Origin of the sequence: Streptomyces marokkonensis (assembly GCF_039539045.1) — a bacterium.
Classification (GTDB): Bacteria; Actinomycetota; Actinomycetes; order Streptomycetales; family Streptomycetaceae; genus Streptomyces; species Streptomyces marokkonensis.
This window is the reverse complement of sequence record NZ_BAABCQ010000028.1, coordinates 1-53938: the sequence shown is the minus strand read 5'-3', so window position 1 is coordinate 53938 and position 53938 is coordinate 1. Positions and strand designations below refer to the sequence as shown.

General features: G+C 72.2%; 59 protein-coding genes. 31 read left to right on the top strand and 28 right to left on the bottom strand.

What is annotated here, in order from left to right; all coding sequences use genetic code 11:
* The first annotated feature begins 92 nt into the window (after positions 1 to 92).
* Positions 93 to 833, top strand: coding sequence for a class I SAM-dependent DNA methyltransferase (locus ABEA26_RS09970; protein ID WP_345591140.1), 741 nt, complete (start codon positions 93 to 95; stop codon positions 831 to 833).
* Between the two features lie 97 nt (positions 834 to 930).
* Here the strand turns inward: ABEA26_RS09970 and ABEA26_RS09965 are convergent, their stop codons facing one another.
* Positions 931 to 2052, bottom strand: a complete 1122-nt coding sequence (locus tag ABEA26_RS09965) for a lipid II:glycine glycyltransferase FemX (RefSeq protein WP_345591139.1) — start codon at positions 2050 to 2052, stop codon at positions 931 to 933.
* Positions 2053 to 2285: 233 nt separating this feature from the next.
* Here ABEA26_RS09965 and ku point away from each other — a divergent pair, with 233 nt between their 5' ends.
* A complete protein-coding gene (gene ku, locus ABEA26_RS09960) occupies positions 2286 to 3446 on the top strand; it encodes a non-homologous end joining protein Ku (RefSeq protein WP_345591138.1) in 1161 nt (386 codons plus the stop codon).
* Between the two features lie 27 nt (positions 3447 to 3473).
* Here ku and ABEA26_RS09955 read toward each other — a convergent pair whose 3' ends face one another.
* The 3 genes from ABEA26_RS09955 to ABEA26_RS09945 all read right to left on the bottom strand — a co-directional run bounded on the left by ABEA26_RS09955 (position 3474) and on the right by ABEA26_RS09945 (position 5732).
* A complete protein-coding gene (locus tag ABEA26_RS09955) occupies positions 3474 to 4319 on the bottom strand; it encodes an RNA polymerase sigma factor SigF (RefSeq protein WP_345591136.1) in 846 nt (281 codons plus the stop codon).
* A 133-nt stretch (positions 4320 to 4452) separates the two neighbouring features.
* Positions 4453 to 5382 (bottom strand): anti-sigma factor RsbA family regulatory protein, encoded by a 930-nt coding sequence (locus ABEA26_RS09950; protein WP_345591135.1) that lies wholly within the window; start codon positions 5380 to 5382, stop codon positions 4453 to 4455.
* Positions 5379 to 5732: an STAS domain-containing protein gene (locus ABEA26_RS09945; protein WP_345591134.1), complete on the bottom strand. Its 354-nt coding sequence runs from the start codon at positions 5730 to 5732 to the stop codon at positions 5379 to 5381. The genes ABEA26_RS09950 and ABEA26_RS09945 overlap by 4 nt, the downstream gene beginning before the upstream one ends.
* 175 nt (positions 5733 to 5907) lie before the next feature.
* Here ABEA26_RS09945 and ABEA26_RS09940 point away from each other — a divergent pair, with 175 nt between their 5' ends.
* Positions 5908 to 6264 (top strand): PRC-barrel domain-containing protein, encoded by a 357-nt coding sequence (locus tag ABEA26_RS09940; protein ID WP_345591133.1) that lies wholly within the window; start codon positions 5908 to 5910, stop codon positions 6262 to 6264.
* A 107-nt stretch (positions 6265 to 6371) separates the two neighbouring features.
* Here the strand turns inward: ABEA26_RS09940 and ABEA26_RS09935 are convergent, their stop codons facing one another.
* Positions 6372 to 6935 (bottom strand): Dps family protein, encoded by a 564-nt coding sequence (locus ABEA26_RS09935; RefSeq protein WP_345591132.1) that lies wholly within the window; start codon positions 6933 to 6935, stop codon positions 6372 to 6374.
* Between the two features lie 213 nt (positions 6936 to 7148).
* On the opposite strand from ABEA26_RS09935, the gene ABEA26_RS09930 reads away from it, so the two are divergent.
* A complete protein-coding gene (locus ABEA26_RS09930) occupies positions 7149 to 7709 on the top strand; it encodes a hypothetical protein (RefSeq protein ID WP_345591131.1) in 561 nt (186 codons plus the stop codon).
* 65 nt (positions 7710 to 7774) lie between these two features.
* Here the strand turns inward: ABEA26_RS09930 and ABEA26_RS09925 are convergent, their stop codons facing one another.
* The gene (locus ABEA26_RS09925) at positions 7775 to 8380 is read right to left on the bottom strand and encodes a flavodoxin family protein (RefSeq protein ID WP_345591130.1); all 606 of its coding nucleotides are present in this window, start codon (positions 8378 to 8380) and stop codon (positions 7775 to 7777) included.
* 94 nt (positions 8381 to 8474) lie between these two features.
* On the opposite strand from ABEA26_RS09925, the gene ABEA26_RS09920 reads away from it, so the two are divergent.
* The 4 genes from ABEA26_RS09920 to ABEA26_RS09905 all read left to right on the top strand — a co-directional run bounded on the left by ABEA26_RS09920 (position 8475) and on the right by ABEA26_RS09905 (position 10456).
* The gene (locus tag ABEA26_RS09920; RefSeq protein ID WP_345591128.1) at positions 8475 to 8660 is read left to right on the top strand and encodes a hypothetical protein; all 186 of its coding nucleotides are present in this window, start codon (positions 8475 to 8477) and stop codon (positions 8658 to 8660) included.
* 71 nt (positions 8661 to 8731) lie between these two features.
* Complete coding sequence (locus tag ABEA26_RS09915; protein WP_345591127.1) at positions 8732 to 9031, top strand: hypothetical protein; 300 nt, start codon at positions 8732 to 8734, stop codon at positions 9029 to 9031.
* Positions 9028 to 9618, top strand: coding sequence for a hypothetical protein (locus ABEA26_RS09910; protein WP_345591126.1), 591 nt, complete (start codon positions 9028 to 9030; stop codon positions 9616 to 9618). Before ABEA26_RS09915 ends, ABEA26_RS09910 begins: the two co-directional genes overlap by 4 nt.
* Positions 9619 to 9733: 115 nt before the next feature.
* A complete protein-coding gene (locus ABEA26_RS09905) occupies positions 9734 to 10456 on the top strand; it encodes an FAD binding domain-containing protein (RefSeq protein WP_345591125.1) in 723 nt (240 codons plus the stop codon).
* A gap of 34 nt (positions 10457 to 10490) precedes the next feature.
* Here ABEA26_RS09905 and ABEA26_RS09900 read toward each other — a convergent pair whose 3' ends face one another.
* The 6 genes from ABEA26_RS09900 to ABEA26_RS09875 form a co-directional block, all read right to left on the bottom strand.
* Entirely contained in the window at positions 10491 to 11327 is an 837-nt protein-coding gene (locus tag ABEA26_RS09900) for a lysozyme (RefSeq protein WP_345591124.1), read from the bottom strand.
* Between the two features lie 127 nt (positions 11328 to 11454).
* On the bottom strand, positions 11455 to 12300 hold the full coding sequence (locus ABEA26_RS09895; RefSeq protein ID WP_345591122.1) for a cytochrome c biogenesis CcdA family protein: 846 nt from the start codon (positions 12298 to 12300) through the stop codon (positions 11455 to 11457).
* On the bottom strand, positions 12293 to 13093 hold the full coding sequence (locus ABEA26_RS09890; RefSeq protein ID WP_425587808.1) for a DsbA family protein: 801 nt from the start codon (positions 13091 to 13093) through the stop codon (positions 12293 to 12295). Before ABEA26_RS09890 ends, ABEA26_RS09895 begins: the two co-directional genes overlap by 8 nt.
* Positions 13094 to 13151: 58 nt before the next feature.
* Complete coding sequence (locus ABEA26_RS09885; RefSeq protein ID WP_345591121.1) at positions 13152 to 13649, bottom strand: hypothetical protein; 498 nt, start codon at positions 13647 to 13649, stop codon at positions 13152 to 13154.
* A gap of 55 nt (positions 13650 to 13704) precedes the next feature.
* The gene (locus ABEA26_RS09880) at positions 13705 to 14127 is read right to left on the bottom strand and encodes a hypothetical protein (protein WP_345591120.1); all 423 of its coding nucleotides are present in this window, start codon (positions 14125 to 14127) and stop codon (positions 13705 to 13707) included.
* Positions 14128 to 14179: 52 nt separating this feature from the next.
* Positions 14180 to 15115 (bottom strand): PhzF family phenazine biosynthesis isomerase, encoded by a 936-nt coding sequence (locus ABEA26_RS09875; protein WP_345591118.1) that lies wholly within the window; start codon positions 15113 to 15115, stop codon positions 14180 to 14182.
* 85 nt (positions 15116 to 15200) lie between these two features.
* Between ABEA26_RS09875 and ABEA26_RS09870 the strand changes: the two genes are divergently transcribed.
* Positions 15201 to 16088 carry a LysR family transcriptional regulator gene (locus ABEA26_RS09870; protein WP_345591116.1) on the top strand — a complete coding sequence of 296 codons (888 nt, stop codon included), beginning with the start codon at positions 15201 to 15203 and terminating at the stop codon, positions 16086 to 16088.
* Positions 16089 to 16197: 109 nt separating this feature from the next.
* On the opposite strand, the gene ABEA26_RS09865 is transcribed toward ABEA26_RS09870, so the two are convergent.
* Positions 16198 to 16953, bottom strand: a complete 756-nt coding sequence (locus ABEA26_RS09865; RefSeq protein WP_345591114.1) for a FadR/GntR family transcriptional regulator — start codon at positions 16951 to 16953, stop codon at positions 16198 to 16200.
* Between the two features lie 234 nt (positions 16954 to 17187).
* On the opposite strand from ABEA26_RS09865, the gene ABEA26_RS09860 reads away from it, so the two are divergent.
* The 6 genes from ABEA26_RS09860 to ABEA26_RS09835 are packed head-to-tail and all read left to right on the top strand — an operon-like array spanning position 17188 to position 23281.
* Positions 17188 to 18555 carry an MFS transporter gene (locus tag ABEA26_RS09860; protein WP_345591112.1) on the top strand — a complete coding sequence of 456 codons (1368 nt, stop codon included), beginning with the start codon at positions 17188 to 17190 and terminating at the stop codon, positions 18553 to 18555.
* On the top strand, positions 18552 to 20324 hold the full coding sequence (locus ABEA26_RS09855; protein WP_345591110.1) for a dihydroxyacetone kinase family protein: 1773 nt from the start codon (positions 18552 to 18554) through the stop codon (positions 20322 to 20324). The genes ABEA26_RS09860 and ABEA26_RS09855 overlap by 4 nt, the downstream gene beginning before the upstream one ends.
* Before the next feature lie 11 nt (positions 20325 to 20335).
* Positions 20336 to 20818 carry a ribose-5-phosphate isomerase gene (locus ABEA26_RS09850; protein ID WP_345591109.1) on the top strand — a complete coding sequence of 161 codons (483 nt, stop codon included), beginning with the start codon at positions 20336 to 20338 and terminating at the stop codon, positions 20816 to 20818.
* Positions 20818 to 21597: a triose-phosphate isomerase gene (locus ABEA26_RS09845; protein ID WP_345591108.1), complete on the top strand. Its 780-nt coding sequence runs from the start codon at positions 20818 to 20820 to the stop codon at positions 21595 to 21597. The genes ABEA26_RS09850 and ABEA26_RS09845 overlap by 1 nt, the downstream gene beginning before the upstream one ends.
* Positions 21597 to 22406: a sugar phosphate isomerase/epimerase family protein gene (locus tag ABEA26_RS09840; protein WP_345591107.1), complete on the top strand. Its 810-nt coding sequence runs from the start codon at positions 21597 to 21599 to the stop codon at positions 22404 to 22406. The genes ABEA26_RS09845 and ABEA26_RS09840 overlap by 1 nt, the downstream gene beginning before the upstream one ends.
* Complete coding sequence (locus ABEA26_RS09835; RefSeq protein WP_345591105.1) at positions 22406 to 23281, top strand: phosphogluconate dehydrogenase C-terminal domain-containing protein; 876 nt, start codon at positions 22406 to 22408, stop codon at positions 23279 to 23281. Before ABEA26_RS09840 ends, ABEA26_RS09835 begins: the two co-directional genes overlap by 1 nt.
* 56 nt (positions 23282 to 23337) lie before the next feature.
* On the opposite strand, the gene pepE is transcribed toward ABEA26_RS09835, so the two are convergent.
* Both pepE and ABEA26_RS09825 read right to left on the bottom strand, forming a co-directional pair.
* The gene (gene pepE, locus ABEA26_RS09830) at positions 23338 to 24063 is read right to left on the bottom strand and encodes a dipeptidase PepE (RefSeq protein ID WP_345591154.1); all 726 of its coding nucleotides are present in this window, start codon (positions 24061 to 24063) and stop codon (positions 23338 to 23340) included.
* 36 nt (positions 24064 to 24099) lie between these two features.
* Entirely contained in the window at positions 24100 to 24942 is an 843-nt protein-coding gene (locus tag ABEA26_RS09825) for an IclR family transcriptional regulator (protein ID WP_345591103.1), read from the bottom strand.
* A 156-nt stretch (positions 24943 to 25098) separates the two neighbouring features.
* Between ABEA26_RS09825 and ABEA26_RS09820 the strand changes: the two genes are divergently transcribed.
* From ABEA26_RS09820 to ABEA26_RS09810, 3 genes are read left to right on the top strand one after another with little or no spacing between them, the layout of a single operon-like run.
* Positions 25099 to 26052, top strand: coding sequence for a DUF1177 domain-containing protein (locus ABEA26_RS09820; protein ID WP_345591101.1), 954 nt, complete (start codon positions 25099 to 25101; stop codon positions 26050 to 26052).
* A 2-nt stretch (positions 26053 to 26054) separates the two neighbouring features.
* The gene (locus tag ABEA26_RS09815; protein WP_345591099.1) at positions 26055 to 27452 is read left to right on the top strand and encodes a cytosine permease; all 1398 of its coding nucleotides are present in this window, start codon (positions 26055 to 26057) and stop codon (positions 27450 to 27452) included.
* A complete protein-coding gene (locus ABEA26_RS09810; protein WP_345591097.1) occupies positions 27449 to 28768 on the top strand; it encodes a M20/M25/M40 family metallo-hydrolase in 1320 nt (439 codons plus the stop codon). Before ABEA26_RS09815 ends, ABEA26_RS09810 begins: the two co-directional genes overlap by 4 nt.
* Before the next feature lie 25 nt (positions 28769 to 28793).
* Here the strand turns inward: ABEA26_RS09810 and ABEA26_RS09805 are convergent, their stop codons facing one another.
* Complete coding sequence (locus tag ABEA26_RS09805; RefSeq protein WP_345591095.1) at positions 28794 to 30755, bottom strand: TerD family protein; 1962 nt, start codon at positions 30753 to 30755, stop codon at positions 28794 to 28796.
* A gap of 161 nt (positions 30756 to 30916) precedes the next feature.
* On the opposite strand from ABEA26_RS09805, the gene ABEA26_RS09800 reads away from it, so the two are divergent.
* The gene (locus ABEA26_RS09800) at positions 30917 to 31990 is read left to right on the top strand and encodes a polyprenyl synthetase family protein (protein ID WP_345591093.1); all 1074 of its coding nucleotides are present in this window, start codon (positions 30917 to 30919) and stop codon (positions 31988 to 31990) included.
* A 29-nt stretch (positions 31991 to 32019) separates the two neighbouring features.
* Here ABEA26_RS09800 and ABEA26_RS09795 read toward each other — a convergent pair whose 3' ends face one another.
* The 6 genes from ABEA26_RS09795 to ABEA26_RS09770 all read right to left on the bottom strand — a co-directional run bounded on the left by ABEA26_RS09795 (position 32020) and on the right by ABEA26_RS09770 (position 36873).
* Positions 32020 to 32856 (bottom strand): urease accessory protein UreD, encoded by an 837-nt coding sequence (locus ABEA26_RS09795; RefSeq protein WP_345591092.1) that lies wholly within the window; start codon positions 32854 to 32856, stop codon positions 32020 to 32022.
* Positions 32857 to 32865: 9 nt separating this feature from the next.
* Positions 32866 to 33438 carry an urease accessory protein UreG gene (gene ureG, locus ABEA26_RS09790; protein ID WP_486388968.1) on the bottom strand — a complete coding sequence of 191 codons (573 nt, stop codon included), beginning with the start codon at positions 33436 to 33438 and terminating at the stop codon, positions 32866 to 32868.
* Positions 33439 to 33697: 259 nt separating this feature from the next.
* Complete coding sequence (locus ABEA26_RS09785; protein WP_345591153.1) at positions 33698 to 34390, bottom strand: urease accessory protein UreF; 693 nt, start codon at positions 34388 to 34390, stop codon at positions 33698 to 33700.
* 59 nt (positions 34391 to 34449) lie between these two features.
* On the bottom strand, positions 34450 to 36159 hold the full coding sequence (locus ABEA26_RS09780) for an urease subunit alpha (protein ID WP_345591091.1): 1710 nt from the start codon (positions 36157 to 36159) through the stop codon (positions 34450 to 34452).
* Positions 36152 to 36496, bottom strand: a complete 345-nt coding sequence (locus ABEA26_RS09775; RefSeq protein ID WP_345591151.1) for an urease subunit beta — start codon at positions 36494 to 36496, stop codon at positions 36152 to 36154. The genes ABEA26_RS09780 and ABEA26_RS09775 overlap by 8 nt, the downstream gene beginning before the upstream one ends.
* Positions 36497 to 36570: 74 nt before the next feature.
* On the bottom strand, positions 36571 to 36873 hold the full coding sequence (locus ABEA26_RS09770; RefSeq protein WP_279561037.1) for an urease subunit gamma: 303 nt from the start codon (positions 36871 to 36873) through the stop codon (positions 36571 to 36573).
* 198 nt (positions 36874 to 37071) lie between these two features.
* Between ABEA26_RS09770 and ABEA26_RS09765 the strand changes: the two genes are divergently transcribed.
* The 4 genes from ABEA26_RS09765 to ABEA26_RS09750 all read left to right on the top strand — a co-directional run bounded on the left by ABEA26_RS09765 (position 37072) and on the right by ABEA26_RS09750 (position 39937).
* Positions 37072 to 37254, top strand: coding sequence for a hypothetical protein (locus ABEA26_RS09765; protein WP_345591089.1), 183 nt, complete (start codon positions 37072 to 37074; stop codon positions 37252 to 37254).
* A 149-nt stretch (positions 37255 to 37403) separates the two neighbouring features.
* A complete protein-coding gene (locus ABEA26_RS09760; RefSeq protein ID WP_345591088.1) occupies positions 37404 to 37688 on the top strand; it encodes a polyprenyl synthetase in 285 nt (94 codons plus the stop codon).
* On the top strand, positions 37681 to 38739 hold the full coding sequence (locus ABEA26_RS09755) for a polyprenyl synthetase family protein (protein ID WP_345591086.1): 1059 nt from the start codon (positions 37681 to 37683) through the stop codon (positions 38737 to 38739). Before ABEA26_RS09760 ends, ABEA26_RS09755 begins: the two co-directional genes overlap by 8 nt.
* A 37-nt stretch (positions 38740 to 38776) precedes the next feature.
* Positions 38777 to 39937, top strand: coding sequence for an oxygenase MpaB family protein (locus ABEA26_RS09750; protein WP_345591084.1), 1161 nt, complete (start codon positions 38777 to 38779; stop codon positions 39935 to 39937).
* A gap of 31 nt (positions 39938 to 39968) precedes the next feature.
* On the opposite strand, the gene ABEA26_RS09745 is transcribed toward ABEA26_RS09750, so the two are convergent.
* The 3 genes from ABEA26_RS09745 to ABEA26_RS09735 form a co-directional block, all read right to left on the bottom strand.
* Positions 39969 to 40391, bottom strand: coding sequence for a DUF350 domain-containing protein (locus ABEA26_RS09745; protein ID WP_345591082.1), 423 nt, complete (start codon positions 40389 to 40391; stop codon positions 39969 to 39971).
* 128 nt (positions 40392 to 40519) lie between these two features.
* Positions 40520 to 41620 (bottom strand): DUF475 domain-containing protein, encoded by a 1101-nt coding sequence (locus ABEA26_RS09740; protein ID WP_345591081.1) that lies wholly within the window; start codon positions 41618 to 41620, stop codon positions 40520 to 40522.
* Between the two features lie 278 nt (positions 41621 to 41898).
* Positions 41899 to 42912 (bottom strand): GlxA family transcriptional regulator, encoded by a 1014-nt coding sequence (locus tag ABEA26_RS09735; protein ID WP_345591079.1) that lies wholly within the window; start codon positions 42910 to 42912, stop codon positions 41899 to 41901.
* Between the two features lie 71 nt (positions 42913 to 42983).
* On the opposite strand from ABEA26_RS09735, the gene ABEA26_RS09730 reads away from it, so the two are divergent.
* Genes ABEA26_RS09730 through ABEA26_RS09720 form a run of 3 tightly spaced genes read left to right on the top strand, consistent with a single transcriptional unit; the run spans position 42984 to position 45617 of the window.
* Complete coding sequence (locus ABEA26_RS09730) at positions 42984 to 44303, top strand: MFS transporter (RefSeq protein WP_345591077.1); 1320 nt, start codon at positions 42984 to 42986, stop codon at positions 44301 to 44303.
* A gap of 9 nt (positions 44304 to 44312) precedes the next feature.
* On the top strand, positions 44313 to 45314 hold the full coding sequence (locus tag ABEA26_RS09725) for an aminoglycoside phosphotransferase family protein (RefSeq protein WP_345591075.1): 1002 nt from the start codon (positions 44313 to 44315) through the stop codon (positions 45312 to 45314).
* Between the two features lie 36 nt (positions 45315 to 45350).
* Positions 45351 to 45617, top strand: a complete 267-nt coding sequence (locus ABEA26_RS09720) for a hypothetical protein (protein ID WP_345591074.1) — start codon at positions 45351 to 45353, stop codon at positions 45615 to 45617.
* A gap of 55 nt (positions 45618 to 45672) precedes the next feature.
* Here ABEA26_RS09720 and ABEA26_RS09715 read toward each other — a convergent pair whose 3' ends face one another.
* Positions 45673 to 46500, bottom strand: a complete 828-nt coding sequence (locus ABEA26_RS09715; protein ID WP_345591073.1) for a MerR family transcriptional regulator — start codon at positions 46498 to 46500, stop codon at positions 45673 to 45675.
* Between the two features lie 191 nt (positions 46501 to 46691).
* On the opposite strand from ABEA26_RS09715, the gene ABEA26_RS09710 reads away from it, so the two are divergent.
* Together ABEA26_RS09710 and ABEA26_RS09705 are read left to right on the top strand one after the other, a co-directional pair.
* On the top strand, positions 46692 to 48284 hold the full coding sequence (locus ABEA26_RS09710; RefSeq protein WP_345591072.1) for a sulfite oxidase: 1593 nt from the start codon (positions 46692 to 46694) through the stop codon (positions 48282 to 48284).
* 134 nt (positions 48285 to 48418) lie between these two features.
* Positions 48419 to 50089 (top strand): cellulase family glycosylhydrolase, encoded by a 1671-nt coding sequence (locus ABEA26_RS09705; RefSeq protein WP_345591070.1) that lies wholly within the window; start codon positions 48419 to 48421, stop codon positions 50087 to 50089.
* Between the two features lie 142 nt (positions 50090 to 50231).
* Here ABEA26_RS09705 and ABEA26_RS09700 read toward each other — a convergent pair whose 3' ends face one another.
* Complete coding sequence (locus tag ABEA26_RS09700; protein WP_345591069.1) at positions 50232 to 50453, bottom strand: hypothetical protein; 222 nt, start codon at positions 50451 to 50453, stop codon at positions 50232 to 50234.
* Between the two features lie 58 nt (positions 50454 to 50511).
* Between ABEA26_RS09700 and ABEA26_RS09695 the strand changes: the two genes are divergently transcribed.
* The 3 genes from ABEA26_RS09695 to ABEA26_RS09685 are packed head-to-tail and all read left to right on the top strand — an operon-like array spanning position 50512 to position 52888.
* Positions 50512 to 50814, top strand: coding sequence for a hypothetical protein (locus tag ABEA26_RS09695; RefSeq protein WP_345591068.1), 303 nt, complete (start codon positions 50512 to 50514; stop codon positions 50812 to 50814).
* 53 nt (positions 50815 to 50867) lie between these two features.
* The gene (locus tag ABEA26_RS09690) at positions 50868 to 51557 is read left to right on the top strand and encodes a response regulator transcription factor (protein ID WP_345591067.1); all 690 of its coding nucleotides are present in this window, start codon (positions 50868 to 50870) and stop codon (positions 51555 to 51557) included.
* Positions 51554 to 52888, top strand: coding sequence for a sensor histidine kinase (locus tag ABEA26_RS09685; protein ID WP_345591066.1), 1335 nt, complete (start codon positions 51554 to 51556; stop codon positions 52886 to 52888). Before ABEA26_RS09690 ends, ABEA26_RS09685 begins: the two co-directional genes overlap by 4 nt.
* A gap of 6 nt (positions 52889 to 52894) precedes the next feature.
* Here ABEA26_RS09685 and ABEA26_RS09680 read toward each other — a convergent pair whose 3' ends face one another.
* Entirely contained in the window at positions 52895 to 53791 is an 897-nt protein-coding gene (locus ABEA26_RS09680; protein WP_345591065.1) for a CAP domain-containing protein, read from the bottom strand.
* Positions 53792 to 53938 lie beyond the last annotated feature (147 nt).

The window sequence follows — 53938 nt, the reverse complement described above, 5'->3', positions numbered from 1 at the left end:
CGGCACCCCTCGGACGACATCCTGCTCCACGACGGCCTCTCGCGGCGGAAAACCGCAGGCGCCGGCGGCCCGTCGGGAGGTATCGTCCCCGCATGCCTGATGAGGACGGCTACTTCGGAGAAACCGTCGCCGCGCGATACGACGAGTCGTCGGCGGACATGTTCACGCCCGACGCGGTTGACCCCGCGGTCGACCTGCTGGCCGGGCTGGCCGGCGAGGGCCGCGCACTCGAGTTCGGCGTCGGCACCGGCCGGCTCGCGCTACCGCTGGCGGACCGCGGAGTCCCGGTGCACGGCATCGACATGTCCCGGGCCATGACCTCCCGGCTGAGTGCCAAGCCGGGAGGTGACGCCGTCGGAGTGACCATCGGCGACTTCGCGACGACCCGGGTGCCGGGCCTGTTCGCGGTGGCCTACCTCGTCTTCAACACCATCAACAACCTGACGACACAGGACGCCCAGGTCGACTGTTTCCGCAACGCGGCCGCGCACCTGGAGCCCGGCGGCCACTTCGTCATCGAGGTGGGCGTTCCGGAACTGCGCCTGCTGCCGCCGGGGCAGACCGCCGTGCCGTTCCGCGTCGGCCCGACCGGCTGGGCGTTCGACACCTACGACACCGCCACCCAGGCGATGAGTTCGAACTACGTCACCCTCGTGGACGGACGCCCCGAGTACGCGTACTACCCCTTCCGGTACGTCTGGCCCTCCGAACTCGACCTGATGGCCCGGCTCGCCGGCCTGCGGCTGCGTGACCGGTGGGAGGGGTGGACCCGGAAGCCGTTCACCCACGAGAGCCGCGGCCACGTCTCGGTCTGGGAGAAGCCCGCCGTCTGACCGGCCGGGACCGGGCTGGCCGGGGCCGGACGGGGCGGGACCGGGCCGGACGGGGCGGGACCGGGCCGCGAAGGGGCGGGACCGGGCCGCGAGGGGCTCAGCGCCGGGCCATGTACAGCCCCAGGGCCTTGTGCAGCAGCTTGCTGAGCGGATAGTCCCACTCGCCGAGGTACTCGACTGCCTCACCGCCGGCGCCGACCTTGAACCGGAGCAGCCCCAGCAGGTGGTTGTCCTCGTCCAGGGTGTCGGTGATGCCACGGAAGTCGTAGACGGCCGCGCCGAGTTCATGGGCGTCGCACATCATCCGCCACTGGAGCGCGTTGTTGGGCTGCACCTCGCGCCGGCGGCTGGTGGAGGCGCCGTACGAGTACCAGACGTGCTCCCCGACGGTCAGCATCGTGGCCGCGGCGAGCACCTCACCATCGTGATGGGCGAGGTACAGACGCATACGGTCGGGGTCCTCGGCCGTCAGCGCGGTCCACATACGCCGGAAGTAGGCGAGGGGGCGCGGGACGAAGCCGTCCCGTTCCGCGGTCTCGACATAGAGTTCGTAGAACGCCGGGAGATCCTCGCGGTCGCCCCGGACGACTTTGACACCCGCCTTCTCGGACTTCTTGATGTTGCGGCGCCACTGCTGGTTGAAACCGCTCAGGATCTGCTCCAGTGACCGGCCGGCGAGCGGTACCTGGCACACGTGGCGCGGCTGTCCCGCCGCGAAGCCGTCCTCGCCCCAGGACTCGGTCTGCCGCCAGCCCATCCGGCGCAGCCGCTCGGCCACACCGTCGGCCCCGGCTTCGCGCACGGTGGCCTCGACGTCTCCCAGCCGGCGGGCTCCCGGGTCGGCGATCGCCGCCTTGACCGCCTCGGCACTCCAGCGCCGAGCCACCACCGGCGGCCCCATCCGCACCGAGAAGGCGCCCCGCCCCTTCAGGTACGCGAGCATCGGCTCCAGCCACCGCTCCAGATCCGCCGAGCCCCAGTCGATGACCGGGCCCTCGGGCAGATAGGCCAGGTACCGTTTCAGCTTCGGCAACGGCCGCAGCAGCACCAGCCCGGCACCCACGAGGCCGCCGCTTCCGTCGAACCAGCCCAGGCTCTCCGCTCGCCAGTCCGGTTTCACGTCACCCCACGAAGGTGTCTGCAGGTGGCTGACAGAGGGCCGGGACGCGACGAAGCGCAGATGTTCCTCGCGGGTGATCGCCTTCAGATGCCGGCTCATGGGCGGTGCCCCTCTGATCGATGTCGGTGGACGGGGAGACGGCCGGTGCGCGGGCAGCGGTTGCCGTCCCGCACCTCACGTCCCGCACCTCACAGGGAATACCGACGGCGGCCGATGCGCGCGCTGTCGGCCGACCGCCCACCCGCGTGCCCCGTCCGGCGCGCGTGATCGCGGCCGGGCTGCGAGCGTGGACGGGTGGGGCGGTGCGGGCAGGACGGACGGAGTGGACGGTCATGGCGCGGGCGATCTGGACAGGTGTCATCACGTTCGGGCTGGTCTCGGTGCCCGTCGGTCTGTTCACGGCGACGCAGGACCACACGATCCACTTCCACCAACTTCAGCGCGGAACCTCGGACCGCGTCCGCAACCGGCGGGTCAACGAGCGCACCGGCGAGGAGGTCGCCTCCGGTGACATCGTCAAGGGCTACGAGGTGGGCGAGGGCGAGTACGTCGTCGTAGAGCCGGAGGAACTGGACGAGATCGCGCCGGGCCGCTCCCAGACCCTCGAGATCACCGACTTCGTCGACCTGGACCGCATCGCACCGGTCTACTTCGGCCGCACCTACTACGTCGCCCCCCGCGGCAAGGAGTACCTCAAGGTCTACGAGCTGCTCCGCACCGCCCTCGCCGAGGCCGGCAAGGTCGGCGTCGCCACCTTCGTCATGCGCAGCCGGCAGTACCTGACCGCGCTCCGCGCCGACGACGAGGTCCTGGTGCTCCAGACGCTGCACTGGGCCGACGAGGTCCGCGACCCGGTCGCGGAGCTTCCCGAGCTGCCCTCGGACCGGGCGGACCGTGGCAAGGAACTGGACATGGCGATGCGGCTCGTCGACGCACTCAGCGGCCCCTGGGACCCGGCCCGTTACCACGACACGTACCAGGAGAGAGTTCGTGAGCTGGTCCGGGCCAAGGCCGAGGGCGAGGAGGTCGCCGTCGCGGAGGAAGCGCCCCGGGCCACCAACGTCGTCGACCTGATGGAGGTCCTGCGGGGCAGCCTGGAGCAGGCGCGGGGGACCGACGGCAAGCAGTCACCCGCGAGGGCGGCGGACGCCGGCGGCAAGCAGCCCTCGGCACCGCGGAAGAGCGACACCGGCCGGCAGAGGCAGAGCGCCGAGCCACGAAGGCAGAGCGCCACACAGAAGAAGAGCGCCGAGCTGCGGAAGCAGGACACCGGCCCGCGGAAGCAGAGCGCCGAGCCGCGGAAGAAGGCCGTCGCCCCCTCCCGCAAGGCGCCACCGAAGCGGGGCGATCTGCGGGAGCTGAGCAAGACGGAGCTCTACCAGCGGGCCACCGACCAGGACGTCCCCGGACGGTCGAAGATGAGCCGCGAACAGCTCATCGACGCCCTCACCGGCGGCGGAGGCGGCCGGAAGAAGAAGACGGCCGCCGCCTGAGACGCCGCACGGTGGGTGAGACGCGGCTCAGTGGGTGCTGAGCATGCCTTCCCGCAGACGGGCCAGCAGACGCGAGATCAGACGGGACACATGCATCTGCGAGACCCCGAGGCGTTCGCCGATGTCCTTCTGGGTGAGCTCCTCGACGAACCGCCAGTGGATGATCTGCCGGTCGCGTTCGCCCAGTTCGGCGATCATCGGGGCCAGTGCGTGGAAGTCGTCCACGAGCGCCAGCGCCGAGTCGTCCGCGCCGATGAAGTCGGCCAGCGCCGACTCGCCGTCCTCGCTGCCGTTGATGGCCGCGTCCAGCGAGGCGGAGTTGTATCCGTTGGCCGCCAGACGGGCCTCGACGACCTCGTCCTCCGGGAGGCACATCAGCTCGGACAGCTCCCCGGTGGTGGGGTTGCGGCCCAGTCGGCTGCGGAGCTCCTCGGTGGCGCGGGCCAGCTGGACACGAGCCTCCTGAAGCCGCCGGGGCACATGCACGGCCCACGAGGTGTCACGGAAGAACCGCTTGATCTCGCCTACGATGTACGGCACGGCGAAGGAGGTGAACTCGACCTCGCGGGTCAGTTCGAACCGGTCGATGGCCTTGATGAGGCCGATCATGCCGACCTGGACGATGTCCTCCATCTCCTCCGGCCCGCGGCTGCGGAACCGGCCGGCCGCGAAGCGGACCAGGGACATGTTCATCTCGATCAGCGTGTTACGGGCGTACTGGTATTCGGACGTGCCCTCTTCCAGCACCGTCAGCTGCTCGAAGAACAGCTTCGACAACTCCCGCGCGTCCTTGGGCGCCACCTTGGACGGGTCCGCGATCTCCGGCATCTCCGCGATGGTGTGCTCGGTGGTCTGTGCGGTCGTCGTCACCATGATGTGCCCTCCCGGGTCGATCGGCCCCCGTCACTGTCGGCTTGTCGGCCAACGACTGAGCGCCTACCCCGGGCCAACGCCCTCATGCATGGTTCCGCGCTCCGCGTGGCGGCGAAGGGGTTCCGACGCCGTGTCAGAGACCGAGGTAGAAGCGGACGGTGGTGCCCTCGTCCGACGTGTGCACCCGCACCAGATCCGCGACGTAGTGGACGAGCAGCAGGCCTCGGCCGCCGACCTGCCCGTGCTCCGGGGGCCGGCGGCCGGCGAGCGGATCGGTGAGCCGGCCCGGGTCGCGGACCTCGCAGACCACCTGCCCCGCGTCGGCCCAGATCGCCAGCGTCCCGTGACCGCCGCCGTGGACCACGCTGTTGGTGGTCAGCTCCGCCACCGCCAGTTCCGCGTCCGGCAGCCGTCGCTCGTCCAGCCCGAGCGAGGCGGCCCGGCCGACGGCGAAGCGGCGTGCGTCCGGCAGCTGCCCGGCGCCGAAGGCGATGACGTCGGCGTCCGGCGCGGGTCTGAGCGGCTCGTTGTAGCGGGCGACGACCGCGCGCCAGTCGTACGCCCCACTGGCCCGCTGACGCCCGTCGGAGATGACCGTGGGGTGGGTGACCAGCGCGTCGGCGAGGACGTCCGCGTCCAGCCGGGTCTCGTCGTAAGGGCACAGGATCGTCGCGGAGCGGCCCTTGAAGGCCGCGTTGATCAACGCCTCGTGCTGGGCGCACGCCGGGTACTCCGCCGCACTGCGCCCGGCCCAGACCGGCTCGCCGATGATGCGCACCCGTCCGTGCGCGTGCGCGTCGGCGAACGCCCTCAGTACACGGGGGATGATCCGCCCCGGGTTCCGCCCGGCCTCCGTCATGTCCAGGAAGGAGACGTCCCGCGCATCCGTTCCCAGCCCCGCCCTGATCAGCTCCAGGTTGGGGGCGGGCACGGCCACCGCCACCGGTTCACCCGTGGCGAGTCCCTCCCGGACGAACGTCACCGTCCGGTCGGCGTACTCGCCCTCCGAGCGGTAGAACAGCGCCGGATGCGCGAAGGTCCCGTCGGTGGTCACCGTGTTCATCGCGGAGCCACCTCAATCCGGTGCAGGGACGGCCAGAACAGCTCGAGTACGCGGGGGAGCTGCGGCGGCGGCTGTTCCACCACGACCCGCCCGCCGGGCAGGTTCATGGCGGTGACGGCGAGCGCCGTGACCCCGGCCACGTCGACGAACCGTACGCCGGACAGTTCCACGTAGGACACCTCCGCGTGCCGACGGGACAGCTCGGTGAGGGCCTTCTCCCAGGAGGCGCGGGTGGTCACGCTGATCTCTCCGCTGGCGCGGATGCCGGGACGACCGGACAGCGGGCCCACCTCCAGTACAGCCCCGCTCCGCAACCGGGGCGGGCCGCCCGTGGGGCCTGTGGCATCCACACTCGCTCTCCTTCGGAAATCCCCCGGGTGGTCCGTCCGTGTCCGGGGGCGCCTCGTCCGGCCAGGCAGCCTACCGCGATCGGGTGTCGTGCGCGCAGTGGGGGCAAATCGTGCGACAGGGGCATGAAGTGGGGAACTATCCAGTGAGCGCGTCCTCCGGAAGGGAAGACTGGGCATGTTTGAAGCCGACAACATTCGTGACTGGCGTGACCATGACGTCGTCGACAGCGACGGCCGCAAGATCGGGACCCTGGAGTCCATCTACGTCGACACCCTCACCGACCGGCCGGCGTTCGCCGCGGTCCTGATCGGTCTGCCGACCCGTCGGCGGCTGGTGTTCGTCCCGGTGGACAGAGCCACCGTCGGTCCGGGCTACCTGAAGGTGACCTACGACAAGAGCCTGGTCAAGGACGCGCCGGGAATCGACCCGGACGGTGAACTCGCGGCCGAGGACGAGGGTGCCGTCTTCGCCCACTACCACCTGCCCTACGAGCAGGGCAGGCGCGGCGAACGCCGGCTCGGCCGGCGCTGAGACCGGGCGGGTACGACAAGCGCACCGGGCGGGCGCAAGGGGCCGACCGTGCCGTCACCGGCACACGGCCGGCCCCGTCCCGCTCCACCACCCGGCGGACCCTGGCCCTAGGCAAGCTCCGCGCCGCGTTCCGCCGCCTCCGTCTCGGAGGTCGCGCTGCCCGTCGCCAGGGTGCCACCGGAGCTCTCCAGATGGGCCCGTACGAACCACTGGAACTGCTCCAGGTCCCTGAGCTGGCCGATCAGGAGGTCCTCCGTGGCCGGGTCGATCTCACCGGACTCCTTCACCGCCGCGCGCATCCCCTCGATGACGCCGGTGTACACGACGTCGAGCGCGCCGAGGTGGGCGATGGCGTCGGCCCGTCCGATGGAGTAGTCGTCCCAGGGCCGCTCGGCCACCAGCGCCCCGGGCGTGCCCTGGGCCACCCCGCCGAGCGCGGCGATGCGCTCCGCGACGTCGTCGGCCATCTCGCGTACCTGCTCGACCTGGGGATCGATCATCTCGTGCACGGCGATGAAGTGCGGTCCCACGACGTTCCAGTGCACGTGCTTGAGGGTGAGATGAAGGTCGTTGAAGGCATGCAGGCGCAGTCGCAGCACGCCGATCAGGCGGCCTGCGGCCTCCCGCTCGATACCGGGGACCGTGTACTTCGGGGTCAGGTCGTGCGTCATGGCGGACCTCAGCTCCTCATGCGTCTCGTACGTCGTTGCACGTGCACGACTGCCCCGCATCGGCGACGGCAGACATGCCCGGGCGCTGTGCCCGAGGAGGACGGGTCTCCCCCGGACGGGTGAGTCAACCGTCGGGACCTCCTGCGGGCACCGCCTTGGGGACCGTCCCCGGGGGCGACGCCGGGGCGGTGGCCCGCCGACAGGATGATCCGCATGACCACGACCCCACGGCACTCCGACCCCGACCCCGTGCCCGCCCCCGCCCGCTGGGCGGTCCGCGCCGCCCACGTCACCGCGCTCCTCACCCTGCCGACCGGACTCTGGCGCCTCCTGCCGGCGGCGGGGCAGCCGGCCGGGTACACCGACGCGGGCTACGAGGCGCTGGGCGTGACCGGATGGGGCGTGGTGTACGTCGTCGGGCTGAGCGTGGCGAGCGAGGCGCTCGCCCTGCTCACCCTCGGCCTGGTCCGGCCGTGGGGCGAGACGTTCCCGCGCCGGCTCCCGCTGGTCGGCGGGCGGCCGGTCCCGGTACTGGCGGCGGTCGTCCCGGCCGGCCTGGGCGCCGTCGCGCTGACCGTACTGTGGACCCCGTTCGCCTGGTGGTGGGCCACCCCCCACCCCGACCTGACCCCGCTCGGCGAGACGCTCCTCGGCTTCGCCTACCTGCCCCTGGTCGCCTGGGGGCCGTTGCTCGGTGCCGTCACCGTCTCCTACTACCGCCGACGCCGTCCCGCGGCGCCCGGTTCGCGACGCGCGTCGGTCACGGGGCTGTAGGGAGCCTGCCCGTGACTGGTTCTGCCCTCCGCGCGGCGGGTGCGCCGGGACGGGCGCCGGCGACGTCAGGACGGCGGAGCGGGCAGTGGCATCGCGCTGAGCGCGCGCGCCGCGTGGACGAGGTTGGACGCCATGGCCCGGCCGGTGGAGGTCGACCAGTCGTGGCCGCGGTCGTCGTCGAGGTAGTCGGGACCGGGCCCGGGGCCGAGGTGCCAGTAGGTCCAGGCCTGCCCCGGAATGGTGTACCCGATGTCCGCGAGCCCCCCGCTGATCTCGCTGATGACGTGGTGGGCCCCGTCCTCGTTGCCGGTGACCAGGACCCCGGCGACGCGGTTGTAGGCGACGGGACGCTCCTCGCCGTCGGTCTCGCCGAGCATGGCGTCCATCCGTTCGAGTACCCGCTGGGCGACCGAGGACGGTCGGCCGAGCCAGGTCGGCGACGCGATGATCAGGATCTCCGACGACAGCAGCTTCTCGTGTACGCCCGGCCAGTCGTCGCCGTCGCCCATGTCGGTCTCGACCCCGGGTTTCAGGTTCAGGTCGACGGCCCGTACGACGTCCACCTCCGCCCCGTGGCCTTTCAATGCCGCGATGACCGTGGCGGCGAGGGCCTCGGTGTTCGACGGCTGCGGGGAGGGCTTGAGGGTGCAGTTGATGACGAGTGCGCGCATGCCTACCCCTCTTCCCCGGGCGACGGGTTCCGATCGTCGTACCGGAAGACCGTTCACCCGTCCGGACGCGGGGCGCCCGGAGCGCCGTCGGCCGGTGACGACTCCGACCGTCCCGCTTCGACTCGCGTTCGTCCTCACCCGGCCGGGGCCAACGGCCGCTCTTCCGGTCCTGGTCGTCTTCGGCGCGGACGACGTCCACGCGCCCGGTCACCTCCCCGGCGTCGAGCAACCCGAGCGCTTCAACGCCGCGTTGCCGGAGTTCCTGGCCGCGCGCGTGTGACCGTGTACCGCTCGCCGGAGATGTCAAGGTTTCCTTGACAAGGTGCATGCTGTCAAGGAAACCTTGACAGCATGCACACTTCGACGCGCTCCGCTCCAGCCGCGCCGGCGGCCGCCACCGGTCTGCTCGCCGTGGTCACCGCGCTGATCGCTCTGGCGATCTCCCTCGTCGACGACCTCGGCACCCCGGCCTACGTCGTCCTGGTGGCCGCCGACCTCCTGGTCGTCCTCGTCATGGGAGTACTCCTCGCCGCTTCCCTGTCGGGGAACGCCCCGACCACCGCCGACGCCGCGCGTCTGGAGCGGGATCTGGAGAAGCTCGACGGCCTGGAGCCACTGCGCGGCGACGAGACGAAGGGGGCACGGCGGTGAGCGGGACGGAACTGCTCACCGAGGAAGAGATCCTGCGTATCCGGGAGGGCGTAGCGGCCGCCGTCCTGGACGCCCCGGACGGACTGGTCGAGTCGCTGGAGCACGATCCCGAAGGCTATCTCCGCCTGGTGGCGGCCAGTCGCGTCGGCGCCGAGGAGACGAGCAGGCTGCTGCGCGAGGCGGTCCAGGGCGCGCGAGTCGCGGGGCAGAGCTGGGACACCGTGGGCGGTGTCCTCGGCGTGAGCCGGCAGGCAGCCCAGCAGAGGTTCGCCGAGCGGGGGCGGCCTGGTCCGGACGCGTCCGGACCGGCGGAGCGACGGGTACTGACCCCGCTGACCGCGTTCAACGAGATGCAGGCGCTCGCCGAAGCCGGCGCGGACGGCTGGCACATGGTCGACTACGGCCCGTTCTTCCATGTCGTCGAGAAGTCCGGCCGCCCCTGGGAGCACCGCAGGGTCTCCTTCGCGATCGGTGCCCGGCACCGCCGGATGGAGGAGCGGGGGTGGACGCAGGTCGGCTCCGGGGCGTTCCCGTGGCGGTACTACAAGCGCCCTGTTGGGCGCGCGCAGGGCGCACATGGTGAATGAGTGAGCCCTGTACGCGCCCCCGCGGCGGTACGGACAATGCCCAGTGGCCGTGATCACGCGGCGGGAGGGGCGGGGTCGTCCACCGCCGCCTTCCGGGGAAAGCAGGTCGAGCGCCATGCTGTTGCGTCTGCCCACATCCGTGTCCGAAGCGCAGGAGTGCATGGCCGAGGGAGCGGTGCCCATCGGCGGTGCCACCCTCGTGTGGGCCACCTGGCAACGGGACGGCTTCCCGGAACTGGCCATGTCGCTCCGTGACCTGCCCGAGGCGACCGCGATGGAACCCGAGGCGCTGGGGGCGGCGGTGGTGCTGCACCGCATGGACGACCGCGTGCCCGAGGTACTGCGAAGGGCGGCCGGCTCAGTGGGCACCGGAGCCGTACGCCGGGCGGCCACGGTCGGCGGCAACCTCGTCGGCAGCAGCCTGCGCTGCCTGCTGCCCGCGGCCCTCGTCCTGGAAGCCCGCGCCACGGTGCTGGGGCCGGACCGGGCCTACGAGACCGACCTGACCGAGGTCATGGCGAAGCGTCACCTGCTGCTGGGCCTCCGCTGGCGCACCCCGACAGCCAGCGGCTACCGCAAGCAGCCCGCCGAAGCCGGCGGACCGCCGCCCCTGGTGGTCGCCACCGCCGTGCACGCCGACGGCGAGGGGCACCACCGTCTGCGGATAGCCGTCCGCGACGGCTACGAGGTCGTCAGCGAGGCCGCACCGTGCGACGCGGGTGCCGAGGAGGTGCTCGCCGCTCTGGAGCGTACGGACGTCGGCGCCCTGCCTCCCGGAGCCCGGGACGTGGTGCGTGAGCAGGTCGCCGGCATCCTGGGCCCCCTCGCCGATCGCTGACGAAGCGGCCGACGCAGGGGACCCGCGGTCCGCGTCAGCCGTTGGCCAGCGCCTTGACGCGATCGAGCGCCCCGTTGAACTTGTCGTGGTCCCCGACGGTCGGCCCCGAGGAGGTGTACTGCCACATCGTGTGGACGTCCCAGCCTGCCGGGAGGGGACCGACGGTCGAGGCGTACCGGGCGATCCACAAAGGGTTGGTGGCGCCGAAGCCGCTGTAGTCCCCGGTGCACTGCTTCCACCAGTTGGTGGAGGTGTAGATGACGGCCTGGCGGCCGGTGCGCTTCTTGTACCGGTCGAGGAAGTCCCGGATCCAGCCGACCATCTGACTCGGTGTCCTGTTGTAGCAGGTGTCCCCGTACGGGTTGTACTCGATGTCCAGTACGCCGGGCAGCGTCCTGCCGTCCTTGGACCAGCCGCCGCCGTGGTCGACGAAGTAGTCGGCCTGGGTGGCACCGCCGGCGCCGTCCGGGATGGCGAAGTGGTAGGCGCCACGGATCATGCCGATGTCGTACGAACCGCCGTACTGCTGGGAGTAGTAGGGATTGCGGTAGGACGTTCCCTCGGTAGCCTTCGCGTAGGCCCACTTCACCCCGCTGTTCCAGAGGGTCGGCCAGGCGACGTTGCCCTGATGGCTGGAGACGTCCACGCCCTCCGTCTGGGCGGCGCGGGTCTCGGCGGGCCGTCCCCCCACCCCCTCGTTGGCGAGTACACCGCTGCCCATGTAGGCGGTGCCGCGGACGGGAGTCCGCACGTCGTCGGCCGACGCGGGGGCCGCGGCCACGGTGAGGAGGAGCGACTGGGAGGCGAGGAGGACGCCTGACGTCAGCAGGCGGCGTGAGTGGCTGGACGCCACGGCTATGGGTCTGCGCATGGTACCCATCCGATCCGCTCTCACGCCCGACCGCACCCCACGGTCGTCCAGACGGTGATCGCGCGAGCACATCAGAGGGGGGAGGAGGGCGGCCTGCCGAACGATCAGGCCGCCCTCCCCATGCCCGTCAAAGTCCTCGCTCACCGCGGCGTGCTTCCAGGGCCCCGCGCACCAGGACGGCCAGGGCGCCCACCGCCACGACGAGGGCGAGCACGCCCAGAAGGGCACGGTCGGAGACGGCGTCCCCGAGACGGGACAGGCGTTGCTCCCAGGTGAACTCCGCGTCCACCCCCATCAGCGACGGCAGCGCCGAGGTCCCGTCGAAGAGCAGGAACAGCGCACCCAGGGCGATGAACATCGCCCCGCCGACCAGTGACGTGGAGTGCAGCCGCAACCGGCCCAGTCGCACCGGCCGGCCACGCAGCCAGCGCCGCCGGCCCAGGTCGAACCGGTCCCACAGGGCCGCCAGCACGAACATCGGCACGGCCATGCCCAGGGCGTACACCGCGAGCAGCGCGCCGCCCCGCCAGGGATCACCGCCGATCGCGGCCACCGTGAGGACGCTGCCGAGGATGGGGCCCGCGCAGAAGCCGGCCAGCCCGTACACCGCGCCCAGGGCCGCGACGGAGAGCGCCGAACCCGACCGGCGCGCGCCCGCGGACCGCTGGAGCCGGCGCGAACCGAACCCCATGCCCAGCAGTTGCGCCACCCCGAGGGCGATGACGAGCCAGCCGCCCACCGTCACCAGCAGGTCGCGGTGTCCGTAGAAGAGGCGCCCGGCCAGCGAGCCCGCCACACCCAGCGGCACCATGGTCAGGCACAGTCCGGCGTAGAACAGCGCGGTGCGCCCCAGCAGCCGGGTGCGGCTGGTGAACGAGTAGGCGAAGAACGCGGGCAGCAGAAGTGCCGAGCACGGGCTGAGCAGCGCCAGCAGCCCACCGAGGAAGGCGACCACGAAGCCCGGGTCACTCATCGGTGCCGCCCTGCGCGCGTGCACCTTCGGCCGCCGCTTCGACGGCTTCGGCGAACACGTCCGTGGGCTGGGCGCCCAGAATCGGCCGGCCGTTGACGAGGAAGGCCGGGGTGCTGCTGACGCCGAGTGCGTAGCCCTCCTCGACGTCCCGGGTCACAGCCGTGTCGGCCGCCGGGGAGGCCAGGTCGGCACGGAAGCGGTCGAGGTCCTCGACCCCCGCCCCCTCGGCCATGGCGAGCAGCTCCTTCTCGGCGAATTCGCCCTTGTTGCGCTCGCGCGGATGCGCGTAGGCGGTGTCGTGGAACTGCCAGAACCGGCCCTGCCGGCCCGCGGCCCAGGCGGCCCGGGCCGCCTGCTCCGACTCCGCGCCGAAGACCGGGAAGTTGCGCCACTCGATCCGCAGTACGCCCTTCTCGACGTAGTCGCGCAGTAGTTCGGGCTTGGTCTCGCGGGCGAACCGGCCGCAGAAGGGGCACTGGAAGTCCGAGTACTCGATCAGCACGACGGGCGCGTCCGGCTTGCCCAGGGCGTAGGGATCACCGGACTCCCGCCGGGCGAGGGCGAGCAGTGCGGGGTCGGCTGGAGGAGCCGCGGACGGCGAGTCGGAGGCCGACGCGGTGGCGGGACGGTCGGCGGAGTCGTCGCCCGGGACGAGGGCGACGACGGCGACGACGACGGAGGCCACGAGGACGGCGGCGGCGAGCACCGGCCGCAGTCGGCGGCGCGGCACCGGGCCACCGCCGGAGGCGGAGGCCGGGCGGGACTTCTTGGGCATGCGTGATTCAGCGTTCATGGGTCGACTCCACGGAAGGAGGAAGAGTGAGAAGTGAGGGGGAGGGCCGCGGCCGGGCTCAGGCGCGGACCGGCAGCGGGCAGGCCTCGGCCGTCGACAGCCTGCGCAGCGCCGCTTCCGCCAGCAGCGCCATGGAGGCCACGGCGACGACCGGCTGGAGCGGAGCCCAGTAGGCCAGCGCGCCGGAACTGCCGAGCAGCAGCAGGACGAGCTTGTTGCAGACGGGGCAGCCCACGGCGAGGAAGGACAGCAGGCCGCCGAGTGGACCCAGCCTGCTGCCGGGGCCGTCGGCCCGGGGTGGGTCCGACGCCCCCGGGCGGCGGACGAAGGTGGCCAGGACGACGCCCGCGAGCGCGGCGGTGGCGGCGAGTACCGGGTAGTTCCACCACTGGACGGGGACGGTCCGGCCGAAGAAGGGGGAAGGCACGACCGCGGTGGGGACACCCACGAGGACGGCGGTCAGGGCGGCACCGGCTGTGGCGGCGGCCCACTGGGCGGACCGCCAGGACGCGAGCGCCGCTCCCGCCCGGCGCAGCGACCGGGAGGAGGAAGGCATGGGGAAAAGCTCCGTTCGAGAGGATGAGACGGACGCGGCACGAAAGGCGGCCGGTCTAGACCCTCAGAACGGTGGTCGAGATGCCACTGGCACAGCTCGTCGGCGGGGCGGGTCCCGCGGGCGCGTGGGCGGGCGTCGACGACAGCGGCGTTCCGCGCTGTGCGGTCGTGTCCGCCGCCCCCGCGTTCGACGGTTCGCCGACGCGGAGATCCCCGCGCGTCGAAGTCGGCTCGGACAGGCCCTTCTTCTCACACGGGCGAGGGGCGGTCGGCCCCGCCTCGTCCTCGGCGACCAGGCCGGCGGAGAGCACGGCGACCGGAGACGACGGGACGGGCGCGGCGCTCGCGTCCCCGGAGCCCGCGGCCGTCGAGCCGCGGCCCGCCGCCGTCACGCACAGCACGGCGACCGTCACGGTGACCATCGCCAGCACACAACGCAGCAGCGACACCGCTCGGGTGTGCCTGCCGCGCTGGGACATCGGGGACGGCTCCTACCGCTCGGGCTGCTCAGGGACGTATGCGGAAGCCACCCTACATACCCGGCTTCGAGCCGCCCGACGTGGCTGAGGGGATCGGCACCGCCTGTCCCGTCACCCGTGTGCGCGGATCCCCCGGGCTCACGTCGATGAGCAGGTCGCTGGGGCGTCCCATGTCCTCACCCTGGCGGATCGTGATCGTGCCGCGTCGGGTCACCAGGCCCAGCTCGCGGAGGTATCCGCCGAACGCGGCGGCCGCCGCCCCCGTCGCCGGGTCCTCCACGACCCCACCGACGGGAAACGGGTTGCGGGCGTGGAAGCGCTCCGCCGACTCGCGCCACACCAGGTCCACCGTCGTCCAGCCGTGACGCCGCATGACCTCGGCGAGCCCGTCGAAGTCGTAGTCGAGGTCGGCCAGCCGGGCCCGTGAGGCCGCCGCGAGCACCAGGTGGTCGGCGCCCCCGAACGCCACGTGCGGAGGCAGGGCGGGGTCCAGGTCGTCCGGAGCCCAGCCGAGCGCCCGGAGCGCCGCGTCCGACTCCGAGGCGAGAGCCGGGCGGGAACGCGTCGGCACACTGGTGAGGGTGGCCCGCACCGCGCCGGCATCGTCGGCCGCGGTGGACACGGGAACCTCGCCGGCGGGTGTGTCGAGGACGATCTCGCCGGGTCCCGTCCGCTCGGCGAGGGCGACTGCCAGCGCGACGGTCGCGTGCCCGCAGAACGCCACCTCGGCGAGGGGGCTGAAGTAGCGGACCCGGAACCGGCGCGTCGCCGCGTCGCCGCCGGTGACGAAGACGGTCTCGGAGTACCCCACGTCGGCGGCGACCGCCCGCATCGCCGTGCCGTCGAGCCCGGAGGCGTCGAGGACCACCCCGGCCGGATTGCCGCCCGCCAAGTCGTCGGTGAAGGCGGCGTAGCGCAGGATCTCGGTCTTGTCCGTCGACTCGGATCGGTCTGCCACGTCGCTCGTTCCCGTCACATCGGTGCTCATGACCACCACGCTGTCACCCGGTGCCGATCGTGTCCAACGATCGCTCCCGATACTTGCCATCGGGAAACCGCATAGGCTGGGCCAGGTGGACACCAGACTGCTGACAACCTTCGTCACGCTCGCCCGCACGGGCGGCTTCACCGCCGCCGCCGCCGAACTGCACCTGGCCCAGTCCACGGTCACCGTGCACATCCGCACCCTGGAACGGAACCTCGGTGTCCGGCTCTTCGACCGTCTGCCCACCGGCGCGCTGCTCACCGACGCCGGCCACCGGCTCCTGGAGCGGGCCGAGGAGGTACTCGACAGCCTGGCGCGGTTGCGCGCCGCTTGTGACGACGCCGGCGTCGTGTCGGGGCGGGTGGTGGTCGGCAGCCCGGAGTCCCTGTGCGCGAGCCGACTGCCGGGCGTCGTCGCCGCCCTGCGGGCTACTCACCCGGAGGTGGACGTCCACCTGTACGCGGCCGGGACCCCTCAGTGCCTGGAAGGACTGCGGTCGGGGCGGCTCGACCTGGCCCTGCTGCTGGAGGAGGAGACGGAGTTCCACGACGTGACGGGTGAACCCATGGCCTTCGAGCCGCTCGCCCTCGTCTCCGCTCCCGGACACCCCCTCGCCGCACGGGCGCACGCGGTGAGCTGGCCGGAACTGGCGGCGGAGAGCTTCTTCCTGCTGGAGGAGGGCTGCTCCTACAGCGACGCGCTGGCGTGGCGGTTGCTCGACGTGCCGGGTGGGCGGCCGAGGCTGACCCGGTTCGGGAGCGTGGACGCGGCGCGCAACTGTGTGGCGGCCGGTCTGGGGCTGACCCTGCTGCCGCTGACCACCGTGGAGGAGGAGCTGCGACGGGGGCGGCTGGTACGGGTCGACGGACCGGGTTTTCCCGATGTACCGGTACGACTGGCCAGGCACCGCCGGCGGTGGCAGTCACCGGCCGCTCAGGAGGTCGCGCGGGCACTGGTGCGGCATCTCGGCGACTGAGCGGTCCCGGGTCGGAGCACTCATCTCGACCAGAACGCCCGCATCACATCGGTGGTGGTGGCACCGGACGGTTCGACGTCAGGCCCGGGACCGACCGCCGGTGCCGCTCTCAGCCGTCCACGGAGGCGCGCAGCCGTGCGCTGGCCATCCGCATGTGTTCGGCCATCGCACGGTCCGCGGCCTCCGGATCGCGCGCGCGGATCGCCTGGAGCACCGCGTCGTGTTCGCACAGCGTGCCGCTGACGGTGCCCTCGATGTCGCTGACGCGTTCCATCCAGACCTGGAGCAGTGCCCGGATGCTGTGCAGGATGTCGCTGAGGACGGTGTTGCCCGCGATGCGGGCCGTCTCCAGGTGGAAGGCGATGTCGGCGTCGATGAACGCCGTGACGTCGCCGCCCGCGTCACGCATGTGCCGGAGATGCTCCTCCAGCACGGCCACGTCCTCGTCGGACGCGCGCTGGGCCGCCAGCCGGGCCGAGACCCCCTCCATGTACGTACGTACCTCGACCAGATCCTTGGTGCGCCGCTGGCCCAGCATCAGCCCCCAGTTGATCGCCCGGGGCAGGAACTCCGAGGTGCCCTCGCGCACGTAGGACCCGGAGCCGGGGCGGATCTCGATGATCCCGAGGACGTCCAGGGCGGACAGCGCGCCGCGCACGCTGGAGCGCGCGACACCGAGGGCCTCGGCCAGCTGCCGCTCGGCGGGCAGTCGCGTGCCGGGCTGTATGTCGCCGGCCGAGAGATGGTCGAGGAGCCGCTTGGCGACCTCACTCACGGACGACTCGCGCACCACGGGGCGTAGCAACTGCGCGAGGTCGGGCGCGGCGGCGGAGCTCTGCTGATCAGGCTGACTGGTCACGGTCACCAGTCAACCAGATGCCCTGCTCACCCGACTGACCAGGCAGTTCACCCATCCCTTGGGTGCGGTTTGTCAAGAGTTGGGGCGTGGGGAAATCTATGACCGTCGCCACACTGGTAAATTGGTGACCAATTTGGGGTCGAGGCATAGCGTGAAGGCGAACCGGCCGGCCGCCCTCGTGGCGGACCGTCCGGCACGACCACCCCGGACAGAGCTGTCCGGGCGAGCCGAGGAGTCGCCATGGGTGCCCAAGCGCCATCCGCGGCAGTCGAGAGAACTGCCATCAAGAAGGTCTCAGTCCGCCTCGTGCCGTTCGTGGCGCTGATGTTCTTCGTGAACTACCTGGACCGTACGGCCGTCTCGTTCGCCGAACCGAACGGCATGGGGCAGGACCTCGCCCTGACCGCCGCCCAGTTCGGCTTCGCGTCCGGGATCTTCTTCCTCGGCTACATCGTGCTCGAGGTCCCCAGCAACATGGCCCTGCACCGCTTCGGGGCCCGCCGCTGGCTGGCCCGGATCATGGTGACCTGGGGCGTCGTCTCCCTGCTGTTCACCTGGGTCAGCAGCAGCGGCGGGCTCTACACCCTGCGGTTCCTGCTCGGTGTCGCGGAGGCCGGGTTCTTCCCCGGCGCGATCCTCTTCCTCAGCCAGTGGGTGCCCTCTCGCCACCGCACCAAGATCCTCGGTCTGTTCTACCTCGCCCAGCCGCTGACCACCGTGTTCGGCGCCCCGCTGGCCGGCTGGCTGATCGGCCGGCACGGCCTGTTCGGCCTCGAGGGCTGGCGGGTGATGTTCCTGTTCGTGTCACTGCCCGCGATCATCCTCGGCGTCGTCGCCTGGTTCTACCTGATCGACAAGCCCGCCGACGCCAAGTGGCTCACCCCCGCCGAGCGCGAGTGGCTGACCACCGAACTCGCCGCCGAGAACGCCCAGAAGACCGGGCACGAGAGCCAGCACGCCAAGGGTGCCCTGAAGAAGGCCTTCGGCAGCGGCCGGGTCTGGACCCTCGCCGCGGTCTACTTCGGCTTCGTCTACGGCCTGTACGCCCTCGCCTTCTTCCTGCCGACGATCATCAACGGCTTCCAGGAGCAGTACGACACCACGTTCAGCGTGATGGACAAGGCCTGGATCACGGCCATCCCGTACCTGCCCGCCGCCGTCGTCCTCTTCTTCTGGAGCCGGCACGCAACCCGCCACGGCACTCGGACCTGGCACGTGGCCGGCCCGGCCGTCGTCGGCGGCGTGTCCATCCCCCTGGCCCTCTACATGGGCTCCCCGGCCGCCACGGTCGCCGTGATCACCGTGACCGCCTGCGCCATCTTCGCCGCCCTGCCCGTCTTCTGGTCCGTGCCCTCCCGCTTCCTGACCGGAGCGGCCGCCGCGGCGGGCATCGCCCTGATCAACACCGCGGGGAACGTCGCGGGCTTCGCCTCCAGCTACATCACCGGCTGGCTCAAGGACTGGACGGGCGCCTACTACGTACCGCTGTACCTCGTCGGTTTCTTCATGCTGCTCTCCGCCGCCCTGATGGTCTGGCTCGCCGCCCGCGACCGTACCGGCGAACCGGCTCCCGACCCCGAGCACCAGGCCATGGAGGCCCTCCGATGACCCGTCTGTTCAACGACCCCGCCGCCTTCGCCGACGAGGCGCTGGAAGGATTCGCCGCGGCCCACCGGCGCTGGGTCCGGCCCGTCACCGGCGGCGTCGTCCGGGCCACCGCCACCCCTGCCGGTCAGGTGGCCGTGGTGATCGGCGGCGGCTCGGGCCACTACCCCGCCTTCTCCGGCCTGGTCGGCCGGGGCCTGGCCCACGGTGCCGCGGTCGGCAACGTCTTCGCCTCGCCCTCCGCCCAGCAGATCCGCTCCGTGGCCAGGGCCGCGTACGGCGGCGCCGGAGTGCTGCTGATGTACGGGAACTACGCGGGTGACGTCCTGCACTTCGGCCAGGCCGCCGAGCGGCTCGCCGCCGACGGCATCGACGCCCGGACGTTCGCGGTCGCCGACGACATCTCCAGCGCGGCTGTGGACGAGTCCGCCAAGCGACGCGGCATCGCCGGTGACCTGCCCGTCTTCAAGGCGGCGGCCGCCGCGGCCGAGCAGGGCCTGCCCCTGGACGAGGTGATGCGCGTCGCCGAACGGACAGGCGCCCGCACCCGCTCCTTCGGCATCGCCTTCTCCGGCTGCACCCTGCCGGGCGCCGACCGCCCCCTGTTCACCGTCCCCGAGGCCCGCATGGCCGTGGGCCTCGGCATCCACGGGGAGCCCGGCATCGGCGAGGAGGAGCTGCCCACCGCCGACGAGGCGGCACGGCTCCTGGTCGGCACCCTGCTGAAGGAACTCCCCGAGGACGTCGAGGTGCCGGCCGGACAGCGCGCCGCGGTCATCCTCAACGGCCTGGGCTCGGTCAAGTACGAGGAGCTGTTCGTCGTCTACCGCGAGGTCGCGGCCCTCCTCGGCGAGGCCGGCGTGGAGATCGTCGACCCCGAGGTCGGCGAACTCGTCACCAGCTTCGACATGGCCGGTGTCTCCCTCACCCTGACCTGGCTGGACGCCCGCCTGGAAGAACTGTGGCGGGCTCCGGCCGACACGCCGGCCTTCCGCAAGGGCGCTCTCGACGCACCTGAACAGGAGGGCCGGGTCCCTCTGGCGGAGGACATCCCGGACACCGCCGTACCTCCCGCCTCCGCGACCTCCCGGCATGCCGCCGACGCCACCCTGGCCGCGCTGGACGCGGTGGCCGTCACCGTCGGCACGCACGCCGACGAGCTCGGCCGCATCGACGCCGTCGCCGGGGACGGCGACCACGGCATCGGCATGCGGCGCGGCTCCACCGCCGCCCTGCGGGCCGCCACCGACGCCCACGGGCTCGGCGCGGGCGCCGGCACCGTACTGACCCGGGCCGGCGACGCCTGGGCGGACAAAGCGGGCGGCACTTCCGGCGCCCTGTGGGGCACCATCCTGCGCTCCCTGGGCACCGCCCTCGGTGACCAGGACGCCCCGGACGCCGCCCGGGCCGCCGCCGGGGTCACGGAGGCCTCTGCCGCCGTACGCCGGCTGGGCGGGGCGGAGGTGGGCGACAAGACCATGGTCGACGTTCTCGTTCCCTTCGCCGACACGCTCGCCGACGCCGTGGCCGAGGGCCTGGGCCTCACGGAGGCCTGGGACCGCGCCGCCACCGCCGCCACGGAGGCGGCCGCCGCGACCGCCGGCCTGCTGCCCCGCAAGGGCCGGGCCCGCCCGCACGCCGAGAAGTCCCTCGGCACTGCCGACGCGGGCGCGCACTCCCTGGCCCTGATCACCCGCGCCGTCCACGGCGCCCTGCTCGACCACGCCCGCGAAGACCACGCCCGCGAAGACCTCTTCCACGACCACCACTGAGGAAAGCCGCCATGACCGACAAGCTCCGCATAGTCGTCGGGTCCGACGACGCCGGTTACCAGTACAAGGAAGCACTCAAGCAGGACCTGCGCGGCAGCGCCCTGGTCGCCGAGGTCACCGACGTGGGCGTCGACGCCGACGGTCACACCGCCTATCCCAAGGTCGCCATCGCCGCCGCCGAGATGGTCGCCCGGGGCGAGGCCGACCGCGCCCTGCTGGTGTGCGGCACCGGACTCGGTGTCGCCATCGCCGCCAACAAGGTCAGGGGCGTACGAGCCGTCACCGCCCACGACTCCTTCTCCGTCGAGCGGGCGGTCCTCTCCAACAACGCGCAGGTCCTCACCTTCGGCCAGCGCGTCGTCGGCCTCGAACTCGCCCGCCGCCTGGCCGCCGAGTGGCTCACCTACCGCTTCGACGAGAGCTCGGCGTCGGCGGCCAAGGTCCAGCTGATGTGCGACTACGAGACCGTCGCGGGCGACGGGGCAGCCGCCTGATGTCCGCCCCCGCATCGTCGCCCGTCCTGCTGGGGGTGAGCCTGAAGATGTACTTCGGCCACCACCAGACCCTGAACTGGTCCCGCAGGATCGCGGCCCTGGCCGAACGGCACCCCGCGGTCGCCTCCGGCGCCGCCCGCCTCTTCGTCCTCCCCGCCTTCCCGACCCTGGTCCCCGCCACCGGCATCCTCGCCCCGTACGGTGTCGCCATCGGCGCCCAGGACATCGCCGCCGAGGACAGTGGTCCGTACACCGGGGAGGTGGGAGGCCCCCTCCTGAAGGAGATCGGCTGCCGCTACGCCGAGGTCGGCCACGCCGAGCGCCGCCGCCTGTACGGCGAGGGCGACACGGTCGTCGCCGCCAAGACCGCCGCCGCCCTGCGCAACGGCCTCACCCCCGTCCTGTGCGTAGGCGAACGCGACCGGGCCGACCCGGCCGAGGCCGCGGCCCGCACGGTCGCCGAGGCGGAACGCCTGCTGCACGGCCTGGACGGCGCGGTCGTCCTCGCCTACGAACCCCAGTGGGCCATCGGCGCCCCCGAACCGGCCTCCACCGACCACATAGCGACCGTGTGCACCGCCCTGCGCGGCTGGCTCGACACCCGCCCGCGGCACACCGGCTCCACCGTCATCTACGGCGGCAGCGCGGGACCCGGCCTGCTGACCCGCCTGGCCGGCACCGCCGAGGGACTCTTCCTCGGCCGCTTCGCCCACGACCCGGCGAACGTCGAGGCCGTCCTCGACGAAATCCGCTCCCCGGCCCCGGCGGCGGTGGCGTGATGGCGTACGGCATCAGCACCTACGCGTACTTCTGGCGCATCTCCGACCGAGCTCCCCGGCCGATGAGCCTGACCGCGATGCTCCGCGACACGGCGGAGCTCGGCGGCGAGGTCTTCCAGATCTGCGACTACGCGCCCATCGAGTCCTACGACGCCGCACGGCTCGCCGACGTCCGCGCCACCGCCGACGAACTGGGCCTGGCCCTGGAACTCGGCACCCGGGGCATCCGCCCCGAACACCTGTCGAAGTACCTCGACATGGCGGGTGAACTGGGCGTCACCCTGGTCCGCTCCATGCTCAACACGGCCGACCACCGACCCGGCACCACCGAGGCGGCCGCCCTGCTGGCGGAAGCGGTGCCCCGCTACGCCGACGCGGGCGTCACCCTCGGTCTGGAGACCTACGAGCAGGTTGCCACCGACGACCTCGTGGCCGTCGTACGCGCTGTCGACAGCCCGTACCTCGGCATCGTCCTCGACCCCGGCAACAGCGTCGCCCGCCTGGAGCGGCCCGTGGACGTCGTGGCCGCCAGCGCGCCGTACGTGGTCAACATCCACGTCAAGGACTTCGCCTTCACCCGCCGCGACGGCTGGGTCGGCTTCACCTACGCCGGCTGCCCGCTCGGCGAGGGCCTCCTCGACCACGACGGCATGATCGCCGCGGTCCGTACGGCCCGGCCGGGGGACCGCGGCATCAACCAGATCGTGGAGCACTGGCTCCCGTGGCAGGACGAGGGCTACGAAGCCACCGCCCGGCTCGAACACCAGTGGACGCAGCACAGCATCGTCACCCTCCTGAGGAGCAAGTAATGGCCACCGAGATCCAGAACCAGGCCGACGTGAAGACCGTCGCCGTCATCGGGGCCGCCGGCAAGATGGGCCAGCGCGTCTCCGACAACCTGGTGAAGAGCGACTTCCGGGTCCTCTTCAGCGAGGCGTCACCCAAGGGCCAGGAGCTCATCCGAGGCCTGGGCCGCGAACTGACCGAGTCCGCGGCCGCCGCCGCCGAGGCCGACGTCGTCATCCTCGCCGTGCCCGACGTGGTCCTCGGCAAGGTCTCCGAGGAGCTCGTGCCGCTGATGAGGCCGGGCACGGTCGTCCTCACCCTCGACCCGGCCGCCGCCTACGCCGGCCTGCTCCTCACCCGCGAGGACGTCCACTACGCCTGCGCCCACCCCTGCCACCCCTCGGTCTTCCTGGAGCGCACCACCAAGGAGGAGTGGCAGGACACCTTCGGCGGCATCGCCGCGCCGCAGGAGGTCGTCGCCGCCTACGAGGGCGGGGACGCCGCCAAGCAGGAACTCGCCGACGCGGTCATCCGCGTGATGTACGCCCCGGTCGTCGACGTGCACTGGGTCACCGTCAAGCAGCTCGCCGTGCTGGAGCCCACCCTCGTCGAGACCATCGCCTGCATGGTCGGCGCCCTGCTGACCGAGGCCCTGCACGAGACGGTCCACACCGTCGGCGTCCCGGAGAAGGCCGCCCGCGCGATGCTGCTGGGACACACCCAGGTCGCCCTGGCCAACACCCTCAAGGGCTCCAACCCGTTCTCGGACGCCTGCCTGATCGCCATGGACTACGGCCGCGAGTCCATCGTGCGCGACGACTGGAAGAAGGTCTTCGACGACGCGGAGCTGGACAAGGTCATCACGCGCATGCTGAAGATCAAGGAGATCAAGCGCTGACCTGCCGCCGGCCGTGACGCCGGAGGCCCTCTCGCGGGCCTCCGGCGTCGTCGCGCTCACGCCAGGGTGTCGAACACCGCCGTGACGCACAGCAGTTCGGACACGTCCGAGCCCACGGCGATCTCGCGGGGAGCCGAGCCCCGCCGGAACAGCCGGGCGTCCCGTTCGCCCCCGATCGCGGCGCGGTCGCCCTCGACCCGCAGCCAGGAGCCCTCCCTCAGACCGAGCACGGGTACGTCGTTCTCCTGGAGGAACTCCGTCAGCCGCTCCTCGCGGGTCTCGCCCTTGTGCGTCGACGCCGGGTCGGGGTCGAGGTAGTGCGGGTTGATCTGGAACGGGACCAGCCCGAGCGCCTCGAAGGACGGCGGCTCGACGATCGGCATGTCGTTGGTGGTGCGCAGCGAGGGCGCCGCCATGTTGGTGCCGGCGCTGGCCCCCATGTAGGGCAGCCCGTCGGCGACCGCCTTGGTCAGCGCGTCCCGCAGCCCGGTGCGGTACAGCGCGCTCAGCAGCCGGAAGGAGTTGCCGCCGCCGACGAACACGGCGTCCGCCCCGCCGAGCCGCGCGAGCGGGTCGCCGCCCTCGTGGACGCCCCGCACGTCGATCCCGGCCCCGGCGAGCGCGCCGCGCACCTTGGCGGTGTAGGCGTCGTGGTCGGCGAGGGCGTACGGGACGAAGGCCAGCCGCGCCCCGGGGGGCAGGAAGCCGGTCACGGTGTCGAGGGCGTGTTCCAGGTAGCCGCGGCCGTACTGGGTGGAGTTGGACAGGAGCAGCAGATTCACGGGGTCGGTCCTCATCGACGGGGGTGGAACGGTACGTCAGGTCGTACGGGGTGAACGCGGGCGCCGGTGGTGCTGCGGCGGATGCGTCAGGCGCTGTTCCAGCGACCGGACGGCGCGTCGCAGCACCTCCAGCCGGTCCTCGGGACCCTGGGGGAAGCGCTCCTTGGCGGCACCGAGACTGAGGCTGCCGTAGGGCTCCGAGCCGAGGAACACCGGCATCGCGACCGTGCCGATACCGGCGTCGTACTCGCCGACCGTCCAGGCGTGGCCCTGCGCGCGCACCTGGCGGAACTCGCGCTCCAGCTGGTCGGGGTCGGTCACCGTGCGTTCGGTGAAGCGCGCCATGGGGCGCCCGCGAAACAGCCGGTGGCGCTGGTCGTCCGGCAGGAAGGCGTAGAACGACTTGCTGGTGGCGCCCGCGTGCGCCGGATACAGCTCACCGACCAGGGGGTAGTAGCGCAGCGGGCCCTCCTCGCCCTCGACGGCCGCGACACAGCGCATGTGGAAGCTGTCGGGCAGGCAGAAGAGCACCGTGTCCCCGGTCGCGGCCCGCAGGTCCTGCAGGACCGGTTCCGCGAGCAGCTCCAGGGAGCCCGAGCGCTCCCAGAGACGGCCCAGGCGCAGGGCGGCCGGGCCGATCCGGTAGCGGCGGGTCGCCGGGTCGGAGACCAGGAAGCCACGGCCCGCGAGCGTGGACAGCAGACGCTGGGCGACCGAGGTGTCCCAGCCGAACTCGGCGGCGATCTCCGTCACCCCCCAGTCGGGCCGGGTGCGCTCGAACGCCAGCAGCACCAGTAGGGCGCGGTCGACGGTCTGCAGTGCCCCGGCCGGGGTCTTCCGGTCCCCGGGCCGAACGGGCTGAACGGGCCGATCGGCCACGGTGGCTCCCCTCGCTCGTCATGCGTCCGCCGTCTCCCGGGGCATCTCACCATTCAGACTTGAATTGCAGATAACGGGAAACAGTTGCGGAGAACGTTAGTCGATCCCGAACCTGCTTGTCAGCACCGTCCCAGGTGCGGATCAGGAGAACTGCCCATGTTGAAGTACGTCCTGGACCTCGTGGATCTGCTGGACGATCCCGACGCCGACGGCAAGCGCGTCGCCGCCCACCTCGACACCGTGGCGGGGCCCGAGGGCTCCGGTGCCGAGGTCACCACCGTCACCGGCGAGCGCGGCTCCACGGACTTCGTGCTGGTGCGGATACCGGGCCGGGACGGCCGCACGCGCGGCGGCCCGGCGCGCACGCTCGGTGTCGTGGGGCGCCTCGGCGGAATCGGGGCGCGCCCGGAGATGACCGGCCTCGTCTCCGACGCCGACGGGGCTCTCGCGGCCCTGGCCACGGCCGCCAAGCTCCTCGACATGCGCCGCCGCGGCGACGTGCTCGAAGGCGACGTGATCATCGCCACGCACATCTGCCCCGACGCCCCGACCGCGCCGCACGACCCGGTGCCGTTCATGGACTCGCCGGTCGACATCGCGACCATGAACCGGCACGAGGTCACCGGCGAGATGGAGGCCGTGCTCTCCGTCGACACCACCAAGGGCAACCGGATCATCAACCACAAGGGCCTCGCCCTGTCGCCCACCGTCAAGGAGGGCTGGGTGCTCAAGGTGAGCGAGCAGCTGGGAGAGCTGCTGGCCGTGGTGACCGGTGAGCCGTTGGTCACGTACCCGGTGACCACCCAGGACATCACCCCGTACGGTAACGGTGTACACCACATCAATTCGATCCTGCAGCCGGCCACGGCGACGGCCGCTCCGGTCGTCGGCCTCGCGATCACCTCCGCGGCGGTCGTGCCCGGCTGCCAGACGGGCGCGAGCCACGAGACAGACATCGCGGCGGCGGCCCGGTTCGCCGTCGAGACCGCGAAGGCCTACGGCGGCGGACGCCTCGAATTCCACGACGACCAGGAGTTCGACGCGCTCGTGTCCCGTTACGGCCCCCTGACCCACCTGCAGAGCTTCGGCCGCGAACCCGGGGAGTCGTGATCATGGCCGCGGACAAGAACACCGCCCAGGAGGCGGGCGCCACCAAGACCGTGGGCAGCGACGACTACGCACTGTCCCGCGTTCCGCGCGACAAGCGGCTCGGCTTCTGGACGATGCTGCTGCAGTGGCTCGCGCAGTCGGGCTCCATCTCGCAGTTCACCCTCGGCGCCACCATCGGCGTGGGGATGACCTTCGGCGACGCGTTCCTCGCGTTCACCCTCGGCGCGGTGATCCTCGAAGTCGTGATCTTCGCGATCGGCCTGGCCGGCATGCGCGAAGGCCTGGCGACCCCGCTGCTCACCCGCTGGGCCGGATTCGGCCGCAACGGCTCGGCCCTGGTGAGCCTGGTCATCTCCGTCAGTCTCGTCGGCTGGTTCGGCGTCCAGAACACGATCTTCGGCGACAGCGTGTCCGCGCTCGTCGGTGGTCCCTCCTGGCTGTGGTGCATCGTCGCCGGCTTCGCCATCACCGTCCTGGTGATCTTCGGCTTCCGGTACATGGCCGTCTTCGCCAAGATCGTCACCCCGCTGTTCTTCGCGATGGTCGCCTGGTCGGTCACCGATGCGCTGAGCGACCACTCGCTGTCCGAGCTGGTCAACTCCCCGCCGCCCGGCGAGACCATCCCGCTCGCCGTCGCCGCGACCGCGATCGCCGGCGGATTCATGACCGGCGCGATCGTCTCCCCCGAGATGACCCGTTACAACCGCAAGGGCAGTCACGTCTTCCTGCAGAGCGCCTCGTCGATGATCCTCTCCGAGTACATCGTCGGCATGACCGGTGTCCTGCTCGGCCACATGGTCGGCAGCGGCCAGGTCTCCCAGATCGTGCTCTCCACCTCCGGCGTCTTCGGCGTGCTCGTCGTCCTGATGTCCACGGCGAAGATCAACGACTGGAACCTGTACGGCTCCTCGCTCGGCGTCGTCAACTTCTTCCAGGTCGTCTTCGGCAAGCGCGTGCACCGCGGCGCGGTCACCATCGTCCTGGGCGTCGCCGGCACCGTCCTGTCCGCCGTCGGCATCATGACCCACTTCACCGACTTCCTGTCCGTGCTGGGCGTCGCCATCCCGCCGGTGGGCGGCATCATCGTCGCCGAGTACTGGGTGGTGCGCCGCATGCGCGCACCCCTGGACGCCACCCGCGAGGCCGGGACCCTGCCCGCCACCTCACCGACCTGGGTACCGATGTCCCTGGTCATCTGGGCCCTCGCCTTCTGCGTCGGCAAGTTCTACGACGGCGGCATCCCCGCCCTGAACTCCCTGCTGACCGCGTTCGTCCTCTACTGCGTCCTCGGCCTCGCCGGCTGGATCAGGACGTACGGCACCACCATCCTCGACGACGACACCCGGGCCGCCGCCCCGTCGACGTCCGCCACCGGCACGGCACCCGTAGGAGCACCATGAGCGCCACCCCTGTCCCCGCCTCCGAGGAGGCGCAGCGCGAAGTCGTCGACCTCTGCGCGGAGCTGATCCGCTTCGACACCTCCAACCCGACCAGCGACGAGCGGGCCTGCGCCGACTGGGTCGTGGCCCGCCTCAACGAGGCCGGCATCGCCTCGGAGCTGGTGGAGAGCGCCCCGGGCCGCGCCAACGTCGTCGCCCGCATCCCGGGCACCGACCCGTCGCGCGGTGCCCTGCTGGTCCACGGCCATCTGGACGTCGTCCCGGCAGACCCGGCCGAGTGGCAGGTGCCGCCGTTCTCCGGAGAGATCCGCGACGGCTACCTGTGGGGCCGCGGCGCCATCGACATGAAGGACACGGTGGCCGTCATGCTGGCCACCGCCCGGCACTTCGCCCGCACCGGCACCCGGCCCGCCCGCGAGATCGTCCTCGCCTTCCTCGCAGACGAGGAGGCCGGCGGCAGGTACGGTGCCCACTGGCTGGTCGAGCACCGGCCCGACCTGTTCGAGGGAGTGACCGAGGCGATCGGCGAGGGCGGCGGCTTCAGCTACGCCCTCGACGACACCCGGAGGCTGTATCCGATCGAGAACGCCCAGCGCGGCATGGCCTGGATGGAGCTGACGGCCACCGGCCGCGCCGGGCACGGCTCGTCGCCGAACGACGAGAACGCCGTCACCGACCTCGCCGAGTCCCTCACCCGCATCGGCCGGCACACCTTCCCGGTCCGGCTGATCGAACCGGTGCGCGCCCTGCTCGCCGAGGCCGCCCGGCTCAAGGGTGTCGACATCGACTTCGACGCGCCCGACCTGGACGCCGAACTGGCCAAGCTGGGACACGTGGCCGACTTCACGCAGGTCGTGCTGCGCAACTCGGCCAACCCGACGATGTTCTCGGCCGGCTACCAGACCAACGTCGTTCCGGGGAAGGCCACGGCCCGCGTCGACGGCCGCTTCCTGCCCGGCCACGAGCAGGAGCTGATCGACACCATCGACGCCCTACTACTGCCCTCGGTGTCCCGGCAGTGGGTCAACCACGACATCGCGATGGAGACCACCTTCGACGGCCCGCTCGTCGACGCCATGTGCGCCGCCGTGCGCGCCGAGGACCCCGACGGCCACCCGGTGCCGTACTGCAACCCGGGTGGCACCGACGCGAAGGCCTTCACCAAGCTGGACATCCGCTGTTTCGGCTTCAAGGGCCTGAAGCTGCCCCACGACCTGGACTACGGCCGTCTCTTCCACGGCGTCGACGAAAGGGTGCCGCTGGAGGGGCTGCGCTTCGGGGTACGGGTGATGGCCCGGCTGTGGCAGGAGTGCTGAGGCCCGCTTCCGGGACGGGCGGCGGTCAGTCGGCGACCTCGACGCCGTAGCCGCGGGCGAGAACGCCGAGGCCGTGGTCGTAGCCCTGGCCGACGGCCCGCAGCCGCCAGCTCTGCCCGCGACGGTAGATCTCCGCGAGGAGCATGGTGCGCTCGGTGGTGGCCGCGTCCAGCGTGGCCTGTGCGAGGGCCGCCGCGCTGCTGCCGGGACCGGAGACGATGTGCAGGGCGCCGACGTCGCCGAACGCGGGGGAGCCGTCGATGGCGGCGGCGACGACGACCGTGCGGGCCGACGGCGGCAGCGTGGCGAGGTCCACGCTGACGGTCTGCTCGGTCGGACCGTCGCTCAGCAGCCGCACCGTCCCGCCCGGGTTCTCCGGGGCGCCGTAGAAGACGAAGTCCTCGTCGAAGGAGACCTGCTCGTCCTCGTCCAGCACGAACGCGACCACGTCGATCTCGCACGCCGTCTGCTGCGCCCAGGACGCGGTGACCGTCCAGCGGTGCTCCGGTCCACGGCCCTGCTGGAGCGGCAGATCGACGACGCCGCCGCGCGGCAGCACATGGGCGGCCGTGCGCCGCTCGTCCGCCCGCGGCCCCGCCGTCACGACCGGCGCGACCAGCCACGCGGCCTCGTGGACGGGCAGCCGCAGCGCGGTGATGCGCGGCAGCCTGCGGTCGCCGTGGCCGCCGTCGAGGACGACCACGTCGGTGACGCCGGCGGACAGGTTGATGGCCGCGGCCCCGCCGAGCTCGACGACGCGCGTACGGGCGGCCACCGCGTCCGGGTGCGTGCCGCCGAGCACGAGCACCCGCCGTCCGGTCAGCGGGCCGCGTGGTTTGCCGGGACGTCTGCCGGGCTTCGGGCCGACGGCCGGCGGAACCGCCTTCGTCCGCACGGTGCTGTCGGGGAGGGCGTGAGCGGGGGCGGTGACGTCCGTGTCGACTGCCTCGGCCGCCTCTGCTGTCTCGGCGCCCTCGCCCGCCTCGGGCCCGCGCGGCGTCGGGACGGCCGGCAGCGCGGGCGAGCCGGAGGAGGGGACGGCGTCGGACTTTGGCTGCGCTCCCTCGTGCGAGACGCCGGGCCGGACATCGCCGAGCAGCCGCAGGAAGGCCGCCTCGTCGATGACCGGAACGCCTTCGGTGAGTGCCCGCCGGGCCTTGGCGGAGCCGGTCGAGAGGTCATTGGTGACCAGGGCGCTGGTGTGCCGACTGACGGAGGACATCATGTTCAGCCCCGCGGCGTCGGCCAGCAGCAGCAGATCCGCCCGTGCGGTCACCGTCTCCCCGGTGACGGCGATCTTCATGCCCTGCACCAGCGGCCCGCCCGCGGTGAGCCGCCCCGGGTTGCGGAAGGCGCACGGCGTCCTGGGCGGCTTCGGCGCGAACTGCGCGTCCTGCCGGGGCGGGCAGGCCACCAGCGGCAACGACAGGTCCAGCTGCGCCGCCTCCCGCAGCGAGGCGCGCAACACGCCGGCCAGCACCCGCGTGTCGTCCAGCGCGTCGTGCGCCTTCACCTGAGGGACGCCGTAGTGCGCGGCGAGCGTGCCGAGCCTGAGGTCGTCGGTCGGCGGGTCCACACGGCGGTTCAGGGCCAGCGTGCACAGCCGCCTCGCGACGGGTAGCCGCAGCCGCGCCCGGGCGAACTCGTGGGCGAGGAAGTCGTAGTCGAACTGGGCGTTGTGGGCGACCAGCACCCGGCCCTCCAGCAGCTCGCCGATCCGTTCGGCCACCTGCTCGAAGGCCGGCGCTCCGCGCAACCGCTCCGCCGTCAGACCGTGCACGTGCACCGGTCCCGGGTCGCAACCGGGATCCAGCAGTGTCGAGAACTCCCCGGTCTGCTCGCCGTCCGGGCCCAGCGTCACCACGGCCACGGACAGCACCCGGTCACGGCGCGGCACCAGGCCGGAGGTCTCCACGTCGACCAGCGCCCACTCGAAGGCGTAGTCGCGCAGGACGGAAGGATCGGCGGCGGCAGACGTGAGAGACATGGAGAAATCATGGAGGTATGTCCTCGGTTCCTTCAACTCGAATGCCGACTGATCCCGTTTTGCGGCGTCTTCGAACAGCCCTGACCGTGCCGCTCGCGGGGCGGACGCCCCCTGACACACTGCTGGCGTGTCACCCGACCCACCTTCAGGAGGACTTCGTCATGACCGAGCAGTTGCTGGACCGTGTCGCCCGGTACGAGCGACGGTTCAACACGCTCTTCGCGGAGTACTTCGACACGCTGGGCGCGACCCTTCAGGCGCCGTCCTTCAGCCGCTTCACCCCGGACTGCCTGGAGCTGCTGCGCGACCTGTCCCTGCGCGGCGGCAAGCGGATGCGGGTCGTGCTGCTCCACGAGGCCGCGCGCCTGGTGAGCGACGACCCGGTCGATGGACTGGACGCCGCCGCGCTGAGCATCGAACTCCTCCAGACCCACGGCCTGGTGCACGACGACCTCATCGACGACAGCGCCACCCGCCGGGGCGGCCCCACCACCTACTACGCCTACCGCGAGCGGTTCCCCGGGCATCCGCGGGCGGCGCTCGGGCTCACCGTACTCGCGGGTGACCTGGCGCTCGCCCTCTCGCTGCGCGTGCTCCTGGAATCCGGGCTTCCCGCCGAGACGCGTCAGGCCATGGTCGAGGTGCAGACCCGGGCCGCGACCGACACGTTCGTGGGCCAGATCGTAGACCTGGAGCGCGACTTCGCCACCGGCGCACCGGACGACGCCGTCCTGCACGACGTGGCCGACCACAAGTCGGCCCGTTACTCGGTCCTCGCCCCACTGCAGCTCGGGCTCCTGACCGCGGGTGGACAACCAGACGCTCACGACACGGAGTTGCGCCGCTACGCGCGACTGATCGGCATCTGCGGTCAGATGCGCGACGACTACCTGGACCTGTTCGGCGACGAGGCGGCGATGGGCAAGCCGACGGGCACCGACATCCGCGAGGGCAGGCACAGTTACACCGTCGCACGTCTGCTGTCCGTCGTGAGCGGGGCCGAGCGCGCCGTCGTGGAAGAGGCACTGGGGAACCCCACCTGCACGCCGCGGACCGTCGCCGCGGTCCGTGAGATCGGTGAGCGCCGAGGGGTGGCCGACCGGATGCGGGCGGAGATGCGGGGGTACGCCGAACAGGCCCGCCTGGTGGCCGGGGGCTGGCGCCCGAGGTGGCGCGAGGAGGCGGTCTCCTTCTTCGAGCACCTGCCGCGGTGGAGCGTCGAGCGGGCCGGGTGAACGGCTCACACGCCGGCCGGGCGCACGGCTCACACGCCGGCCGGCCGGGGGCCCCAGGTCTCCTCCGCGCCGATGAGCAGACGGGCCATGGCCCGGTCGAGCCGCCGCCGCAGGTCGGCCGTGTCGGGGGCCAGCGTGCTGAGCAGCCTTGCCCCGCCGGGCAGCTCCATGAGGGCCGTGTCGGGACCGCGGAACGCGGTGGGCGCGCCGTCGTCGGCCGCCGGGCCCGGGTCCACGAGCAGCAGCGTGCCGGCCGTACGGTGCCCGGCGGTGACGGCCGGACCGTCCCATCCGGGCGCCGCGGGACCCGCGCCGAGCTCCTGGTCGTAGAGCGGGCCGTCCTCGGTCTCGACGCGCACCCGCTGGCGGTACCGGCCGGAGGGCTCGCCGTGCCGGCCGAACAGCACCTCCTCCCGCAGTACCAGCCGGGCGCCGGTCTCCAGCACGATTCGGGTGTCGCTGACGTGCCGGCAGCCGTGCGCGGTGATCACCAGCTCCGGAAGCCAGGCCAGGGCCGCCCCCGCGCCCACGTGGACGCGGACGTCCAGGCGGGACTCCTCACCGTACGTTCCCGGCAGCAGAAGGGTGGAGGCGATCTCACCCAGTACGAGGGCGCTGCCGGGCCCCACCCGGACCTCGAGGCGCAGCCGGTCGCCGCCGAGCGGGCCCGCGGCACCGGCCGCCAGATGGACGCGGGCGGCGTCGGCCGTGCGGCAGGCCCACTCGGTGACCGGAGTGCGGGCCAGCGGTGCCGTGGTGCGCAGTATCAGCGGCCACCCGGATCGCAGCACCGGGACACGGGTGTGGGCCCGCCCTGATCCGTGGCGGGCGAGCTCGGTGGCCAGCCGGGCCGTCGCCTGGGTCATGGCTCCCTCCTACCCGCCCTCGGCCAGCAGCCCGCGCACCCATGCGGTGACCTCGTGGGCCGCGGGGTCCTCGACGAGGGACAGGAAGCAGACGGGGAGGTCGCCGCGCTTGTCCTTGGCGTCTCGGGCCATCACCGACAGATCGGCGTTCACCTGGCCGGCGAGGTCCGTCTTGTTGACGACCAGCAGGTCCGAGACGGTCACACCCGGCCCGCCCTTGCGGGGTACCTTGTCGCCCCCGGACACGTCGAGCACGAAGATCTGGTGGTGGATCAGACCGTGGCTGAAGGTGGCGGTGAGGTTGTCACCGCCGCTCTCGATCAGGATCAGGTCCAGTGGCGGCAGGTCGCGCTCCAGGTCCTCGACGGCCTCGAGGTTGGCGGAGATGTCGTCACGGATGGCGGTGTGCGGGCAGCAGCCGGTCTCGACCGCCCGGACTCGCTCGGCGGGCAGTACGCCGTTGCGCAGCAGGAAGTCGGCGTCCTCGGTGGTGTAGATGTCGTTGGTGACCACGGCCAGTCGCAGTTCGTCGGCCAGCGACCGGCACAGCGCCGCCACCAGTGCGGTCTTGCCGGATCCCACCGGACCGCCGAGGCCGATCCGCAGCGGCCGCCCCGGAGTCCGGGGGAGCCGGCCCGCGGTCGGGCCGGGGTGCGGTGGGTGGCCGTGCGTGTGCTCCTCCTCGGGGTTGCGCGGGTCAGGGCGCTCGGGGTCACGCGGATCGGGACGCTCGGGGCCGTGCCGGTCGGGACCGCCCGGATCATGCCGGTCAGGACCGTCGGGACCGTGCCGGTCAGGACCGTCGGGACCGGGTCGGCCAGGGTTCTCGGTTTCGTGTCGGTCAGGACGCAAAGAGACGCACCTCCCAGGTGGCGTGGAGTTCGGCGGAGATGTCGAGCAGCGGGGCGCCGTAGGCGGGCAGTTCACCGGCGGGCGCGTCGGCGTGGCCGGTGGCACCGGCGGCCAGTCGGTCCAGGTCCGGTGCGAGCCGGGCGAGGACGGCGTGCACGGCGAAGGGGTCGAGCCCCAGCAGCCGGACCGCCGCCGTGGCCGGGCCGGTCGCGGCGTCGTGCAGCGCGGCGGCCGCCGCCGCGTGCGGACCCAGACCGAGCGCCCGGGCCGTCGCGCCGAGGGCGACGGGCTGGTGCGGGCCGCCCGGCAGCGCGGTGGCGATTGCGTCGAGCCCCGGGTGCGAACCGATCGCCCGGGCGGCGCGCAGCAGTTGCCGGCCGAGCTTGCGAGAGGTGGCACGCAGCGCGGGCGCCGGGGTGCGCGCCTCGAACTCGGTGTCCAGCACGGCGATCCGGCCTTCCCGGCCTTCCCGGCCTTCCCCGTCCGTTTTCGGCGGGCCGCCGCCGAACGCCGAGCAGGCCGCCGCGGCGAAGGCGGCGGCCATGGCCCCGCTGGTGGTCACGCGCCCCCGCAGGAACGCCTCCAGCGTGTCGGGGTCCGACACCCGCCCCTCCGCGACCGCCGCCTCCAGACCGCCGGAGTGGGCGTGACCGCCCGCGGGGAAGCGCCCGTCCGCCAGCATCAGCAGGGCGGCGGTTCCCGCGGTCCCGGAGGTCTCGGAGGCCGAGACGTGGGTCCCGGTCAAAACAGGAAATAGCGGTGGTTCATCGGCAGTTCGGTGGCCGGTTCGTGGTCGACCACCTCTCCGTCGATGCGTACGGTGAAGGTGTCCGGGTCGACCTCGATGGTCGGCAGCGCGTCGTTCTCCGGCAGGTCGGCCTTGGTCCGGTGACGCGTGTTCTCCACCGGGACGAGTCCGCGGGCGAGACCGAGCCGGTCGGCCAGGCCGTCCTCGATCGCGGCCGGCGCCACGAACGCCACACTGGTCGCCCCGGCGGCCCTGGTGTGGACGTTGTAACCCAGCCTCGGCAGCACCGGCTGCGGGGTGGGGACGGCGGCGTTGGGGTCGCCGAGCAGCGCCATCGCGGCCATGCCCGACTTGTAGACCGCCGTCGGACGCACACCGAACAGGGCGGGCTCCCACAGGACGAGGTCGGCGAGCTTGCCCGGCTCGACGGAACCGACCTCGCGTTCGAGGCCGTGGATCATCGCGGGGACGATCGTGTACTTGGCGACGTAGCGGCGGGCGCGGTGGTTGTCGGCCCGCCCGTCACCGGGCAGGGAGCCACGCAGCCTCTTCATCACATGCGCGGTCTGCCAGGTCCGCCGCACCACCTCGCCGAGCCTGCCCATCGCCTGGGCGTCGGAGGTCATCGCGGAGATGGCTCCCAGGTCCTGGAGGATGTCCTCCGCCGCCATCGTGGACGCGCGCACCCGGCTCTCGGCGAAGGCGAGTTCGGCCGGTACCTGCGGGTTCAGGTGATGGGCGATCAGACAGATGTCGAGTTGTTCGTCGGCGGTGTTGACCGTGAAGGGACGGGTCGGCGTGGTCGAGGACGGCAGTACGCACGACTCGCCCGCGATCCGGATGATGTCCGGCGCGTGGCCGCCGCCGGCGCCCTCGGTGTGGAAGGCGTGGAAGGTGCGGCCGTCGACCGCGCGCAGCATGTCCTCGACGAACCCGGCCTCGTTGAGGGTGTCGCTGTGGATCGCCACCTGGACCCCGGCCGCGTCGGCGACGCGCAGCGCCGTGTCGATGACGGCCGGAGTGGCGCCCCAGTCCTCGTGGACCTTGAAGCCGCCCATCCCGGAACGCAGTTGCTCCCACAGAGACTCCTCGTTGACCGTGCTGCCCCGGCCGAGGAAGAGCACGTTGACCGGCCACGGCTCGAAGCCCTCCAGCATCCGTTCCATCCACCAGCCGCCCGGCGTCGCCAGGGCCGCCTTGGAACCGTCGGTGGGTCCGGTGCCGCCCCCGACGAGGGTCGTGGTGCCGGCCTCCAGGGCGACGATCGACATGTCGGGGGAGACGAAGTGGACGTGGGTGTCGACCGTGCCGGCCGTCATGATCAGCCCGCTGCCGTTGACCATCTCGGTGCAGGGGCCGATGACCAGGTCCGGGTGGACACCGTCCATGATGTCGGGGTTCCCGCACTTGCCGAGCGCGACGATCCGTCCGTCGCGGATTCCCACATCGGTCTTGACGACGCCCCAGTGGTCCAGAACGACCACGCCGCCGATCACCAGGTCCGGTGTGCCCTCGGCCCGGGTGGCGTGTGACTGGCCCTGCGACTCCCGCCCCGACTTGCCGCCGCCGAAGACGGTCTCGTCACCGCCGACGCACCGGTCCTCCTCCACCTCGATGAGGATGTCGGTGTCGGCGAGCCGGATCCGGTCGCCCTTGGTGGGCCCGAGTGAGGCGACGTAGGTGCGCCGGTCGATCTCAGCCATCTAGGGAACCTCCGCACGCGCCGCGCAGCCCGCGCACGATGCGCCGGCCGCCGAGGGGGACCAGTTCGACCTCGACGGTGGCACCCGGGTCGAAGCGCAGCATGCCGCCGGCCAGGACGTTCAGTCGGTGTCCCCAGGCACGTTCCCGGTCGAAGCTCAGTGCCGGGTTGACCTCGGCGAAGTGGTAGTGCGAGCCGACGCTGACCGGACGGTCGGCCGTGTTGACGACCGAGACGCTGATCACCGGGCGGCCCGCGTTGATGGTCACCGGGCCGGGACCGTAGATGATCTGGCCCGGCGCGCCGGGCTCGTCGGCCGACTCGGCCCCGGGCTGCACCAGACCGGTCGACTCCCCCTTCCCGGACCCGGGGACGAGGGACTTGCCACTGCCCGGACGCTGCTGCCGCTCGCTCACTGGATCGGCCCCTGCACCGCGATCAGCTTCGTGCCGTCGAGGAAGGTGGCCTCCACCTGAACCTGGGCGAGCATGTCGGCCACCCCGTCCATCACCTCGTCCCGGCGCAGCACACCCCGGCCCGCGTCCTGGAGGTCGGCCTTGGTGCGTCCGTCGCGGGCCCCTTCGAGGAGGAACGCGGAGATGACCGCCGTGGCCTCCGGGAGGTTGAGCTTGAGGCCGCGCTCCCGGCGTTCCTGCGCCAGCTTGGCGGCCGTGTAGATCATCAGGCGCTCCCGCTCCTGAAGACTGAGCAGCATCGCTGTCTCCGCTCTGTCCGTGCTGGTCGCCATGGACCGGCCGGTATCCGGGTATCGCAAGCCAGCCTGGCACGGACACCGGCAAAGGCAGCGGAGATGTTGGGCCGGCCGGGGCATCCCCCCGCCCGGCCTCGGGCCCGCCGCCGGCTGACAGGATGGGGCGGACCTCGGGAACGCAAGCGTGAAAGGGAGGGGAACATGGCCGTACTGGTCCTGTCCGGTGTCCTCGTACTCGTCGTCGGAGGATGTGTCTGCGTCGTGTGGGCGGCGCGGGGCGGTCCGCGCTGGGTGCGCGTGGTGTCCGCCGCGACTCTGGCGGCGGGTGAACTGATGCGCAGTTCGAAGGGTGCCGGTCGAAGCAGGGGCGGGGGAGACGACTGAGGGCGACTGAAACGAACCTCGTCTGACATCTGTTCCCCACGTCGCTCAATGGGGTATTCGGGATCTTCTGCCGCGCGGGCCCGGTCATGCTCTGACCGGACGCGCCGTTGACCAGGCGCCTCGGTGACGGCCCGACCCTGGGGAGAAGCATGACGGACTCGACGCGACGGGGCGGTGGCCTGGACGGCCAGGCCGTGCTGCTGGTCGCAGGACTCGCCGATCTGGCGGTGAGCACGATCGGATCCGCGGTGGGCGGGCTGCGCGGGCTCCTGCGTCGCTCGGACACCGCCGACCTGGTGCGGGAGGCGGAGCAGGATCTCCAGGCCCGGGGCAGGCTGGCCCTGGACCGCTGCACGAACGTGCCACCCGCCCACCTGGAGGTACTCGCCCAGCACGTGCGGGCACGGCGAGCAGCCGACGCCGGCGATGTCTGATCCCTGGGACCCGGCCGCTTTCAAAGCCCGAGTCGACTGCGTGCTGCGGAATTTCCTGGACGAGGAGGCCGGCCACCTCGTGGCCGTGGACACCGCCCTCGCACCCGTGGCCGGGCAACTGCGCAACGCGGCCGGGCACGGCAAGAGGCTGCGCGCGGCCTTCTGCCACTGGGGCTGGCGGGCCGCCGGACAACCCGACAGCGACGCCCTGGTGCGGGCGGCGGCCGCCATGGAGCTGGTGCACGCCGCGGCCGTCGTCCACGACGACCTCATCGACGACAGCGCCCTGCGGCACGGCCTGCCCACCGTCCACGTGGCCCTGGAAGCCGTACTGGCCCGGGACGGCCGCCGCCAGGCCCGTACGGCGGCCCGGTCCCTGGCCATGCTGGTGGGCGATCACCTCATGGCCCTCGCGGGGCAGTTGTTCACCGCCAGCGGTCTCCCCGCCGCCTACCTCGCCCGGGCCCGGGACCTGTGGGCCGCGCTCGCCCGCGACCTCATCGCCGGCGAGTGCCTGGAGATCCTGCACACCGGCGGACGGCCGGACACCGCGACCTCCCTGAAGGTCGTCCGGTACAAGACCGCCAAGTACACCGTCGAGCAACCCCTGCTCATCGGCGGCCTGCTCGCCGGTGCCCCCACCGCGCTGCGCGACACCTACTCCGCCTACGGCCTGCCGCTCGGCGAGGCGTTCCAGCTCCGCGACGACCTGCTCGGCCTCTTCGGTGACCCGGAACGCACCGGTAAAGCGGGCCTGGACGACCTACGCGCCCACCGGCCCACCGCACTGCTGGCCGAGACCTGGCAGGCCGCCGATGCCTCCCAGCGGGAGCGGCTGCGCGGTGTGCTGGGCCGGAGCGACCTGGGCGAAACGCATCTGCGCGAGGTGCGCGACCTCATGCTCGAGCTGAAGGCTCCGCAACGGGTCGAGCGGATGATCCGCTCCCGCGTGGAGCGGGCCACCCGCGCCCTGGACAGCGCCGGGATGCCCCCGCAGGCGCGCCGGGCGCTGCGGGAGCTCGCACAGCAGGCCACCGACCGCGTCCACTGACGAACTGACGAACTGACGAACTGACGAGGAGACCGTGATGACCTACACGGAGACGTCGATGGACGCCCTGCGCCGCGACGGCGACGAACTGGCCGACGCCGTCGTCGCCACCCTCTTCGAGCGCGGCGAGGTCGGCAAGTTCAACTCCCTGATGCGCTACGTCTCCACCACCGGCCAGGAACTCCCGGACGGCCTCCCCGGAGTGGCCCGGGAGTACCTGCGGACGACCAGCGTCCCGCCGGACTGGGTGGACTGGGCAGAGATGGAGAGGGCCCGCCTGTTCTTCATCGACAACAACGTGCACATCTCCACCGCACTGTCGTTCGCGTCGATGCCCGCCTGCTACGTCGTCCCGAACGTGGCCAGGCTGCTGTCGGCCACCCACGGGCTCAACTACCCTTCCAAACGGATGGCGGAGACCGGCCAGTTCACCGTCTACCTCATGCGGCCGGACGCGTTCGAAGCCGGCGGACGCTTCATCCCGGCCGCCCAGAAGGTACGCCTGCTGCACGCCGCCGTCCGCCACCACCTGAAGCGGGAGAACCGCTGGGACACCGACACCCTCGGCGTACCGATCTGTCAGGAGGACATGATCGGCGGACAGATGTTCTTCTCCCTGACCGTCCTCGACAGCCTGCACCGTCTCGGCGTCCACATGTCCGCCGAAGGGGCGGACGCCTATTACTACGCCTGGCGCGTGGTCGGCGCCATGCTCGGCGTCGACCAGACGGCCGTGCCCACCACGCTCGACGAGGCGCGGCGCTTCCTCGACCTGTACATGCTGCGGCACATGGGCCCGTCCGAGGAAGGGGCCCACCTGACGAGGCAGTTGATCGACCTGTACGAGGAAGTCGTCCCGGGGACTCTCTTCGACCCGGTCGTGTCCGCCCTGATCCGCTACCTCGTCGGCGACACGTGCGCCGACTGGCTGGAGGTGCCCCGTACCAGCTGGGACACCGTCGTGAAGGCCGCCCCGCACCTCCTCGGCGTCCTGGAGACGATCGAGGACCGCTCCCCGCTCGGCGCGTGGGCGCTCGACCGGCTCGGCCACCTCACCACGGCCCTCGAACTCTCCTCCCTCACCCGCGGGCGCGTCATGCACTACGCCATCCCCGAACAGCTGAGGAAGGAGTACGGCGTCGGTGGCGCCGCTTCCCGCACCCACCGCTGGTCCCCGCCGCCCGCGACCGTCTCCTGAGGCGCGGCGCGGGCCAGGCCCCGCGAAGGCGTCAGGCGATGGAGGCCGAAACGATTGCGGAGACGGCCAGGTTGCAGCACGCCGTCACCCACACCGCCGGGTGGGGCTCCGGCTCGACCAGCGTCGCGCCCAGCCTGCCCGGGGTGATCAGGTCGACGACCAGGAAGGCCACGGCCATCATCACGAGGCCCAGCAGCCCGAACACCGCGGTCGACACCAGCCCCTTGCCGAAGTCCTCGTACGTCGTCCAGATGGAGGTGAAGACGATGCCGCCGATACCGAGCAGCGCGGAGCTGAGCACCATGGCCGCGTTGCGGTTGCGCTCCTCCCAGATCTGCCGGCCGAGCTTTCCGGGCGTCAGCACGTCGACCAGGACGATGCCGAGGACCAGGAGGACCAGGCCCAGACCGCCGTAGGCGGTGGCACGGCCGAGTCCGTTGACGATGTCGCTCATGGGGTTGCCGGCTCCGTAGCGTGAGAGATCGTGAGTGATCGTGGTCAAGGCGCTGCAAAATGTAGCGCACCCGTTCGGTCCTCCGACTCCCGCGGTCCGACAATCCGGCGAATCCGCCGGACGTGGCGTCAGGAGGACGCGGCGAGCGCGTGGTTGCGCCGCACGGAGGACCAGAAGGCGGAGCCGATCAGGACCACGCCGATGAGGCCGGTGATGATCTCGTTGATCTGGTATTGGATGGTCACCAGGAGGATGACGGCGAGGGCGCCGATGGCGTAGTGGGCGCCGTGCTCCAGGTAGACGTAGTCGTCGAGGGTCCCCTGGCGGACCAGGTAGACGGTGAGCGACCGGACGTACATGGCGCCGATGCCCAGGCCGATCGCCATCAGGACGATGTCGTTGGTGATGGCGAAGGCGCCGATGACGCCGTCGAAGGAGAAGGAGGCGTCCAGGACCTCGAGGTAGAGGAACATGAAGAACGCGGCCTTCCCGGTGAGAGCGACGGCGGAACCGGACCTGCCCGCGCGCTCGGCCGCTGCCTCGGCCGCGTGCTCGCGCTCCTCCTGCCGTTCGAGTTTCTCCTCGAAGAACCCGGACAGACCGCCGACGACCATGTAGGTGATCAGGCCGCCGATACCGGCGAGCAGGACCGTCTCCGCCTTGTCGACATGGGTGCCGCCGTGCTGGTGGGCGTGGGCGCCGAAGGTGATCGCGGAGATCAGCAGCGCGATCAGGGCGATACAGACCGACAGCATGTCGACCTTGCCGAGTCTGGCCAGCGGGCGTTCCAGCCGGCCGAGCCACTTGACGTCGCGGTCCGTGAGGATGAAGTCCAGGAAGATCATCAGGAGGAACATGCCGCCGAAGGCGGCGATCGACGGATGGGCGTCCGTCACCAGTTCCTGGTAGCGCTGCTTGTCGGTGAGCGCCAGATCGACCGCGGCCCACGGGCTCAGCCGGGCACTGATCGCCACGATCACGACGGGGAAGACCAGGCGCATACCGAAGACGGCGATGAGGATGCCGACGGTGAGGAAGATCTTCTGCCAGAAGGCGCTCATCTTCTTCAGAATCCCGGCGTTGATCACCGCGTTGTCGAAGGACAGGGAGATCTCCAGCACGGCGAGGATGGCCACGAGACCGAAGGCGGTCCACCCGTCGTACAGAACCCCCGCGGCCAGACCCAGGGCGGTGACGGCGAAGGCCCAACGAAACGTCTTCAACAGCACGGGCTACTCACTCACTCCTGTGGTCGGGCTGCGCGGGGACGGGGCATTCCTTCCTTGCCAGTGCCCATCACCAACGTTGTCTACCATGGCCGTCCGCCGCCGCCCGGGCAGGCCGGGCACGGCACCCGGCGGTCACCAGAATGGATCGGTCCGTTTCCGTGACACCAGGTGGGCCGGCGGCAGCCGGGCGGACCTCGTCTTCGGCCCCACTTCGAACCGCGCGGCACCACTTCGAACCGCGCGCGGCCCGACTCCGAGCCGTGCGCGGTGGCGGAGACCTACGCCGGGCCGCCGCGGAAGGTGTTGCGGTACGCGCGCGGTGACACACCGAGGACCTCGCGGAAGTGCTGGCGCATCGCGGTCCCGGTGCCGAAGCCGGAGCGGGCGGCGACGCGGTCGACCGGTTCGTCACCGCGCTCCAGCAGCCGCCGGGCGTAGTCGAGACGCTGCCGGACGAGCCACTGCATCGGTGTCGTCCCGGTCTCCTGCCGGAACCTCCGGTTGAGGGTCCGCACGCTCATAGCGGCCTGCCCCGCCAGTTCCTCGAGGGTGAGGGGCTCGCCCAGCCGCTGGAGCGCGTACGTACGAGCGGCGGCGGTCGAGGAGTCGTCCACCTGCTGGACCGGCCGGTCGATGTACTGCGCCTGGCCGCCGTCACGATGGGGCGGCACCACCGTGCCGCGCGCCACCGTGTTCGCCACGTCCGCGCCGTGGTCGGCACGGATCATGTGCAGGCAGAGGTCGATCCCGGCGGCGACACCCGCCGAGGTGAGCACGCCGCGGTCGTCGGTGTAGAGCACGTCCGGATCGACGTCGACCTCCGGATAGAGCGAGGCCAGTTCGGCGCAGGACTTCCAGTGCGTCGTGGCCCGCCGTCCCTCCAGCACGCCGGCCGCGGCCAGCACGAACGAGCCGGTGCAGATGGACGCCAGCCGGGCGGTCGCGGGAACCAGGTCCAGGGCCGCGCGCACCGGGGCGGCGAGCCGCCCGCGTTCCTGCGGCCCGTAGTCCTCCAGGGCCGCCGGCACCACCACCGTGTCGGCGCTCCGCAGAATCCGTGGCCCGTGGGGGACGTTGACGCTGAAGTCCGTGTCGGTGGCGACCTCGCCCGGCGCGGACGCGCACGTCAGCACCGAGTACAACGGTCGCCCGCTGTCGTCGCAGGCCGTGGTGAACAGGCGGTGCACGATCCCGAGTTCCATCGGCAGCAGTCCCGGACGTACGAACACCACCACACGGTGCACCGCCTGTGCGCCCGCCGCCTCTTCGGCCTCACCCGTCGCGACTCTCATGGCCAGATTCTTTCACTCGTCGTCCATCTGGTCAGTGGTTCGGGCCCCGTACCCGGCGAAGAGTGGTGTCCATGCGCCACACGACCGCAAACCCCCGCTCCCGCCCCGGACACCGCGCCTGGTGGGTGGCGGCCGTCACCGGGACCACGATCGTCGTCGCCGGTGCCTTCTCCACCATGCCCGGCGTCCTCCAGGGCCCGCTGCAGCGCGACTTCCACTGGTCCCGCGGCTCCATCGGTCTCGCCGCGTCGGTGAACATGGTCCTGTACGGCCTCACCGCACCCTTCGCCGCGGCGCTGATGGACCGATTCGGCGTACGGCGCATCGTCCTCGCCGCACTGGGCGCCGTCGCCGGGGGAGCGCTGCTCACCACCGTCATGGACGCCGCCTGGCAGTTCACCCTCTTCTGGGGCGTCCTCGTCGGCCTGGGCACCGGATGCCTGGCCATGACGCTCGCCACCACCGTCGCCAACCGCTGGTTCACCGAACGGCGCGGCCTGGTCACCGGCATCCTCGCCTCGGCCGGCGTCCTCGGCCAGATGGTCTTCCTGCCCGCCCTGTCCTGGACCATCGACCACTACGACTGGCGTCCCGCCCTGGTCACCCTCGTGCTCGCCGCACTCGCCACCGCCCTCCTCGTCCGGCTCGCGCTCGCCGACCATCCCGCCGACACCGGCCAACGCCCCTACCGCAGCCCCGTGTTCGTTCCCAAACCGCCACCCGTCCCCGGTGCCGCGCGCCGCGCCCTCGCCATCTTGCGCGCCGCCGCGCGCACCGCCCCCTTCTGGCTGCTCGCCGCCGCGTTCGCGGTCTGCGGCGCCTCCACCAACGGCATCATGTGGACCCACTTCGCCCCCGCCGCCCACGACCACGGCATGCCGGTCACCACCGCGTCGACCCTGCTCGCGCTGATCGGCGTCTTCAACGTCGCCGGAACCGTCGCCGCCGGATGGCTCACCGACCGTGTCGACGCCCGCAGGCTGCTCGCTGTCGTCTTCACCCTGCGCGGCCTCCTGCTGGTCGCGCTGCCCTTGATCATGAGCGCGACCGTCACGCCGCCCATGCTGGCCTTCGTCGTCCTCTTCGGCCTCCTCGACCTCGCCACAGTGCCACCGGTCTTCGCCCTGTGCCGCCGGTTCTACGGTGACGACAGCGCCATCGTCTTCGGCTGGACCAGTGCGGCCCACCAGGTCGGCGCGGCCCTGGCGGCCTTCCTCGGCGGTGTCGCCCGTGACACCTTCGCCGGATACGACCCGGTGTGGGTGGTCCTCGGTGCGGCGTGCGCCGCCGCGGCCCTCCTCGCCCTCACCGTCCGACGTGCCGGGCCCCGTACGGCGGTGGTGTCCCTGTCGAGCCGAAAAGCGCTGGCCACCCGTGGCCGGCGATGCTGAGATGGCGTGATGCGCGGTGAGATGTCAGTGGTCGTGGACCGAGGCCGGTACCAGGAGGCGGTGACTCCCTGGGAGGACGAGACCTGGCGGGCCGCGGCCCTCGACTGGGTACGGGACCGGCTCGCCGTCCGCGGTCTGCGGCCGGCGGGGGAGTGGCGGGTGCGGCTGCGGCCGTGGTCCGTCCTGGTGCGGCTGCCGGTCGAGGGGCACGACGCGCTCTGGTTCAAGGCGAATCCGCCGGCCAGTGCCTTCGAGGGCCCGCTGACCGCGGCACTCGCCCGCTGGGTGCCAAAACACGTACTGGAGCCGCTTGCGGTGGACGCCGACCGAGGCTGGTCGCTGCTGCCCGACGGGGGGCCGCTCTTCCGGGACGTACTCGGCCCGGACACGGTCGGCCCGAAGGTGTGGGAAGAGCTCCTGCGCCAGTACGCCGCCATGCAGCACGCCCTGACTCCGCACGCACGGGAGATCGTACGACTGGGAGTTCCCGACGCGCCGCCCACCGCGCTGCCCGACGTCTTCGACCGGCTCGACGACAGCTCGCTGCGGCCGGAGGAACGGGACAGGCTTCGAGAAGTCCGCCCCCGCCTCCTCGACTGGTGCGCGGAACTCGAGGCCGTGGGCGTGCCGGACTCCCTCGATCACGCGGACCTGCACGACGGCCAGCTGTTCCACCCCGGACCGGGCAGGTTCACGTTCTTCGACTGGGGAGACGCCGTCGTCTCCCATCCCTTCTGCAGCCTGCCGGTCCCCGCCCGCAGGGCCCGCGAGCGGTACGGGCCGCACGTACTGCCCCGGCTGCGTGACGCCTACCTGGAGCCGTGGACGGGCGTCGGCCGGACGACGGCGGAACTGCGACGTGCGGTGAGCCTCGCCTGGCGGCTGAGCGCCCTGGGCCGCGCCGGCGCCTACGACAGGCTGTTCCCCGCCGCGTCCGGCGCCGCCGGTGCCGCGGTGGCCGGGGAGGGCGCCCGCTGCCTGCTGGAACTCCTCGACGAGCCGCTGCTCTAGACGCCGTTGTCAGTGGCGGATGGGAGGCTTCGAGTCATGGATGAGGCGGAGTTCATGCGGGGCAGGGTCTACGGCGCCGACCACGACAACCCGGGGCCACGGATCGGACGCGTCTACGCGCACCTGGTGGGCGGACCCTTGGACGGTCTGCTGCTCGACATCACCGACCTCACCGAGGGCGAGCGGGGCCGGGGAGTGTCACTGGCGACGGAGATAGGACGCTACGGCCCGGGCGGCCACTGCGCGTACGGCCCGAGGCCCGGCGACCCCCGCCGCTTCGACTGGCGGGGCGACGTGCCCTGACGTCACGTACATCACATGGTGTCGCGTAATGTCCGTGATGTCACGTGATGCCATGTCATGGCACAGGAACCGGCGGCGCGCCCGTCTGCGCGACCAGGGCCGCGAGCAGCCAGTCGTGCGCGGAGCCGGGAGTCGGCTCCGGTCGTCGCCCCGGCCGGGTGACCACCTCGGCCATCAGCTCCCAGTACCGGTCGATCCGAGGGTCGGCCGCGAGCTGCCCGGCCAGTCGCCGACGGAAGTCCGGGGTGTCCCGGGCGCCGTACGCGCTCGTGTACGCGGCGACGAAGCCGTCCAACGCCTCACCCGGCCGCGGGTCCCGGCCCCGGCGCAGATGCGCGCCCGCCAGCTCGTACGCCTCCGCCAGCCCCGCGTACAGTACGGCGGATCCCTGGGCCCCGGCGGTCCTGTGCGCCTCTGGCTGGGGCTGGGCGGTGCCCGGGCACGGGGCGAGCGTGAGGGCGTTCAGCCGGGCGAAGGCGAGGACCTGGCCCGGGGTCGGATCGTCGGGCGGCTGCGGTACCGCGACGTCCAGGAACGCGCCGGCCGCCCGGGCCGGCATCCGCGGCGGCAGCCAGCCGCGCCAGAACCGGACCAGTGGGGCCGTGCTCGGCGGGCCGGACACGGCGCCGATCAGCCGCAACCGGCCGGCCCGCTCCCCGGGCGGACACTCCTGCACCAGCCGCAGCGCCGCCTCACGCCAGCGCAACGCCTTCAGCTCGGAGCCGAGTTCGCGCAGCCGCCCGGCGACCGCGGCCTCCAGCGCGCCGCCGTCGTACTCACCCGGGTGGGACTGGAGATGCCCGAGATCGCCGCCACCGTCGAGGAGTTCCTGGCCGCGGCCGAGGACTGCGGGGCGGACGTCGAGGTGGTCGACGTGCCGCACGGCCACCACAGTTTCGAGTCCCTGGACCGGACCGACGAGTCACGCGACGCCGTGCACCGGGCGATGCGTTCGGTACTGGACCGCGTCAGCGGGCGCGTCACGCCGTGAGGACACGCGGACGGCCCGCCCGAGAGGAGCGGCCGGGCGGCGCGGCGACCAATCCGCCCGCCGCCCGGCCTCGGATCACCCACGTGAGCGACGAAGAGAAGAAGCAGCGGAATCCGGGGATCAGGACACGGGTCGGGCCGGCCGCGCTGAGCGGTCTCCTGTCGGCGTGCGCCGCGCTCGCCGTCGCCGAGCTGGTGGCGGCGGTGGTGCGTCCGCAGGCCGGCCCGGTCGTCGCGGTCGGCGGGGCCGCCATCGACCGTACGCCGATCGCCGTGAAGGACTGGGCGATCCGCAACTTCGACACCAATGACAAGCTGATCCTCCAGCTCGGCATCCTCACCGTCCTGGCGCTGTTCGCCCTGGCGCTCGGCGTCCTCACCTTCCGCCACCGGCGTTCGGGGGCCGCGGGAGTACTGCTCTTCGGGGCCGTGGGAGCGGTGGCGGCCACCAGCCGACCGGACTCCACGAGCGTCACCGACGCCCTCCCCTCCGTCCTGGGGGCTGTCGTCGGCGCGGCGCTCCTGTACGTCCTCGTCGGCCGCATCCTCGCACCCCGCCGGGGTGTACCGGAGGGGCAGGGCGAGGGCTGGGACCGGCGCGGTTTCGTGATCGCGGCGACCGCTGCTGCCGCCGCCTCGGCCGGGGCAGGCGTACTGGGCCGGGTCCTGAACGGTTCCAGTGACCAGGAGGCCGTCGCCTCCCGCAAGAACATCGACCTCCCGCCGCCCGACTCACGTGCCCCCGCGATCCCCCGGGGCACACAGCTGCGAGTGGCCGGCGTCAGCCCGTTCATCACGCCCAACAGTGACTTCTACCGGGTGGACACCGCCCTGGTGGTCCCCAAGGTGGACGCCACGGCATGGCGGCTGCGCGTCCACGGCCGGGGAGTCACCCGTGACAAGACCCTGACCTTCGAGGACCTGTTGCGCCGCGAGCTGATCGAGCGGGACATCACACTCACCTGCGTGTCCAACGAGGTGGGCGGCCCCTACGTCGGCAACGCCCGCTGGACCGGCGTGCGGCTCGCCGACCTGCTGGAGGAGTGCGGCGTCCGGCCGCCGTCGGCAGGAGGACCGGCCGATCAGCTGGTGGCCCGCTCCGTGGACGGCATGACCATCGGCAGCCCGGTCGATGACGTCATGGACGGCCGCGACGCGATGCTCGCCGTCGGCATGAACGGCAGGCCTCTGCCGTTCGACCACGGTTTCCCCGTCCGCATGCTGGTGCCCGGCCTGTACGGCTACGTGTCCGCCTGCAAGTGGATCAAGGACATCGAGCTGACCACGTTCGACGCCTACGACTCGTACTGGGTCAAGCGCGACTGGGCGCGCGAGGCCCCGATCAAGACCCAGTCCCGGATCGACACGCCGAAGCCGTTCGCCCGGCCGAGGACAGGCACGGTGATGGTGGCCGGCGTCGCCTGGGCCCAGCACCGAGGCATCGACAAGGTCGAGGTCCGCGTCGACGACGAGCCCTGGCGGGAGGCCGTCCTCGCGGCCGAGGACTCGCGCGACACCTGGCGCCAGTGGTCCTACGCCTGGCAGGCCACCAAGGGCGGCCACACCCTCACCGTGCGGGCGACCGACCGTACCGGCGAGACGCAGACCGACAAGCGCACGCGCACCGTCCCCGACGGCGCCAGTGGATGGCACTCCGTCGTGGTGACGGTCGAGTGATCCGGAGACCGGCGAGCACGGTCGGCAAGCCCCGTCTGCTCGACGTCTTGACGTGTACGCGGCGTGATGGGTTCTATGGGAGCGCTCCCACTCGCATCGTCCCGTGTCCGCACTACTCGGTTTCTGGAGTCGCCGTGCGCACAGCAAGACGCAACACGTCGAAGAGCTTCCTGCCCCGCCTGCTCACCGGACTGGCCGCCCTGGTCGGCCTGGTCGTCGTCGGTGCCCTCTGCCCGGCGGCCGCGCTGGCCCAGGAGCCGGATGCCCGGGCCGCCACCGGCCTGCACATCGGCGACGGCCGGCTGCTGGAGGGCAACGGCAACGACTTCGTCATGCGCGGGGTCAACCACGCCCACACCTGGTACCCCGGCGAGACGCAGTCACTGGCGGACGTCAAGGCGCTGGGCGCGAACACCGTCAGGGTCGTCCTGTCCGACGGTCACCGCTGGAGCGAGAACAGCCCCGAGGACGTCGCCGCCGTCGTCGGCCAGTGCAAGGCGAACCGGCTGATCTGCGTACTGGAGGTGCACGACACCACCGGCTACGGCGAGGACGCCGCCGCGGGCACGCTCGACCACGCCGCCGACTACTGGATTGGCCTCAAGGACGTACTGGCCGGCGAGGAGGACTACGTCGTCGTCAACATCGGCAACGAACCCTGGGGCAACACCGACCCCGCCGGCTGGACCGAGCCGACCGTCGCCGCGATCGGGAAACTGCGCGCCGCCGGCTTCCAGCACACGATCATGGTGGACGCGCCCAACTGGGGCCAGGACTGGCAGGGAGTCATGCGGGCCAACGCGCAGTCCGTGTACGACGCCGACCCCACCGGCAACCTGATCTTCTCGATCCACATGTACAGCGTCTACGACACCGCCCAGGAGATCACCGACTACCTGAACGCCTTCGTCGACGCCGGGCTGCCCATCCTCATCGGCGAGTTCGGCGGTCCCGCCGACCAGTGGGGCGACCCGGACGAGGACACCATGATGGCCACCGCCGAACAGCTCGGCCTCGGCTACCTGGCCTGGTCCTGGAGCGGGAACACCGACCCGGTGCTCGACCTCGCCCTCGACTTCGACCCCAGCCGGCTCAGCTCCTGGGGCGAGCGCATCTTCCACGGCGCCGACGGCATCGCCCGGACCGCGAAGGAGGCCACCGTCTTCGGCGGCGGCGACCCCGACGACACCCGGGCCCCGACGACGCCGGGCACCCCGGCGGCCTCCGCGGTCACCGACGACTCCGTCACCCTGGGCTGGGCCGCCGCGACGGACGACGTGGGCGTCGCGGGCTACGACGTCGTCCGGGTCGGGGACGACGGCGAGAGGGACGTCGCGGTCTCCGTCACCAACACCGTCACGGTGACGGGCCTCACCGCCGGCACCACCTACACCTTCGCCGTCTACGCCCGCGACGCGGCGGGCAACCGCTCGGCCCGGTCCGCCACCGTGGACGTCACCACCGACGAGGGCGGTACTCCCGGCGCCACGTGCTCCGTCGGATACCGCGTCGTGGGCGAGTGGCCCGGCGGCTTCCAGGGCGAGATCGCCGTCCGCAACACCGGCACCGCGCCCATCGGCCCATGGACGCTCGCGTTCGCCTTCGCGGACGGCCAGACCATCACGAACATGTGGGGAGGGACCCCGGCCCAGAACGCCGGCGTGGTGAGCGTCACCCCCGCCTCCTACACCGCCACCATCCCCGTCGGCGGCACGGTCACCCTCGGGTTCACCGCCGGGAAGGACGGTACCAACACGGCCCCGGCCGCGTTCAGCCTCGACGGGACCGACTGCGTCACGACGTGACGTGACCGTACGTCCCCACCGGCCGGCGGCGGCCTCTCGCCTCCGCCGGTCTCTCGCCTCCGCGGCCACCCGTCTCCGTGGCCACCCGTCTCCGTGGCCACCCGTCTCCGCCGACCAGTGCCGGGGCGTTCCGTGAGGGGTGTCACCACGACACCTCGCGCACGTCGGCCCTGCTCTGCGGCTGCGTCGTCGCGGTGATCTCGGACCGGTGGCGGCTCGCCGAGAACGTCACCGTCAGCGTCTGCGGTTCGCTCTGGCTCGTACGCGCGGTGAAGCCCCGGTCCGGCACGGCCGAGATCAGGCACACCCGGTCGCTGCCGAACCGCACGGTCACCTTGCCGCCCTCGCTCGGCACCGTGTGCACGCCGGCCCCGCCCTCCTCGCACCCCGGGTCGTTCCCGCCCGCCCCAGGCCGCGCGGGCGTGATGCCGGCGGTCGGCGTCGCCGTCGCAGTGGCCGTGGCCGTCACCGTCGGGCTCGGCTCACGCGGGGGCGGCTTCTCGGTGCTGCGGGACGGCGTCGGGCTGGGACGGCGACTGGTCGCCGACGGGCTGGGCGAGGGCTTCACGGTCTCGGACGCGGTGGGCCGGGGGGACGCCGGCGGCTCCTTCGGTGCGGACTGCGCGACCGGCGCGGTCGGCCGGGTCGAGCCCACCACGAAGTGGATCGTGATGATGACAGCCGTGACACTGGCCGCCGTGCACGACAGCCAGATGATCAGGTAGCGCAGGAGGCGGGACACGACACCATAGTGACGGACCGACTAACGTGCCTGCTCATGGCCTCCGTACTTGTCGTCGAGGACGACCCCGTGATCCGGGCCGCGCTGATCGAGGTCCTGACCGGCCACGGCTACGCCGTGAAGACCGCGCACCAGGGTTTCGAGGCGTTGCGCGACATCACCCAGAGCCCGCCGGACATCGTGGTCCTGGACCTCGGGCTGCCCGACCTCGACGGTCTCGACGTGCTGCGGATGATCCGGGGCATCTCCCGCGTCCCGGTACTGGTCGCCACCGCCCGCGACGACGACACGGAGATCATCCGGCTGCTCAACGCCGGCGCCGACGACTACATGGTCAAGCCCTTCTCCGGCGGCCAGCTCGCGGCCCGGCTCGCCGCCGTGCTGCGCCGCTCCGTACCCGCCGACGTCCGGGCCGCGCGGCGGCCCGTCCTCCAGGTCGCCGACCTGCGTATCGACCCCACCGCGCGCACCGCGCACCTCGCAGGCCGGGAGTTGCCCCTCACCCGGCGCGAGTTCGACCTGCTCGCCTACCTGGCCGCCAACGCCGACCAGGTCATGTCCAGGCAACGGATACTCACGGAGGTGTGGCAGCAGCCGTACGTGGAGGACCAGACGGTGGACGTCCACCTCTCCGCACTCCGCCGCAAACTGGGTGAGAAGGCGCGAAAGCCCCGCTATCTCCACACCGTGCGCGGTATCGGCATCAAGCTGGTCAGCTCGCCATGAGACGTGCTCTTGCCGGGATCGCCCTGGCCGTCACCTCGATGGTGGCGCTGTCGTTCCTCATCCCGCTCGCCCTCCTAGTCCGCGAACAGGCCCGGGACCGGGTCACCACCGCCGCAGAGCAGCGCGCCTCGGCCCTGTCCCCGGTACTCGCCCTCACCACCCGGCGCGCCGACGTACAGCAGGCCGTCGCCGAGCTCGGCTCCTCCGACCAGCTCGTCGTACGGCTGCCCGACGGCGGCTTCGTAGGAACCCCGCACGCGCCCCAGGACGCGCTGGACCGGGCCGTACGGGGCCGCGAGACGCTCGCCGTCGACACCGGGGACGGCTGGGTCTACCTCCAGCCCGTCGTCCTGCGGGGCGACCGGGTCGCGGTCGTGGAGGCCTACGTGCCCGCCGCGGACCTCACCCGGGGAGTGGCCGCGTCCTGGGGCGTGATGGCGCTGCTCGCCCTGGGCCTGGTAGGCGGCTCGGTGCTGGTCGCCGACCGGCTCGGCGCCCGCGTCGTCCGCTCCTCCCGCGGCCTCAAGCGCGCCTCGCTGGCCCTCGGCTCCGGCGACCTCGGCGTACGGGTGGAACCGGACGGCCCGCCCGAGCTCCAGGAGGCCGGCGTGGCGTTCAACACCATGGCCGACCGGGTCGTCGACCTGCTCGCCGTCGAACGCGAACTGGTCGCCGACCTCTCCCACCGGCTGCGCACCCCGCTGACCGCCCTCTACCTGGAGGCCGACCGGATGGGCGCGACCCCGAGCGCCCGGCGGGTCACGGAAGCGGCCGGCCAGCTCGAGAGCGAACTCGACTCGATCATCGCCGCGGCACGTACGCCGCTGGCCGCGGTACAGCTCGGCGGTGCTGGAGCGGCTCCGGTGAAGCCGTGCGACGTCGCCGAGGTGGTCGCCATGCGCCTGGACTTCTGGTCGGTCCTCGCCACCCAGCAGGAGCGGCCGTACGAGCGCTCCCTGACTCCGCGGCCGGCGCCCGTCGCCTTCCCCGAGGACGACCTCGCGGCCGTGGTCGACGCCCTGATCGGCAACGTCTTCCGGCACACCCCGCAGGGCACCGCCTTCGCCGTCCGCGTGGAGCGGGCGGACGGGCACGTGTTCCTCACGGTCGACGACGCCGGCCCGGGCGTGGCGGACCCCGAGGCCGCGCTCACCCGGGGCGTCAGCGTCGGCGGCTCCACCGGCCTCGGCCTGGACATCGTGGCCCGGGCGGCCCGCGCGGCGGACGGCGAACTGACGATCACCCGGGCGCCACTGGGAGGCGCGCGGGTGCGGGTGTCGTTCGTACTCGCGAGCGCGAGCGAGGGTGGAGCTGGAGGCGGGGGACGGTGACGGGTGTCAGCGGCCGGCGCCGAAGTTCTGCGTCCACCAGGGGCCGCCGTCGCCGAAGTGGACACCGACGCCCAGCTCCTCGAAGGAGCAGTTGAGTATGTTCGCCCGGTGGCCGGGGCTGTTCATCCAGGAGTCCATCACCGAGGCCGCGCTCCCCTGTCCCCGGGCTATGTTCTCGCCCAGCGTGGACCACTGGTAACCGGCGGCCTCGACACGGCTCGCCATGGTGGAGCCGTCGGGGCCCGTGTGGGACATCACACCGCTGCTCGCCATGACGTCGCTGTAGTCGTCGGCGGCCCGGGTCAGCCGGTCGTTCGCCGTGACCGGCGAGCAGCCCGCCGCGGCCCGCTCCTCGTTCACGAGCGAGAGAACCTGCGCCTCGACCGCACCGGCCCCACCGGACCCCGACTGCGAACCCGATCCGCTGCCCGAACCCGAACCCGACCCGGAACCCGAACCCGTATCGCCGCCACCGCTCGACGGCCAGTCGCCGCCGCTCTTCGCCGTTGTCCTCGCGGGTGCCTTCGACGCGGGCTCGGCAGCCTTGGCCGGGCGGGTGGACGGACTCGCCGACTTCTTCGACCCGTCCTTGTCCTTGCCCTCGTCCTTCGGCTCGGTACTCTCGCTCGGTGAGCCGCTCGCCGTGGCGTCCGGGCTCGCCGACGCGGAGGCCGGCGGCGTCGTGCTGCCCGCCGCCTCCTCGGCGCCCGACGCCTCGCCGGCGGCGTTCGTGGTGACCCGGTCCGAGGCGGTGCCGTCCTCGCCCCCGGTGACGGCCAGGGTGATCCCGACGCCCGCCGTCACGGTGACGGCGCCGAGCACCAGCGCGGTACCGCGGGTCCTGAGCCCGCCGCGAGGGCGGGCGTGGGAGCGGGACGGGCGTTCGGCTCGGCGGGAACCCATACGCAGGACACCTCGGCTTGTCTGTCGGCTGACGGAGCCCCGTACCCGGTGGACGCGACCGCGCCCACCGGGACTGTGGGGGGTGTTCGAGAGCCTAGGACCCGGCCGGAGCGGAAACGGCCGTTCGAAGGTCATCTTCAGAAAGCC

What these genes read in the sequence shown, in the direction of transcription:
- ABEA26_RS09900 (WP_345591124.1), bottom strand. Translation starts at nt 11,327, where the DNA reads ATGCGCAGACCCATAGCCGTGGCGTCCAGCCACTCACGCCGCCTGCTG.
- ABEA26_RS09930 (WP_345591131.1), top strand. Translation starts at nt 7,149, where the DNA reads ATGACCACGACCCCACGGCACTCCGACCCCGACCCCGTGCCCGCCCCC.
- ABEA26_RS09885 (WP_345591121.1), bottom strand. Translation starts at nt 13,649, where the DNA reads ATGCCTTCCTCCTCCCGGTCGCTGCGCCGGGCGGGAGCGGCGCTCGCG.
- ABEA26_RS09680 (WP_345591065.1), bottom strand. Translation starts at nt 53,791, where the DNA reads ATGGGTTCCCGCCGAGCCGAACGCCCGTCCCGCTCCCACGCCCGCCCT.
- ABEA26_RS09905 (WP_345591125.1), top strand. Translation starts at nt 9,734, where the DNA reads ATGCTGTTGCGTCTGCCCACATCCGTGTCCGAAGCGCAGGAGTGCATG.
- ABEA26_RS09805 (WP_345591095.1), bottom strand. Translation starts at nt 30,755, where the DNA reads ATGTCTCTCACGTCTGCCGCCGCCGATCCTTCCGTCCTGCGCGACTAC.
- ABEA26_RS09795 (WP_345591092.1), bottom strand. Translation starts at nt 32,856, where the DNA reads ATGACCCAGGCGACGGCCCGGCTGGCCACCGAGCTCGCCCGCCACGGA.
- ABEA26_RS09770 (WP_279561037.1), bottom strand. Translation starts at nt 36,873, where the DNA reads ATGCTGCTCAGTCTTCAGGAGCGGGAGCGCCTGATGATCTACACGGCC.
- ABEA26_RS09845 (WP_345591108.1), top strand. Translation starts at nt 20,818, where the DNA reads ATGTCCGCCCCCGCATCGTCGCCCGTCCTGCTGGGGGTGAGCCTGAAG.
- ABEA26_RS09855 (WP_345591110.1), top strand. Translation starts at nt 18,552, where the DNA reads ATGACCCGTCTGTTCAACGACCCCGCCGCCTTCGCCGACGAGGCGCTG.
- ku (WP_345591138.1), top strand. Translation starts at nt 2,286, where the DNA reads ATGGCGCGGGCGATCTGGACAGGTGTCATCACGTTCGGGCTGGTCTCG.
- ABEA26_RS09955 (WP_345591136.1), bottom strand. Translation starts at nt 4,319, where the DNA reads ATGGTGACGACGACCGCACAGACCACCGAGCACACCATCGCGGAGATG.
- ABEA26_RS09950 (WP_345591135.1), bottom strand. Translation starts at nt 5,382, where the DNA reads ATGAACACGGTGACCACCGACGGGACCTTCGCGCATCCGGCGCTGTTC.
- ABEA26_RS09965 (WP_345591139.1), bottom strand. Translation starts at nt 2,052, where the DNA reads ATGAGCCGGCATCTGAAGGCGATCACCCGCGAGGAACATCTGCGCTTC.
- ABEA26_RS09785 (WP_345591153.1), bottom strand. Translation starts at nt 34,390, where the DNA reads ATGCTGGCGGACGGGCGCTTCCCCGCGGGCGGTCACGCCCACTCCGGC.
- ABEA26_RS09815 (WP_345591099.1), top strand. Translation starts at nt 26,055, where the DNA reads ATGGCCGCGGACAAGAACACCGCCCAGGAGGCGGGCGCCACCAAGACC.
- ABEA26_RS09760 (WP_345591088.1), top strand. Translation starts at nt 37,404, where the DNA reads ATGACGGACTCGACGCGACGGGGCGGTGGCCTGGACGGCCAGGCCGTG.
- ABEA26_RS09725 (WP_345591075.1), top strand. Translation starts at nt 44,313, where the DNA reads ATGCGCGGTGAGATGTCAGTGGTCGTGGACCGAGGCCGGTACCAGGAG.
- ABEA26_RS09780 (WP_345591091.1), bottom strand. Translation starts at nt 36,159, where the DNA reads ATGGCTGAGATCGACCGGCGCACCTACGTCGCCTCACTCGGGCCCACC.
- ABEA26_RS09970 (WP_345591140.1), top strand. Translation starts at nt 93, where the DNA reads ATGCCTGATGAGGACGGCTACTTCGGAGAAACCGTCGCCGCGCGATAC.
- ABEA26_RS09720 (WP_345591074.1), top strand. Translation starts at nt 45,351, where the DNA reads ATGGATGAGGCGGAGTTCATGCGGGGCAGGGTCTACGGCGCCGACCAC.
- ABEA26_RS09820 (WP_345591101.1), top strand. Translation starts at nt 25,099, where the DNA reads ATGTTGAAGTACGTCCTGGACCTCGTGGATCTGCTGGACGATCCCGAC.
- ABEA26_RS09925 (WP_345591130.1), bottom strand. Translation starts at nt 8,380, where the DNA reads ATGCGCGCACTCGTCATCAACTGCACCCTCAAGCCCTCCCCGCAGCCG.
- ABEA26_RS09755 (WP_345591086.1), top strand. Translation starts at nt 37,681, where the DNA reads ATGTCTGATCCCTGGGACCCGGCCGCTTTCAAAGCCCGAGTCGACTGC.
- ABEA26_RS09875 (WP_345591118.1), bottom strand. Translation starts at nt 15,115, where the DNA reads ATGAGCACCGATGTGACGGGAACGAGCGACGTGGCAGACCGATCCGAG.
- ABEA26_RS09730 (WP_345591077.1), top strand. Translation starts at nt 42,984, where the DNA reads ATGCGCCACACGACCGCAAACCCCCGCTCCCGCCCCGGACACCGCGCC.
- ABEA26_RS09810 (WP_345591097.1), top strand. Translation starts at nt 27,449, where the DNA reads ATGAGCGCCACCCCTGTCCCCGCCTCCGAGGAGGCGCAGCGCGAAGTC.
- ABEA26_RS09860 (WP_345591112.1), top strand. Translation starts at nt 17,188, where the DNA reads ATGGGTGCCCAAGCGCCATCCGCGGCAGTCGAGAGAACTGCCATCAAG.
- ABEA26_RS09935 (WP_345591132.1), bottom strand. Translation starts at nt 6,935, where the DNA reads ATGACGCACGACCTGACCCCGAAGTACACGGTCCCCGGTATCGAGCGG.
- ABEA26_RS09880 (WP_345591120.1), bottom strand. Translation starts at nt 14,127, where the DNA reads ATGTCCCAGCGCGGCAGGCACACCCGAGCGGTGTCGCTGCTGCGTTGT.
- ABEA26_RS09685 (WP_345591066.1), top strand. Translation starts at nt 51,554, where the DNA reads ATGAGACGTGCTCTTGCCGGGATCGCCCTGGCCGTCACCTCGATGGTG.
- ABEA26_RS09735 (WP_345591079.1), bottom strand. Translation starts at nt 42,912, where the DNA reads ATGAGAGTCGCGACGGGTGAGGCCGAAGAGGCGGCGGGCGCACAGGCG.
- ABEA26_RS09915 (WP_345591127.1), top strand. Translation starts at nt 8,732, where the DNA reads ATGCACACTTCGACGCGCTCCGCTCCAGCCGCGCCGGCGGCCGCCACC.
- ABEA26_RS09890 (WP_425587808.1), bottom strand. Translation starts at nt 13,093, where the DNA reads ATGAACGCTGAATCACGCATGCCCAAGAAGTCCCGCCCGGCCTCCGCC.
- ABEA26_RS09850 (WP_345591109.1), top strand. Translation starts at nt 20,336, where the DNA reads ATGACCGACAAGCTCCGCATAGTCGTCGGGTCCGACGACGCCGGTTAC.
- ABEA26_RS09765 (WP_345591089.1), top strand. Translation starts at nt 37,072, where the DNA reads ATGGCCGTACTGGTCCTGTCCGGTGTCCTCGTACTCGTCGTCGGAGGA.
- ABEA26_RS09835 (WP_345591105.1), top strand. Translation starts at nt 22,406, where the DNA reads ATGGCCACCGAGATCCAGAACCAGGCCGACGTGAAGACCGTCGCCGTC.
- ABEA26_RS09690 (WP_345591067.1), top strand. Translation starts at nt 50,868, where the DNA reads ATGGCCTCCGTACTTGTCGTCGAGGACGACCCCGTGATCCGGGCCGCG.
- ABEA26_RS09840 (WP_345591107.1), top strand. Translation starts at nt 21,597, where the DNA reads ATGGCGTACGGCATCAGCACCTACGCGTACTTCTGGCGCATCTCCGAC.
- ABEA26_RS09940 (WP_345591133.1), top strand. Translation starts at nt 5,908, where the DNA reads ATGTTTGAAGCCGACAACATTCGTGACTGGCGTGACCATGACGTCGTC.
- ABEA26_RS09750 (WP_345591084.1), top strand. Translation starts at nt 38,777, where the DNA reads ATGACCTACACGGAGACGTCGATGGACGCCCTGCGCCGCGACGGCGAC.
- ABEA26_RS09895 (WP_345591122.1), bottom strand. Translation starts at nt 12,300, where the DNA reads ATGAGTGACCCGGGCTTCGTGGTCGCCTTCCTCGGTGGGCTGCTGGCG.
- ABEA26_RS09745 (WP_345591082.1), bottom strand. Translation starts at nt 40,391, where the DNA reads ATGAGCGACATCGTCAACGGACTCGGCCGTGCCACCGCCTACGGCGGT.
- ABEA26_RS09800 (WP_345591093.1), top strand. Translation starts at nt 30,917, where the DNA reads ATGACCGAGCAGTTGCTGGACCGTGTCGCCCGGTACGAGCGACGGTTC.